Raw genomic sequence first — 57,671 nt, 5'->3', positions numbered from 1 at the left:
GCAGCAGCGGCTATCGTGATGTTCACTAAGATTGATGCAGCGAAGATTTCTTCAGCACCAACGTTCCGTTCTGGTATGACGGCATGTGTATGTGTACTTGGTGTGGCTTGGTTAGGTTCAACGTTTGTAAACGCACACGTTGCTGAAATCAAAGACGTAGCAGGCGCTCTACTGGCTGACTACCCATGGATGCTGGCTCTTGTTCTGTTCTTCGCTTCTATGCTGCTTTACTCTCAAGGCGCAACAACAGTTGCACTGATGCCTGCAGCACTAGCGATTGGCGTAGCACCACTAACAGCCGTTGCTTCTTTTGCTGCGGTAAGTGCGCTGTTCGTACTTCCAACTTACCCTACGCTACTAGCAGCGGTTGAGATGGATGACACAGGCTCAACGCGTATCGGTAACTACGTATTCAACCACCCATTCTTCATTCCAGGTGTGGTAACAATCAGTACTGCGGTAGCACTCGGCTTCGCATTCGGCGGTCTGTTTATCTAACATTCGCTGGTGATTGAACATTTAAAAGGAAGCTTCGGCTTCCTTTTTTGTTTTCTGCTCAATGTGTTATTTGATACGCATCAAATAACCATTATAAACTTTAAAAACCGCCTAAAAATAAAGTTTGAATAAAATTCCAAGATTATTCTGCCTAATCATAAACAACACCTACCAAATCAATCTCCTTCCACTTCCAGTTAATCCACAACGAATATTAATCCAAGCTAACTAACCAAAAAACCTTGACGATTTTCTGCCATTTTTTAGCCCTTTTATTAGCCATTATTTTTGTGAACAGCACCAAACTTAAATACCGGAGTAAGGAATAAAATAACCGCATCTAAATTAAATCTAACTTCATTTGGATTAGTAAATATAAAAACAACCTTAATTTAAAGTCAGCAACTTTATATCGTTGAGTGCTTTATAAGTGTCCGTGTATTTACAATCTATAAATCATTAGTCGCTAATTCACATCACTTCTATTTAAGATGATGTAAGGAGATAGCCATGACAACTCAAACGATACCAAGCGAGAAAAAAAAGGGCGGCTTCTTTGCCAACTTTAAATTCCCTTCTGCCTACACCATTCTATTTATTCTGATTGCGTTCGTCGCACTGCTTACCTGGATTGTTCCAGCAGGCCAATACGACCGTGCAATGAATGAAGAGCTAGGCCGAGAAGTACCCGTAACCGGAACCTATCAAGCGGTAGAAGGTAACCCTCAAGGCGTGATTGATGTACTGCTCGCGCCTATTGACGGCTTCTATGACCACAATAGCTATGAAGCGGCGGCTATCGACGTTTCGCTGTTCATCTTAATCATTGGTGGCTTCTTAGGGCTAGTAACCAAAACGGGTGCCATTGATGCCGGTATCGAGCGCGTCACCGCCCGCTTAGAAGGGCGAGAAGAGTTGATGATACCAATACTGATGGCGCTATTTGCCGCAGGTGGTACCGTCTACGGCATGGCGGAAGAATCACTGCCCTTCTATACATTGCTAGTGCCGGTAATGATGGCAGCTCGCTTTGACCCTCTTGTTGCCGCTGCGACCGTACTGCTTGGTGCAGGTATTGGGGTGCTGGGTTCAACGATTAACCCATTCGCAACCGTGATCGCTGCCAACGCCTCTGGTATTCCATTTACAGACGGTATCGTGTTGCGCATTGCGATGTTGATTATTGGTTGGGGTATTTGTGTTGTCTACGTAATGCGTTACGCAAGAATGGTTCAAGCCGATCCAACAACATCAATTGTCTACGACAAATACGAAGAGAACAAAGCGCACTTCTTAGGTAATGCGAGCGGCGAAAAACTTGAATTCACCGCGACTCGCAAACTGATTCTGACCATTTTTGGTGGCTCGTTCGCTGTAATGATTTATGGTGTATCCGTTGCTGGATGGTGGATGGCTGAGATCTCAGCGATGTTCTTAGCAGCAACCATCATCGTTGGTATTGTGGCTCGCATGAGCGAAGAAGAGTTTACCACCAGCTTCATTGATGGTGCCCGCGACCTACTTGGCGTTGCGCTCATCATAGGTATTGCACGTGGTATCGTAGTGGTGATGGACCGCGGTATGATCACCGATACCATTCTCTTCTCAGCAGAACAGATGGTAACGGGGCTTTCTTCGGTTATCTTCATTAACGTGATGTTCTTCTTAGAGATTCTACTGTCGTTCTTAGTGCCATCGACCTCTGGCTTAGCGGTACTGACCATGCCAATCATGGCACCACTGGCCGACTTTGCTGGCGTAGGTCGTGACTTGGTTATCACTGCGTACCAATCTGCATCTGGCTTGGTGAACCTAATCACCCCAACCTCCGCGGTGGTGATGGGTGGTTTGGCGATTGCTCGTGTCCCTTACGTGCGCTGGGTTAAATGGGTGATGCCACTAGTCGGTATATTGATGGTGTTCTGCATTGTTGTACTGAGTATTGGTGCGCTGATCTAACTAACAGCACTTCACTCCTTTCTCATCCAAAGCCGCTTCTCACAGCGGCTTTTTTATTGTTCCCTCTCAATGTAACCCTCTGCCACTGAAACAGCTCCTCAAAGCCATACACGCGATATTCAAGGTTCTTCTGTTCGTAGCCAAGCTCAACTAAACTCAAAGCACTCGCAATAGAAGAATCAATCCTACTTTTAAACATCTAATTTTATTGATGAAATAACACTCTATTTTCAACCATGATGTTTAAACAAATAGTTAGTCACTTATTAGCGTTAATTATATTTAAAGTAATTAATAGCCTAATAAACAGACGAGGATTAATGCCCTTTTCTATCAAAAAACACACTTAAGCAGCCGATTTTAAAATGTGTTCGCAACAGCTTTATTCGCATTTACTTTGTTAATAAACAATTAATTCCACATCCAAAATTAAATATCTAAATAAAAACACTGCATACTTCCAAGCTAAGTACACTCTTATCAATAAAACTATTCTGCATATAATCCCTCGTAAATTAGATTCTAGTAAGTTTCGTCAAAAAAGCGTGCATAAAGTTCCCTAACTGCTAACTATTTAGAATGTATTATTCATAACTGAAAGTGCATAAAGTTTGTTAAAACCCTTAATTTTAAAGGGCTGCGGGATAAAAAACGATTTGTGATAGATCTCTAAGAATACCTGACTAGCAGGCGTAATATTAATTCCAGACAAGAGATATGAATAAATAATTCATTCTTCTCAACTGAAAATAAATAATTACTCTTAGCGATAAAAGTAATTCAAATATATAAGAGAGAGACGATCATGAGTAAGTTCTATGTAGGTTCTGAAATAGGTCAATTACGTCGCGTTCTAGTTCACCGTCCAAGACGCGCACTGACTCACCTAACACCCTCTAACTGTCACGATTTACTATTTGATGACGTACTGGCTGTTGAACGTGCTGGTAAAGAGCATGACGCATTTACTCAAACGCTGCGTGATCAAGGTGTTGAAGTTCTTCTTCTTACTGACCTACTAGCAGACACGCTAGCAGTGCCAGAAGCGAAAGATTGGCTTTTGAATCATCAAGTTTCTGATTACCGCTTAGGCAAAACCTTTGCTAACGATGTGCGCTGCTACTTGGGCGACTTACCAAACCTAGAACTAGCAAAAATCCTAACGGGTGGTCTGTCTTACGCTGAGATGCCAATGAAATCATCTTCAATGATGCAAGGCATGCACGCACCAACCGACTTCATTATCGAACCGCTACCAAACCACCTATTTACTCGTGACACATCTTGCTGGGTATACGGTGGCGTATCCATCAACCCGATGGCGAAACCTGCTCGTCAACGTGAAACCAACCACGTTCGCGCTATTTACCGCTGGCACCCAACATTTGCTGGCCAAGACTTCATTAAGTACTTCGGCGATGAAGAAAACATCAGCTACGACAACTCAACCATTGAAGGCGGTGACGTTCTTGTAATCGGTCGCGGTACGGTTCTTATCGGTATGTCTGAGCGTACAACAGCACAAGGTGTTGAGCACTTAGCATCTAGCCTATTCAAACACGGTCAAGCGAAACAAGTTATCGCAATGCAGCTACCAAAACACCGCTCTTGCATGCACTTAGACACCGTTATGACGCACATGAACGAAGATACGTTCTCTGTTTACCCTGAAGTGGTGAGTAAAGACGTACAGTGCTGGAACCTAACTGGTGATGAGTCTGGCGCAGTGAAAGTGAAAGAAGAAGGCTACTTCGTAACAGCTATCGAAAAAGCACTTGGCGTAGACAAGCTAAACCTAATCACGACCGGTGGTGACAACTTCCATGCAGAACGTGAGCAGTGGAACGATGCAAACAACGTTCTAACGGTTAAACCTGGCGTTGTGATTGGCTACGAAGGCAACACCTACACCAATGAAAAATACGATAAAGCAGGCATCACAGTTCTTCCTATCCCTGGAGATGAACTTGGCCGCGGTCGCGGTGGCGCACGCTGCATGAGCTGCCCAATTGAGCGTGATGGTATCTAATCACTAAGACGAAAACGGCCAAGTTGAATGATCTTAAATAATCTCAGCTTGGCCAAAATGAGAGAACACAATTATGACTAAGCAAACTGTTGTTGTTGCACTCGGCGGTAATGCCTTACTTCGTCGCGGTGAGCCGTTAGAAGCCGATGTTCAACGCCGTAATATTGAAACAGCGGTTAAAACCATCTCTGAAATCGCGAAAGTGTACAACGTGGTTCTAGTACATGGTAATGGCCCACAAGTTGGTTTACTGGCTCTGCAAGGTTTGGAATACAAAAAAGTAAACCCGTATCCGCTAGATGTATTGGGCAGTGAGACTCAAGGCATGATCGGCTACATGCTGATGCAAGAGTTCAAGAACTATCTACCTAACCGCAACATCTCGTGCATGTTGACGCAAATGACCGTTGATCCAAACGATCCTGCATTCGCCGATCCAACGAAGCCGATTGGCCCGATCTACGAAGAAGCGGAAGCGCGTGAATTGGCGGAGAAATTCCACTGGATCGTCAAACCAGACGGCCAACACTTCCGTCGCGTTGTGCCAAGCCCACGCCCTACTGGCATTGTTGAGCACGAAGCGATCACCCAACTTATCGATGCAGGCCACCTAGTGATTTGTACTGGCGGCGGTGGCATCCCAGTGAAAAAAGAGAACGGCAAATTAGTGGGTGTTGAAGCGGTTATCGACAAAGACATGTCAGCGGCTTTCTTAGCGAAACAACTGGATGCGGATGCACTGCTTATTTTGACCGACGCGGACGCTGTTTACCTTGATTGGGGCAAACCGACTCAACACGCACTGCGCAGCACCACACCAAGTGAACTGGCGAAATTCGAATTTGATGCAGGCTCTATGGGACCAAAAATTGAAGCATCGTGCGAATTCATTCAGCAAGGCGGCAAAGTCGTCGGTATTGGTGCACTCGAAGATGGTTTGCAAATCCTGCAAGGCTTGGCGGGCACCAACATCACCAAAGATTAATCTACTCGCGAGCTTTTCAAACCTTGCGAGAAAACTGAATCACCGTTTGAACTGAAATTAATACACAAAAATTGAATCGCGCTTTCTTGAATTTTCTTTCCCTGTAACAAGAAAGCGCCTAAATCTAAGAAGGAATACATCATGGCTTTTAACCTACGCAATCGTAACTTCCTAAAACTACTAGATTTCACTCCACGCGAAATTCAACACTTATTAGATCTTTCTATGGAGCTAAAAAAAGCGAAGTACAACGGTTACGAACAGCCAACACTAACTGGCAAAAACATTGCGCTTATCTTTGAGAAAACCTCAACTCGTACTCGCTGTGCATTCGAAGTAGCGGCATTCGACCAAGGCGCTCGCGTGTCTTACTTAGGCCCATCTGGCTCTCAAATTGGCCACAAAGAATCAATGAAAGATACCGCTCGCGTTCTTGGCCGTATGTACGATGGCATTGAATACCGCGGCTTCGGTCAAGAGATTGTTGAAGAGCTAGGCGCTTACGCTGGAGTTCCAGTATGGAATGGTCTGACTGACGAATTCCACCCAACACAAATCCTGGCTGACTTCCTAACCATGACGGAATACGGCAGTGGTAAACAACTGCATGAAATCAGCTTTGCTTACCTAGGTGATGCTCGCAACAACATGGGTAACTCTCTGATGGTTGGCGCAGCGAAAATGGGCATGGACATTCGCCTTGTTGCTCCAAAACAGTTCTGGCCACAAGAAGAACTATTGGCTCAGTGTCGTGAAATCGCAGAGCACACAGGTGGCAAAATTACACTGACTGAAGATGTTCAAGAAGGCGTGCAAGGTTGTGACTTCCTGTACACCGACGTTTGGGTATCTATGGGCGAAGCGAAAGAAGCATGGGCTGAGCGTATCAACCTAATGATGCCTTACCAAGTGAACATGGAAATGCTGAAAGCAACGGGTAACCCACATGTGAAATTCATGCACTGTCTGCCAGCTTTCCATGGCGAAGATACCACGGTAGGCAAACAACTTGCGGCTGAATATCCACAGCTAAAAGACGGTGTGGAAGTGACTGATGAGGTAGTTGAGTCTGAATACTCTATCGTGTTCGATGAAGCTGAAAACCGCATGCACACCATCAAAGCAGTAATGGTTGCAACACTAGGCAGTTAATTACCTAAACAGCTAAGAATCGAAACAACTAAGAAGTTAAGCACTCACTTGTTCGCGAGACATTGACAAGTTAAGTGTAATGACAGGGAAATGCGGGCGGCGAACTTGGGATTTAGCCCTTGGATAAAGCCCGCATTTTTTTTCATGTACTTGAGGGCATTATCGCCCCAAAAACCCTGAGATTTTCTGTTTCAACAAGGGCTTAAATCAAAGCAAAATGTAGAGGTTATTTCGCATAAAAATCCATTAAATGAATACTTTACAGAAAGTATTGCATGCCGTTTTTATCTGAGTATAATCCTCCGCAATTTGTCTTAAGAGAGCAAAAAATGAACTGCAATTCTGTCGCACATGATTGTCAAACTACACGCCAAAGAGTGGCGGTGGTGTCATTTTTATTTTGCTCTATTGATCGTTTCGAAGCCTCCTATTTTTAGGGGGCTTTTTTTTTGTCCGCAATTTGACTGTATGCATAGAAGGAAGACCCGTTATGGCGCATTCGTTATTTAACAAGCACATCATCTCCATACCTGAGCTCACTCGTAATGAACTGGAGCTTATCGTCGACACAGCAGCAAGACTCAAGGCCGAGCCAAACCCAGAGTTGCTGAAAAATAAAGTCGTTGCGAGCTGCTTCTTTGAGCCTTCAACTCGAACTCGCCTTTCATTTGAGACCGCCGTCCAGCGCCTTGGTGGCACGGTCATTGGCTTTGATAATGGCGGTAACACCTCACTGGCGAAGAAAGGCGAAACACTTGCCGATTCAGTGCAGGTTATTTCATCCTACGTCGATGCCTTTGTAATGCGTCACCCACAAGAAGGGGCAGCACGTTTAGCGTCTGAATTTTCTAACGGTGTGCCGGTAGTAAACGGCGGCGACGGTGCTAACCAGCACCCGACGCAAACCTTGCTGGACCTGTTCTCGATTTACGAAACACAAGGCACGCTCGATAACCTCAATGTGGCGTTCGTCGGCGACCTAAAATATGGCCGTACCGTGCACTCATTGACCCAAGCACTATCGAAATTCAATAACGTGCGTTTCTTCTTTATCGCGCCAGAAGTCTTAGAGATGCCAGATTACATCTGTGAAGAATTGGAAGAGATGGGCATCCAATACAGCACTCACAGCAGCATTGAAGAAGTCGTGCCGGAACTGGATGTTCTGTACATGACTCGCGTGCAGAAAGAGCGCTTTGATGCGTCGGAATACGCACACATGAAATCGGCTTACATCCTCACCGCCGATACATTGAAAGACGCTCGTCAAAACATGAAGGTACTTCACCCGCTGCCACGCGTCGACGAAATCACCACCGACGTTGATAAAACGCCACACGCTTACTACTTCGAACAAGCTGAAAACGGTGTATACGCTCGCGAAGCCCTATTGGCCCTAGTTCTTAACGACACTTTATAAGCAGGAGAAACAGTCATGGTTAAACAAACTCAGCTACAAGTAGAAGCGATCCGTAACGGCAGCGTGATTGACCACATCCCTGCTCACCTTGGTATCAAAATCCTTAAACTGTTTAAGCTACACAAGACAGAACAGCGCATCACTATGGGCTTAAACCTGCCATCATCGGCACTTGGCCATAAAGATCTAATCAAGATTGAGAACATCTTCCTGACCAAGGAACAAGCCAACCAATTGGCTCTTTATGCTCCGCAGGCAACGGTCAATCAGATTGAAGAGTATAAAGTGGTTAATAAGCTAACCCTTGTGCTGCCAGAGCAAATCCACAGTGTCTACTCTTGCCCGAATAGCAACTGTATTTCGCACGGTGAACCTGTCGAAAGCAGCTTTAAAGTGCAGCTAAAACAGGAAAACGTGCAGCTAAAATGTCACTACTGTGAAAAAGTATTCTCTCGCGAGATCATGAGTGAAATTCGCTAACCCTTAGCGCCATTATCACGGTCTCCAAAGCACCCTAATACCGATGGATATTTATGCCAAACTTGGAATAAATATCCATTTAACAAAAGAATAAAACTCCAAAATAAAAGCAATTAACTAGAATTTTATTTGGTGATCCCCTTCAAAAAGATAACTATCCTTTAGTGGTAGACTCAATGGATAGACGATCATACATCACGCATGCCTTCCCTCTTTATTTCGGGATTCATCGGTAAGCCCTATTTAACAATCGTACTCTACGGCTTTGGGAGTACGCTCGGCGCTATGGACAAGCGATAACCACATGTTGACCTTAAGGAGTTGTTCATGAACCCAATCACTGAGCACGGTTGCTTGTATTCAGCTGAAGATAAAACACTGACTGCAGCGTGCAAACGCTTACTACAACAACAAAGCTTCTCGACCCAAAATCAACTGCGAGAGAAACTCGTCGATATTGGCTATACCGGTATCAGCCAATCGACCGTATCTCGTATTTTGTCACAGCTTGGTGTTGTCAAAATTCAGAATGCTTGCGGTAAAAAGGTTTACTGCATCACGGTTGAAAGTGCACCGGTTCGTGTCGATGCATCCATCTCATCGCAAATCGAATTCATCACTCATAACCAAGCGATGGTCATCGTAAAAACTCATCCAGGTTGTGCTCAATTAGTCGCAAGATTAGTCGATATCGACCCACATACTGAGATTATCGGCACCGTTGGCGGTAATGATACCGTGCTTATTATTCCAAAAGATACGATGAATATTGATGCTTGCGAACAAGTAGTAAAAGCACGCTTGGGTGTAGCTTAAATGTCTCTTTTACAAAGGCAAGTCACTCAAGTTGAATTGCAGCTCCCCACTCGATTACCCAATAAAATCGCTATCCCGCCTTAGGGGATATTTGTTTGCCGATGAAACTAATAGCAAACTATTACGGTCTGATTGAGTTAAGATACCTTCAACTCCATTTTGATGACTAAATAGTATGCGACGACTTGCCACATTACTTTTTGTTTGTGTTTCCCTATTCACCCAGCCTGCGTGGGCGCTATTTGGGAACGACAACGCCGAGCCAAGCTTCGGAGGCAATAACAATGGTTTTGTCCCTGTAGACCAAGCTTTCCCTTTCAATTACTACCAGCAAGACGACAAAGTCCTTCTCGACTGGCAAGTAAAAGAGGGCTACTACCTCTATCAACATAGCCTCTCGTTCACCGGGCAAAATCTCGCTATCGGTAATGTTGAATTAGAAGATGGTAAGCCGCACCAAGATGAATTCTTCGGTGAGGTGAGCATTTATACTCAGCCGTTATTCGTGCAAGTTCCTCTGCAGAGTTACCAAGATGGCTCACAGCTGATCGTTAAGTATCAAGGCTGTGCGGACGCAGGGTTCTGCTACCCACCAGAGACTCGTATCATCGACATTGAACCTTTCACAGCAACAGGTTCTGCTAATTCGCAAGGTAGTGACTCACAAGCTTCATCTTCTGCTGGCAACGAAACCGATGTTTCTACGCAACCAACATCTCCGAAAGCAGACGTTGTAAGTAACACGACTCAACAGCCAAATGCCCCTGTTTCAAAAGAAGCAGGCTTAGCCGATAAGCTCGGTGACAGTTGGTGGACCCCTCTATTATTCTTAGCACTCGGTGTTGGTTTAGCCTTTACGCCGTGTGTGCTGCCTATGTATCCGATTCTAACGGGTATCGTTTTAGGTGGTGGCAAACTCAGCCAAGGTCGCGCGCTGATGCTGTCCTTTATTTACGTGCAAGGCATGGCGTTAACCTACACCTTATTAGGTTTAGTGGTTGCTTCAGCAGGCATGCAGTTCCAAGCCGCTATGCAGCACCCTTACGTGCTGATCGCGCTGAGTGTTCTGTTCGTGGCGTTGGCAATGTCGATGTTTGGCGTTTATAACCTGCAACTGCCAAACAGCATTCAAACTTGGCTCAACAATCAAAGCAATAAGCAGCAAGGTGGCAATACCTTGGGCGTATTCGCAATGGGTGCGATCTCTGGTTTAGTGTGTTCACCTTGTACCACGGCGCCATTGTCAGGCGCGCTGCTGTATGTGGCTCAGAGTGGCGACCTATTTACCGGTGCGATTGCTCTGTATGCATTAGCCATGGGTATGGGTATTCCGCTGATTTTAGTTGCGGTATTTGGTAATAAGCTATTGCCTAAAGCGGGCAGCTGGATGGACAAGGTGAAGATCGTATTCGGCTTTATCTTGCTGGCAGCACCTATCTTCCTGCTAGAGCGCATCATTCCTGAATTGTGGGCAACCGTGCTTTGGTCTGGCCTTGGCTTCATCGCCTTTGGTTGGCTGTACCATAGCAAGAATGCACTGCCATTCGGCGGCTGGAAGCAGAGTGCGGTAGGCATCATCGCGATGCTTGGCCTGTTCGCATCAGCTCAACCTGCGCTCAATTACTGGTTTGCAGAAAAGAGCGTGACGGTAGAACAACACATCCAATTTGCACGCATCAACACGGTTGAAGAACTAGAAATCCAGCTCATCGAAGCGAAGAAACTCGGTAAGCCTGTGATGCTCGACTTCTACGCCGATTGGTGTGTGGCGTGTAAAGAGTTCGAGAAGTACACCTTCCATCAAGCTGATGTGGAAAACAAGCTTTCTGACTTTGTACTGCTACAAGCCGATGTAACGAGAAACATGCCTCAAGACATTGAACTGCTTAAACAATTACAGGTACTTGGCTTACCGACGATTGAGTTCTGGGATGGCGAGGGTAACCATGTTCCAAATGCTCGTGTAACCGGTTTTATGCCTGCTGATGTATTCTTAAAACACATGCAAAACCACCAGCTATAACGGCAATATTCACTAAAATATAAGCCGAATCGAAAGCCGCACCGCCCCTCCGTAACGAGATGGCAGTGCGGCTTTTTTGCTATTCAGAGTAACGCTTTCTTATTCCGGGGATAAAAGTCGATATGGTTCAGACTTTTAATGCATAGATATTGTCCACATACTCAATCAGGATGATAATAAATATTAACTAAATTGTTAAAAGTATGAACGTCATGGACTCGACCTATACCATCATCATTGCTGATGACCACCCTCTCTTTCGCAACGCCCTGTTTCAGTCAGTTCATATGGCGATCAGTGGTGCGAACCTGCTTGAGACCGATTCTCTCGATGCCTTACTGACTCTGCTAAAGAAAGAAGGCGAGCCGGATCTATTACTGCTCGATCTGAAAATGCCGGGCGCCAATGGCATGTCAGGCTTAATTCAACTGCGCGCTGAATACCCAGATCTACCGATTGTGGTGGTTTCTGCCAGTGAAGATGCCAGCGTGGTCACTCAGGTGAAGAGCCACGGTGCGTTTGGCTTTATTCCTAAGTCGAGTGATATGCGTGAGTTGGTGAGTGCACTGAATCAAGTGCTGAATGGCGACCCGTTCTTCCCTGAAGGGCTTATCACCAATAATGCAGCGTGTAGCGACCTTGCAGAAAAGATTTCCACACTGACGCCTCAGCAATACAAGGTATTAGGGATGCTTTCTGACGGCTTGCTTAACAAGCAAATCGCGTATGAATTGAATGTTTCGGAAGCGACCATCAAAGCACATATGACGGCCATCTTCCGTAAACTGGATGTGAAAAATCGTACTCAAGCGGTTATCTTGCTACAAGAAGTCCACAATTAAGCTTCACTGATATCCTCTTCTAAAGTCGTCTTAGGTAAACATAAACCCAACCTGACGACTTTATGATCATCTATCTCTGCAACCACCCAAGTGATGTCATGCCACTCAAAGCTATCACCCAATACAGAGTGTGCGCCAAGCTCTTGAGCAACCAATTGTTTTAGCGTCATTTCTCGCTCTTCTTCCGAGCCAAGTTCAATACCATAACAATCACTCACTGCCGCAACTGATAGCTCAACATCCAAGAAGAAGTCACCAAAGAATCGTGCCGCCTCTTCTGCTAGAGGCGCCTCACTGAACAACGAACTTAAGCTGTCCAAATCTTTGTCTTGACCAAGCACACATAAGATATCGTTCGCCTCTAACACGGTGCTGCCTGATGGGTGAAGCATGGCATCTTGTCGAAACACTGCCGCAATGCGCGTCCCTTCTGGCATAGATAAGCGTTTAAGCGGCTCGCCGACACACCACTTCTCGTCTTTCAATTTGTAAACAAACATCTCCCACTCACTGGTCGGATAAATCTCCATACCGGTACGAGAAATCGGTGTTGGCGTCGGTGGTAAAGTCACTTGAGCGAGTCTTGCAACTTTCATCAAGCTACCGCCTTGAACAATCAGCGAAACCATAACCACGAAGAAGGCGATATTGAAATACAGCTGAGCATTGGGCAGGCCTGCCATCATCGGGAATACCGCTAAGATGATTGGTACTGCACCACGCAAACCTACCCAAGAAACAAACCAGCGTTCTTTGGTGGAAAAGCTTCTGAACGGCAGTAAACCCAACCAAACCGACAGCGGACGAGCAAACAAAATCATACCGAAGGCCAGTGCCAGCGCAGGCAGAGCAATGTCCATCAACGTTGATGGCGTCACCAATAAACCCAATACCAAGAACATCACGATCTGGCTTAGCCACGTCATGCCATCAAGAACATTAAGAATAGAGTGTCGAGAGCGCGTCGGACGATTACCAATGAACAAGCCCACTAGGTAAATCGATAAGATGCCGCTGCCGCCAAGCATGTTAGAGAACGCAAACAGCGCCACGCCCCCACTGAGTACCAGAATGGAATAAAGGCCATCAGCCAATTGTACTCGATTGATTAAGCTCCATAGAACCCAGCCGCCGCCAATACCAACAAGAGTACCGATACCAAACTGCATCGCAAAACTTTGCAGTAGGAAGTTCATTCCCATCTCAGCGTCAGGGTTACCTAACAGCGCAATTAAGGTCACCGTCAGGAAGACCGCCATTGGGTCGTTAGTGCCCGATTCGATCTCTAGGGTTGAGCCAACACGCTCATTGAGACTCTGTCCTTTCAGCAAAGAGAATACCGCTGCCGCATCGGTTGAACCAACAATCGCCCCAACCAAGATGCCCTGCATTAATGACAAGTCAAACAGCCAAGCCGCCATTAATCCGGTTAAGGTTGCTGTACATGCGACACCTATCGTCGCCAGCGAGAGCGAAGGCCAGAAAGCGACCTTGAAGCTCGCCACCTTGGTTCGCATACCGCCATCCAACAGAATCACGGCAAGCGCAAGGTTACTCACCAAGTAGGTCAGTGAGTAATCATCGAAATGAATATTACCGGGTCCATCTTCACCCGCTAACATACCAACGAATAAAAAGATCAAAAGAATCGGAACGCCCAATCGTGAGGACACTTGTGAGAAAAGCACACTGATGGCGATGAGCACCGCACCAGTTAAAAATAAGTGGTTGATAGTTATTGCGTCCAATTCGTTCCCCCAAAGAATAAAACTCAAGATATAAGCATGTTGATCTTCTGCCGTTTAGCAAGGCACGGTCGGTGAAAGTGCCGTTGTTACTATAACAAACTTATGTTTCGCTTCGTGTCATAAGCAGGGCTAAATACCGTTTCTCGGTCATTTAGTTGTTAAATTTTATGACTCGCAGTCTAATTCATCCCTTTTTGTTAGACCTTTGGCTAATTTAACAACATTGTAACATCACATTTTTCTATGGTTATGTCTCCTAGCTCCCATATTTCAGTACATTAGCGCTAATACCATCCCGACTAAAGTTGCACAGATCCCTTGACTTATCCTTGCTACATTCTAAATCGTAACATTACGTTAACACGCTATTTTACAAAACGGTTTCACAAAAACAGTTTCTACGAAAACGGAATAAAGGAGAAGGCAATGGCGTTCGAATCTACGGAACATGCTCAAGCCTACTGGAAGGAAAACTTGGGAATTATGGGAACACTGCTCGCGGTCTGGTTTGCGGTGTCTTACGGCGCTGGCATCTTATTTGTGGATGCCCTCAATACCGTTCAGTTTGGCGGGTTCAAGCTAGGATTTTGGTTCGCTCAGCAAGGTTCGATATACACCTTCGTGGCGCTGATATTTATTTACGTTGTCCGCATGAATGCGCTCGACAAAAAATACAACGTACAGGAAGACTAGAGGCTAGAACATGGATATTCAAACTTGGACGTTTATTCTCGTCGGTATTACTTTCGCGGTATATATCGGCATCGCAATCTGGGCTCGTGCAGGGTCTACTAGTGAGTTCTACGTTGCTGGCGGTGGTGTACACCCAGTAGCAAACGGCATGGCGACCGCCGCTGACTGGATGTCGGCAGCATCATTCATCTCAATGGCAGGTATCATCTCATTCGTTGGTTACGACGGTGCGGTTTACCTAATGGGTTGGACAGGTGGTTATGTACTACTTGCGCTATGTTTAGCACCTTACCTACGTAAGTTCGGTCAGTTTACGGTTCCTGATTTCATCGGTGAGCGTTACTACTCGAAAACGGCACGTATGGTAGCGGTATTCTGTGCAATCTTCGTATCGTTTACGTACGTTGCAGGCCAGATGCGTGGTGTGGGCGTTGTATTCTCTCGTTTCCTAGAAGTTGATATTAACCTAGGCATCATCATTGGTATGGGTATTGTGTTCTTCTACGCAGTACTAGGTGGCATGAAAGGCATCACTTATACGCAGGTAGCTCAATTCTGTGTCCTCATTTTCGCCTTCCTTGTTCCAGCAATCTTTACCTCAATCATGATGACAGGTAACCCACTTCCACAAGTTGGTATGGGCTCTACGCTATCAGGCACAGATGTTTACCTTCTTGATAAACTGGATGGACTGACCGAAGAACTCGGATTTACCGCCTATACCGAAGGTAACAAGAGCATGGTAGATGTATTCTTCATCTGTGCGGCTCTAATGGTCGGTACTGCGGGTCTTCCACACGTAATCATTCGTTTCTTCACGGTACCAAAAGTACGTGATGCTCGTATCTCAGCGGGTTGGGCACTACTGTTCATCTCATTGCTATACACAACAGCACCAGGCGTTGCAGCATTCGCTCGTGTAAACATGATCGAAACAATCAACGGCCCTGACATGCAAGGTGTCGCTGCAGCGGACGCACCAAGCTGGTACAAAAACTGGGAAAGCACTGGCCTAGTAGGTTGGGAAGATAAGAACGGCGATGGCAAAATGTTCTACTCGGGCGATGAGCGCAACGAGATGAAGATTAACCGTGACATCATCGTACTGGCTTCTCCAGAGCTAGCGAAACTACCAAACTGGGTTGTAGCACTGCTTGCAGCCGGTGGCCTAGCAGCCGCACTATCAACAGCCGCGGGTCTACTATTGGTCATCTCAACGTCGATTTCACATGACTTGTTGAAGAAAGGCTTCAGACCAAACATGACCGACAAGCAGGAGCTGTTAGCCGCTCGTCTGGCAGCCATGGTCGCGATTGTCGGTGCCGGTTACTTAGGTATTAACCCACCAGGCTTTGTAGCACAGGTAGTAGCGTTTGCCTTCGGCTTAGCCGCAGCATCCTTCTTCCCAGCGATTATCCTAGGTATCTTCTACAAGAAGATGAACAAGGAAGGCGCAATTGCAGGTATGTTGTCAGGTATTGCCTTCACAGCAAGCTACATCATCTACTTCAAGTTCATTAACCCAGCAGCAAGCACACCTGAAAACTGGTGGTTTGGTATCAGCCCAGAAGGCATCGGTACGCTAGGTATGTGTCTAAACTTCGTAGTATCGATTGCTGTAAACAAAGTAACTGCTGAAGTACCACAAGATGTACAAGATATGGTTGAGAACATCCGTTACCCGAAAGGTGCAGGTGAAGCTCACGACCACTAAGCACGACCATTAAACAAAGATGTTTAGCAAAAAATGAATCAGTACTTACATTGTAGGGATTAGGTACTGACTCCAGAAAGCCGATACTTCGTGTATCGGCTTTTTCTTTTTCTGCTCACTTTATAAAAAGATAAACAAAGGGTTGTTTTTAAAATTTTATTTGATAATAATTATCATTAACATCCAATAAAGAGATGCAGATGATGATGAAAGAGCAGCAGGTTCTCTATTCGAGATTTTACAAAGCACAGGATCGCTTTGCTTCATTAGAACAAGTTCAAGGCCATGAGCCGTTTGTAATTCGAGAGTATATCGAGTGTGCACTGACGCTTTCGGCTTACTATGAAAAGCATGCCGCTCAAGAAAACATCTTGTTGTGCGAGCTGTATCTACGCCAAGTTTTCTTTCATTTGATTGAAGCGATTGAGTCTCCTCAGCGCAGTTTCGCCTTTCGTCATATCTGCCTAGACTCTATTCACTCACCACTATTTTATCTAAAACGCCATTACTGCCAGCAGCCTCAAGGCCAAGCGCGTTTTTTGAATCTCAGCCAAACACTACAACAAGTCCAAGCCCCACTTGGCTAACAAGGATAGAAGATGACCCTACAATATCGAATTGAGAAAGACAGCATGGGCGAAGTGAAAGTCCCTACTGATGCGCTATACCAAGCACAAACTCAACGTGCTGCAGATAACTTTGCTTTTAGTTCACACAAGATGCCCACCAGCTTCATTCAAGCATTGGCATTCATTAAACAGGCCGCCGCAGACACCAACGCTCAGTTGGGTTTATTGGAAGGTGATATTGCCAATGCGATTGCCGAAGCGAGCCAAGAGATCATCGATGGTAAATACCTCGATCAATTCCCGATCGATGTTTACCAAACTGGCTCTGGTACTAGCTCCAACATGAATGCCAACGAAGTGATTGCAACACTCGCTTCAAGAAGTTTGCAAGGGGACGTGAATCCGAATGATCACGTCAATATGGGCCAAAGCAGCAACGATGTGGTACCAACCGCAATTCAAGTCAGTGTCGCCCTTATGGCTGAAAACAAACTGCTACCGGCATTAACTCACCTTTCAGAAGCACTTACCGTTAAACAGCAAGAGCTGGCTGAGGTAGTAAAAACAGGCCGTACTCACCTAATGGATGCGATGCCAATGACCTTTGCTCAAGAACTTGGTGGTTGGAAGTTCCAGATTGAACACGCTAAGCAAGCCATTGAAAGCACCCTGCCCGCTATTAAAGCACTTGCTCAAGGTGGAACGGCGGTAGGAACGGGGATCAATGCCGACCCACGCTTTGCCGATAAGTTTGCAAGTAACTTGTCTCAATCGACAAAGGTCAGCTTTAACGCGAGTGAGAACTTCTTTTTTAATCTCAGCAGCCAAGACGCGATCGTTGCATTCTCGGGTCAGCTCAAAACGGCAGCCGTTGCGATCATGAAGATCTCAAACGATCTTCGTTGGATGAACTCTGGCCCATTGGCAGGCTTAGGTGAAATTGAATTGCAAGCACTACAGCCAGGTTCTTCTATCATGCCAGGCAAAGTAAACCCTGTGATTCCAGAAGCCGCAGCTATGGCGGCAGCACAAGTAATTGGTAACGACACCACCATTACTGTCGCAGGCCAATCTGGTAACTTCCAGCTAAACGTGATGCTGCCAGTGATTGCTCATAACGTATTAGAAAGTATAGAGCTTTTAGCTAACAGCTCTGTCGCTTTAGCGGACAAAGCCATCGCGACCTTCACGGTACGCCAAGACAATCTCGATTTGGCACTGTCAAAGAACCCAATCCTAGTGACCGCACTTAACCCTGTGATTGGCTACTTGAAGGCAGCTGATATTGCAAAGAAGGCCTACAAAGAAGGCTTACCGATTCTTGACGTTGCAGAAAGAGAAACCGATCTCAGCCGAGAAGAACTCAGCAAGCTTCTTGACCCAACCGCTCTCACTCAAGGTGGTATCGCAGGTTAAAATCAGTAACTCATAACAAGTCTATCGGATCAAAAAAGGCCTCATCTGAGGCCTTTTTAGTCGCTAGTAGTTAATTGAAAATAGTTAATTAAATTAACTCACACGATTCAATACCGCTCTGAGTTTTAGTGGCTTCACTGGCTTAGCAATAAAGCTAAAGCTGTTGGCCTTTATCGCTGCCAACATGTCATCGGTTCTATCGGCACTAATGATGACCCCTTCAAAAGAGTCTCCAAGGCGCAAGCGACACTGTTGTAAGACTTCAAGCCCGGTTCGACCATTGTCGAGACGATAATCCGAGAAAATTACATCCGGCTGCCAGCCATCGTCGAGACACTTCAAGCTTTCGACCAGATCAACCGCCGTCTTAACCTCACAGCCCCAACGTCCAATCAAGTTTTCCATACCGACTAAAATTTCTCGTTCATTATCGACACACAATATCTTGAGATGTTCGATGTCGCTGGTCGCCATTGGCGTCGAAGCTTGCACAACCGGAGCCACTTTTTCCGCTCGAGCCAAGGTGATGGAAAAGACACTGCCTTGGCCCGGCCATGAGCGCATCGAAATTTGATGGCCAAGCACATGAGCAATACCTTTCGAAATAGCCAGCCCTAACCCCAATCCTTGATCGGCTCGTACTTGGCTACCACGAGTAAACTCCTCAAAGATCTCTTGTTGCTTGTCTTCATCGATACCGGTTCCGTTATCCCACACATCGATTCGTACCTGACCGTTCACTCGCCTTGCACCGAGTATCACTTTCCCTTCAGGGTTATAGCGGAAAGCATTGGTCAAAAAGTTCTGAATCACACGCCTTAATAACTTAGGATCTGAGTGAATGAACAATGACGATGGGATCATCTGAAACTCAATTTTTTGTTGTCTCGCTAACGCGCTAAATTCCGCGTTCAAGTTGGTTAGCACATCGTGCACGGCAATCGCGTGAATGTTGGTTTCTAATTTCCCTGACTCCAAGCGAGAGATATCCAACAAGTCGCCAATCAGATCTTCTGCGGCCCCTAACGCACTCTCGATATGAGATGACAACTGCTTCACCTCTTGCTCTTTTGCCACCTCAGAAAGTGACGAAGCAAACAAGCGCGCAGCATTGAGCGGCTGCATTAAATCGTGGCTTACCGCGGCTAGAAAACGACTCTTGGATTGTGATTCTTGATCCGAAATCTGAGTTGCTTTTACCAAGCGATGGTTCAGTTTTTCGAGCTCTTGAGTTCGCTCATGTACTCTCGACTCCAAGCTTTCATTAGCATCTTTTAGCGCTTGCTCTGCTTGCCTAAATACCGTGATATCGGTAAAGCTCATTACAAAGCCACCACTTGGCATCGGGTTACCTTGCACCTCAATCACTCGACCATCAGGACGAATACGAGAAGAGGTGTGTCTAGTGCCTTGTTCAAGGTGATAAACACGGCGGCGAACGTGATCTTCTGGGTCACCCGGACCACACAAACCTTGCTCGGCATTGTGACGAATCACATCTGAAATGGGTCGTCCAACCTGAATCAAACCCGCAGGAAATTCAAACAGTTCTAAGTAACGTTGGTTCCACGCCACCAGCCTCATTTGCTTATCGATCACTGCGATGCCTTGACCAATGTGTTCAATCGCACCTTGTAGTAAACCGCGACTGAAGTCGTACAGCTCCGAGGCTTCATCAACGATGGTCGCGACTTCTTCAAGCTGCATGTTTCTTCCCTGCAAAGCAGAAGTAAGTACTAACTTAGCAGATGAAGCACCGAATACACCGGCGAGCACGCGCTCTGCGTGTCGAATCAGACTCGCAGGCGCTTGTTGATTAGGAAGCAGCGGCTGCCCGTGTTGTTGCCAATAGCTGTGTAAAGCACTTTTCGCACGCTTACGGCCCACAAAACGCGACGCCAGCATCTCTAATTCAGCGACCGTCACTCGGTTCTGGTAAAGGCTGATATTCTCGTTTTCAGGCAGCGGCGTGCCAACAAATGCTGCTGATTGTAAGCGCTCACTTAGGCTTGGGCGAGTCGTCATCGAAACCACGGCATAGCACAAGGTATTAAGTACAATACTCAGCACAATGCCCCAGTTTGAACTGCTGATATTCCAGCTACTGAGCAGTTCTGGCGGCGTGATAATCCACAGTAAAAGGTTACTTTCACTGTCGCCAGCCAACATGCTGGTTTGGCTCATCAAGGTAATCAGCCAAATCAACGAGCCCACCATTAAGCCGACATACACGCCCTTGCGGTTACCCGGGCGCCAGTACAAACCACCAATAAGTGCTGGCGCGAATTGAGCAATCGCAGCAAAGGAAAGAAAGCCAATCGCTGACAGTGAATGGATGGTATCGAGCGCCTGATAAAACAGCCAAGCACCCAGTAACAGCAGTAAAATTAGCCCGCGGCGAATCACCAATAGCAGGCCAGAAAAGTGTCGATGGGTTCTTTGAGTTAGGCGCATACGGCGCAGTAACAATGGCATCACTAAATCATTCGACACCATGATCGCCAAGGCGATGGTCGACACTATCACCATGCCACTTGCCGCAGACGTACCACCAAGGAAAGCCAGCAAGGCAATGTGATTAGCGCCTTCTGACATTGGCACACTGATCACATAGGTATCCGCTGGCATACCAGTAAGTAGTCCTTGTCCTGCCCAAGCAATTGGCAGCACGAACAGTCCCATCAAAATCAGGTAAAGCGGAAACAACCAACGAGCGGTATGCAGGTCTTGAGGACGTTCGTTCTCTACCACCATGGTATGGAACTGGCGTGGCAGACAGACAATCGCCAACATGGTCAAAACGGTATGAATAATTAAGGTCGGAATATTGGGTGATTCGTAGGTGGAAGCCGCCACATCAAGCAAGTCGATCTTGTCGCTGCTCATCGCCAGATACATGATGAATAGGCCAACGATCAGGAATGCCGCGAGCTTAACGATGGATTCAAACGCCACCGCCATCATCATGCCACGGTGATGCTCTGTGTTATCAATGTGTCTTGTACCAAACAGCATGGTGAAAATAGCCAAAGCACCGACCACAAACCAAGACACATGATAGTCCTGATAACCGAAGTCAGCCGCTAGGTTGGGTGCAACAATATCCAACCCCATGGTAATACCACGCAGTTGCAGAGCAATATAAGGAAGGATACCAACCACGGCGATAACCGTCACCGCCACCGCTAAGCCCTGAGATTTTCCATAACGAGCCGCGATAAAGTCGGCAATGGAGGTGATATGTTCCCGCTTCGCAATCAGGATCAGCCGCGCCAAGATCCGCCAGCCTAGTGTAAAGACTAGAATCGGGGCGAGGTAAATGGGTAAAAAAGACCAAGGGTTGTTACTCGCCTGCCCGACCGTTCCATAGAAGGTCCAAGAGGTACAATACACGGCAATCGAAAGGCTATAGATCCACGGGCGCCAACGCGATAGCCAACGAACCTGCCTGTCTCCATACCAAGCGATCAGAAATAACACGCCCAAGTAGGCTAAAGAGACTGGAATTACTATCCATCCTTGCATTGAAAACCCTTTTTTCATCCATAAAAAAACCTCTCCATAAGGGAGAGGTTTCATTTAACTAAGGATGGGTGATTAACTCAATCGCATCGCTTAAATTCTGTGCTTTAGACTCTAATTATCAGCATTTGCTGTGAGATTCTGACTGTTCCGAATCTGATTGATTAATCTCAACCACTGAACTTCTTTCATCCAACTTAATGAACAGAGCAAGTGCACCCATTGCAGCCATGCCCCAGAAGATATTTGCGCCCCAAAGCTCATAACCCCAACCACTTAAGGTGGTCATCAGTGCAATAAAGGCACCTAATGGAATCGCGTTATACAGGGCTTGTAGCGCAACCATCTTGTTTTGTTCTTCAGATTGGATGTATTGAATCGCGGCGATGTGTGCCATGGCAAATGTCACACCGTGCAGCAACTGCACCATCACCAGTGCAAAAATCGCCGTGGTTGATGCGGTAATACCCCAACGCGCCATCACCCCAATAGCCGCGACGACAAACAAAGTACGCAGTGACCAGCCTGAGAATAATCGCTTACTCAGAGCAAATACGGCCACTTCAGCAACAACACCTAAACTCCACAAATAACCGATGATAGCTTCTGAGTGACCCGCTTCTTTCCAATAAATCGCACTAAAACTGTAGTAAGCCGCATGACTACCTTGCAGCAGCGCCATCAAGGCTAAAAACTTTACCACTGACGACTCACGCAGCAGTTCACCTAGTTTTGGTCGCGCCGCTTGTTGCTCAGATTGTGTTACTGGCATCACATTGGGGTTTCTCATCGCAAGAATCAATGACAGCAACACACCGGCAAGCGCAGTATACAAAATCATGTCAGTGCCGAATTGTGCCACCAAATAGCCAACAACCGTTGAACCTGCGATAAAGGCAATTGATCCCCAAAGACGAGTTCGGCCGTAGTCGAGCATTTTCAAACGACTGTAATGGTTAGCCATCGCATCAGAAAGAGGAATGATCGGCCCACAACAGAGGTTAAACAGTACCGTTGCCAACAACATCAGTATAAAGCTGCCACCGGTGAAGAAGTGGAAACCGACAAACAGCAGCGCAGCGAAACTCAAACAGCGTAGCGCTGGCATCAAGTGTTCCACTTTATGGATACGCGGCGTAATCACTAAGTTGGCCACACAACGAGTCGCAAAGCCGATACCAATCAATACGCCAATATCACCAGCAGACACGCCTTGGTCTTCAAACCACAACGCCCAAAATGGCAAATACACGCCATACGCAAAAAAGAAACCAAGAAAATACTGAGAGATCCAGCCATAGGGTGAAGGGCTAAACATAAATGACCTATAAAGTGTGCGGAAAAAGGCAGCACCAATTATGCCTATCTTGCATACGATGAAAAAGGGAATTATTACTGGGATAGTATTCCCATATTCAATGGGTCTGGATATCGCATTTCAACAAGAGATTTCACGCTCATCAATACTCATACTCGCATTTAGACTAAAGTCGTCTGGAGCTTCGCTGGTATTTTGTCAGACTGATTAAAGACTCCCATTTCTTCTTGTGATGCTTATGCCTGACAAATTTAATATGCAGCACCCGCCCTTCGATAGCCTGTCCGACGCCGAACAGTTGAAGCTTCGCTCTTCATTAGACGTGGTGTATTACCGCTCTCAAGAAGTGATACTGGAAGCTGAAAGGCCGAGCCGACACCTGCATATTTTGATCAAAGGAGCTGTTGAAGAGCGCGCGAGCAGTGATGGTGAGATTTACGCACACTATGCCAATGACGATATTTTTGATGTCCGCAGCCAGTTTGAACCCCACACCAAACACCAATATATCGCACTCGAAGATACATTAAGTTATCTGCTGCCCACCGATATTTTTCTTGAGCTTTACCACGCCAATGGCCAATTCGCTGCCTACTTTGATAGCAACCTATCAACACGAAAAGCTTTGATAGAAGCCGCCCAGCAGCAACAGAATCTTGCCGAGTTTATATTAACCAAAGTGGATGACTCTATCTATCACCCACCACTGATACTTGAACCAAACCAACCGATCAACCAAGTCACTCAAACCCTTAAAGAACAAGGGTTAGACTCGGCCCTAGTCCATTTGGAACATGATGATCCAAAAGCTTTTGGATCATCATGTTCCTTGCCGTATGGAATCGTCACTCGAACCAATTTATTGCATGCTGTGATGCTCGATAATTTCACACTGGATGCGCCTGTCGGTGAGATCGCAACGTTTCCGGTGATGCACGTGAACCAAGGCGATTTCTTATTTAACGCCATGATTACCATGACCAGAAATCGAGTAAAAAGGTTGATGGTTTGTGATGGTAAAAATGCGGTCGGCATGGTGGATATGACACAGATTCTCAGTGCATTCTCCACACACTCCCACGTTCTTACTTTGCGTATTGCGCGCGCCACCAGCGTTGAAGAATTGGCAATGGCATCCAACAAACAACGTCAACTGGTCGAGAGCTTGCTCAGTAATGGGATTCGCACACGCTTTATCATGGAGCTGATTTCTGCGGTCAACGAACAGATCATAGAGAAGGCTTTTGAGTTGGTGATCCCACCTGCACTGCATAATCATTGCTGCCTAATCGTGCTGGGTTCTGAGGGGCGTGGAGAGCAAATTCTCAAAACCGATCAAGACAACGCTCTGATTATTCAAGATGGTTTGGAATGGCATCAATGCCAAAGTGCCATGAACGACCTCACCCATACCCTTCAACAATTGGGTTACCCACTGTGCCCGGGCAACGTAATGGTCAACAATCCGAAATGGGTGCATTCAGAACAAGAGTGGAAACAAACCCTCACCCATTGGGTAAAAAAAGCCACGCCAGACACCGTGATGGATATCGCGATCATGGCAGATGCACACGCAGTAGCGGGGAATAGAGAGTTATTAAAACCTGTAAAGCAGCACCTCAGTGATTTAATGCTCGGACAAGAATTGATTCTGACGGAGTTCTGCCGCCCGGCGCTGAACTTCTCAGTTCCCCTGACCCTGTTTGGTAATGTGAAGCAATCTAAGTCCGGACTCGATATCAAACAAGGCGGTATTTTCCCTATCGTGCATGGTGTGAGAGCGCTTTGCCTAGAACATGGTGTCACGGTCAACAACACCTTCGAACGCATTGAGCAGCTGGTCAGCAAGAAAGTATTAGAGCAAAGTACTGCCGATAATCTCAGTGAAGCACTCAAGCAATTCTTTAAGTGGCGCTTAGCCCAAAGGCTTTCTCAGCAGCACAGCAGCAACAAGATTAACGTCAAACTGATGGAACGAGCAGACAGGGATCTGCTTCGTCATAGCCTGCACGTGGTGAAGAAATTCAAGCAATGGCTCGGCTACCACTATCAGATACGGGATTAGGCATTGAACGATGAATAGGTTGGTTCGCTATTACTGGCATCACAAGCTCAAAGGCTCCCTCTATCAGCCTCTGTTTACTGCGCCTATTGATCATGAATATGTATCGCTCGATTGTGAAACCACCAGCCTAGATCCCAATCAGGCAGAATTAGTTACCATTGCCGCGACCAAGATCATCGGTAACCGAATCATTACCAGCCAACCTTTTGAAGTCCGGTTGCGCGCCCCCCAATCGCTCGATTGCAATTCAATAAAAATCCACCGTATCCGTCATCAAGATCTAAAGCACGGCATCGAAGAAAAACAGGCTTTAATCGAGCTACTGAACTTCATTGGAAATCGTCCTTTAGTCGGCTATCACATCCGCTATGATAAAAAAATTCTCGACCGCGCCTGTTTAAAACAGCTTGGATTTCCACTGCCTAACCGATTAGTCGAAGTGAGCCAACTCTATCAAGACAAACTCGAAAGACAGCTGCCCAATGCCTATTTTGATCTCAGTATGGACGCCATCTGTCGCCAACTCGATTTACCTATCCCGGTCAATAAACATGATGCATTACAAGACGCTATCTCCGCTGCGCTGATCTTTGTGCGCCTGAAACATGGTGACCTTCCCCGTTTCAACTCTTCTTATTCTTAATTCAACCACTGGCGCTTCACATAGAGAGCAACATCTCAAAATTGAACTTAACTCGCTATTTTGTAAGTGAAAAGCAGCGTCTCATCCTAAAGTCTAATTGTGGAAATCGCCGTCCTAGCCGAGAGTGATAACACAAAGACGGTTCTGTAATAGACCTAGAAACTGAACACAAAGGAAGTTGCCAGTTCATTAGGAATGTAGGCACAAGGAGAGATGCAATGAGTGAAGCCCACGTTTATCCGGTAAAAGAAAATATTAAATCAACCACACACGCGGATAATGACACTTACCTAGCCATGTACCAGCAATCTGTTTCTGACCCTGAAGGCTTTTGGGGTGAACACGGAAAAATCGTTGATTGGATCAAACCTTTCACACAAGTAAAAAACACCTCTTTCGACCCTGGCCACATTGATATTCGCTGGTTTGAAGATGGCACGCTTAACGTTTCGGCTAACTGTATCGACCGCCACCTTGCTAAGCGCGGTGATGAAGTCGCTATCATCTGGGAAGGCGATGACCCGGCAGATGATAAAACTCTAACTTTTAATGAACTGCATAAAGAAGTGTGCCTGTTTTCGAATGCTCTAAAAGAGCAAGGCGTGCGCAAAGGTGATGTGGTTTGTTTATACATGCCAATGGTGCCAGAAGCGGCAGTAGCCATGCTGGCGTGTACCCGTATCGGTGCGGTTCACACAGTCGTATTTGGTGGTTTCTCACCAGAAGCACTGTCTGGTCGTATTATCGATTCAAATTCTAAAGTCGTTATCACTGCCGATGAAGGCGTGCGTGGCGGCCGTGCTGTTCCACTGAAAAAGAATGTCGATGAAGCACTGACGAACCCTGAAGTGAAAAACATCGAGAAGGTTGTTGTATTCAAACGCACTGGCGGTGATGTGGCATGGCACGAACATCGCGATGTGTGGTGGCACGATGCTATTGCTAATGTATCTGCAGATTGCCCACCAGAAGAGATGAACGCAGAAGATCCACTATTCATCCTTTATACGTCAGGCTCAACAGGTAAACCTAAAGGCGTTATGCACACCACAGGTGGCTACCTTGTTTATGCTGCGATGACCTTCAAATACGTATTCGATTACCAAGAAGGCGAGACTTTCTGGTGTACAGCCGATGTGGGTTGGATTACCGGTCACACATATCTTGTTTACGGACCGCTTGCTAATGGCGCAAAAACGATTCTGTTTGAAGGCGTGCCAAATTACCCGAACACCAGCCGCATGAGCGAAGTGGTCGATAAGCACCAAGTTAATATTCTTTATACGGCGCCAACGGCTATTCGTGCATTGATGGCGAAAGGCAATGAAGCCGTTGAAGGTACTTCTCGTGACAGCCTAAGAATCATGGGCTCAGTGGGTGAACCTATCAACCCAGAGGCGTGGGAGTGGTACTACAAAACAATCGGTAATGAGCAATCTCCAATTGTTGATACATGGTGGCAAACAGAAACGGGCGGTATCTTGATTGCACCGCTACCAGGCGCAACAGACCTGAAACCGGGCTCTGCAACTCGTCCATTCTTCGGTGTGCAACCGGCACTGGTTGATAACATGGGTAACATCATTGAGGGTGCAACAGACGGCAACCTAGTGATTCTTGACTCTTGGCCAGGCCAAATGCGTACCGTTCATGGCGATCATGACCGCTTCGAACAGACTTACTTCTCGACCTTTAAAGGCATGTACTTCACCAGTGACGGCGCTCGTCGTGATGAAGACGGTTACTACTGGATTACGGGGCGTGTCGATGATGTACTTAACGTATCAGGTCACCGTATGGGTACTGCTGAGATTGAATCGGCTCTAGTCGCGTTCGATAAGATTGCAGAAGCCGCGATTGTGGGCATCCCTCATGATATTAAAGGCCAAGCGATTTACGCTTACATCACGCTGAATGATGGTGAGTTCCCAACCGCAGAGCTTCATAAAGAAGTAAAAGACTGGGTACGTAAAGAGATTGGCCCAATTGCAACGCCAGATGTACTGCACTGGACCGACTCTCTACCAAAAACTCGTTCGGGTAAAATCATGCGTCGTATCCTGCGTAAAATCGCGACTGGCGATACAGGTAACCTAGGTGATACCTCGACACTGGCCGACCCAAGTGTGGTTGATAAGCTGATTGCCGAGAAAGCAGAACTGGCATAAGCAACCAGTCACAGCAGCTAATCACTGTTTAAAACAGCACTTTCTAAACCGTCACCTATGTGGCGGTTTTTTTATGGCTGATCTTGATCTCAAATATCCCGCCCCAAATTAAGGCTAAGACGCTTTTTTGTTAAGTTGGTAACAATTCCAAGCTGTATCAATAGGAGATTAGACCAGTAAATTGCTGCGATTTGCGCTGAATTAGCTATAATCTGGTTCTAATTTTTAAATTTGGGTTTTTCTCACTGGAAATTAACCGCAAATTTTCAATAAAATGGCAACATTCACGTTCGTAAACACGATAAAGGAAGATAGCCCCACGATGTCTACAAAGTTTCGCATTCTAGTTTTAAATGGCCCAAACCTTAACCTGTTAGGCCTTAGAGAGCCCGCACACTACGGTTCTCAAACACTTGACCAGATTATTAGCTCACTGACCGAGCAAGCGAAAGCACACGATGTTGAGCTATCTCACTTACAGTCAAATCGTGAGTACGAACTGATTGAAGCTATCCATAGTGCTTATCAAAATGTTGATTTTATTATTATCAACCCAGCAGCCTTTACACATACCAGTGTGGCACTGCGTGATGCACTACTTGGCGTTGCAATACCATTTATTGAGGTTCATCTATCGAATGTTCACGCGCGTGAACCATTCCGTCACCACTCTTACCTATCTGATAAAGCAGAAGGTGTGATTTGTGGCTTAGGTGCCCAAGGTTATCAATTTGCTTTGACCGCTGCGCTCAGCAAGCTCAACTCAAAGTAAACATAAACAACGAACTATTACTAACCTACTCAGTCATAGAGTAAGTTCAATTAACAGATAAAGAGAAAGAAACAATGGATATTCGCAAAATCAAAAAGCTAATCGAATTGGTTGAAGAGTCTGGTATTTCTGAGCTAGAAATCTCTGAAGGTGAAGAGTCAGTACGAATCAGTCGTAACAGCACTGCACCTGTAGCACCTGTTCAATATGCAGCTGCTCCAGCACCTGTAGCGGCAGCAGCTCCTGCGGCGGCACCTGTAGCAGCAGAAGCAGCAGCTCCTGCAGTTCCAGCTGGTCACCAAGTTCTTTCTCCAATGGTTGGTACTTTCTACGGCGCTCCAAGCCCAGACGCAAAACCATTCGTTAAAGTTGGTCAATCTGTAACTGCTGGCGAAACGCTATGTATCGTTGAAGCAATGAAAATGATGAACCAAATCGAAGCTGATAAATCTGGTGTTGTAACAGCTATCCTAGTTGAAGACGGTCAACCAGTAGAATTCGACCAAGCTCTAGTAATTATCGAATAATAGAGAGCACTCATTATGTTAGATAAATTAGTAATCGCGAACCGTGGTGAGATTGCACTACGTATTCTGCGTGCATGTAAAGAGCTTGGCATTAAAACGGTAGCGGTTCACTCAACTGCTGACCGTGATCTTAAGCACGTACTGCTTGCAGACGAAACCATTTGTATCGGTCCAGCTCGTGGTATCGATAGCTACCTAAACATCCCTCGTATCATCAGCGCAGCTGAAGTTACAGGTGCAGTAGCTGTTCACCCTGGCTACGGCTTCCTATCTGAAAATGCAGACTTTGCAGAACAGGTAGAGCGCAGTGGCTTTATCTTCGTTGGCCCTAAAGCTGAAACCATTCGCATGATGGGTGACAAAGTGTCAGCTATCACGTCAATGAAGAAAGCTGGCGTACCTTGTGTACCAGGTTCTGACGGCCCTCTTGACGACGACGAAGCAAAAAACAAAGCGCACGCTAAACGCATTGGCTTCCCAGTTATCATCAAGGCATCTGGCGGCGGCGGCGGTCGTGGTATGCGTGTTGTTCGTTCTGAAGCAGAACTAACAGAAGCTATCGCGATGACTCGTGCTGAAGCAAAAGCATGTTTCAACAACGACATGGTTTACATGGAGAAATTCCTAGAAAACCCACGTCACATTGAAGTACAAGTGCTTGCAGATGGCCAAGGTAATGCTATCCACCTAGGTGAGCGTGACTGTTCAATGCAGCGTCGTCACCAGAAAGTTGTGGAAGAAGCGCCAGCTCCAGGTATCACTGAAGAGATGCGTAAGTACATTGGCGAACGTTGTACTCGTGCATGTATTGAGATCGGTTACCGCGGTGCAGGTACATTTGAATTCCTATACGAGAACGGTGAATTCTACTTCATCGAAATGAACACTCGTATCCAGGTTGAACACACGATTACTGAAATGGTAACGGGTATCGACCTAGTGAAAGAACAGCTACGTATTGCAGCTGGTCAGCCTCTATCATTCACTCAGGATGACATTAAGCTGCGTGGCCACTCAATCGAATGTCGTATCAATGCTGAAGATCCAGTTCGTTTCCTACCTTCACCAGGTAAGATTGAACGTTTCCACGCACCAGGCGGCATGGGCGTACGTTGGGAATCTCACATCTACACGGGTTACACAGTGCCACCACACTACGATTCAATGATTGGTAAGCTGATCACTTACGGTGAGAACCGTGATGTTGCTATCGCTCGTATGAAGAACGCATTGGGTGAAATGATTGTTGAAGGTATTAACGTTAATACTGAGCTTCAACTGTCTATTATGAACGACGAAAACTTCCAACACGGTGGTGCAAACATCCACTACCTTGAGAAGAAACTTGGTTTGTCATAATCCGTTCGTTTAAGAACAGTCAAAATGCTCACTTCGGTGAGCATTTTTGTTTTTGAACCGCCGAAAAAATCAATCTTTAATCCCCATTATATTCCGTGGGGTTTTGGTGAATTTGCTCATATTTTCTGCTAGACTCGCCATCCAATTTTTCTCATATAGAAGATGCAGCCATGCCTTGGATTCAAATCAAGCTTAATGCTACCAATGAAAATGCCGAACAAATCGGCGACATGTTAATGGAAGAGACTGGTGCTCTTTCTGTAACTTTCCTGGATGCACAAGATACCCCTGTATTTGAGCCTCTGCCAGGCGAAACTCGCCTTTGGGGTGATACTGACATTCTCGCGCTTTACGACGCTGAGACTGATACTGGTGTCGTTCTAGCGCAGATTAAAGCAAGCAACATGTTCCCTGCAGACTTTGCTCATAAAGTAGAGCAAATTGAAGACAAGGATTGGGAGCGTGAATGGATGGACAACTTCCACCCAATGAAGTTTGGTGAGCGTTTATGGATCTGCCCTAGCTGGCGCGATATCCCTGAACCTGACGCTGTTAACGTAATGCTAGACCCTGGCCTTGCATTTGGTACAGGTACTCACCCGACAACGGCATTGTGTCTTGAGTGGCTTGAAGGCTTAGACCTTGCAGGCAAAACCGTGATCGACTTCGGTTGTGGCTCAGGCATCCTAGCGATCGCTGCGATCAAACTAGGCGCAGCAAAAGTTATCGGGATCGACATTGATCCTCAAGCTCTGCTTGCATCAAAAGACAACGCACAACGCAATGGCGTTGCTGAGCAACTAGAGGTGTTCTTGCCACAAGATCAACCGGAAGGTTTGCTAGCAGACGTTGTTGTTGCCAACATTCTTGCGGGTCCATTACGCGACCTTTCTGGCATCATCAAGGGCCTAGTTAAGCCAAATGGTGTACTTGCGATGTCGGGTGTTTTAGATACACAAGCAGAAGATGTTGCCACTTATTATCGTGATGAGCTTCACATTGATCCGATCATCGAACAACAAGAATGGTGTCGAATCTCAGGTCGCAAGCAAGGCTAGACAAGACTTTGGGCGCTAATTGACTGAAATTTAAACAAATTACAAAAACAAATTGTAAATGCTCAAATATTAGTCTTTTCACGCAGCGAAAAAATGCGTAAAATGCGCGCCCTTGCTGGTACAGAACTGTGATGACATTTTTGAAAATCGGAAATTATCAACTTAAGAACAATCTAATCGTCGCTCCTATGGCTGGCGTAACGGATAGACCATTCCGTGAGTTGTGTCTTCGCTACGGTGCGGGGATGGCAGTCAGTGAAATGATGTCCTCCAATCCGAAAGTTTGGAAAACGTCAAAGTCTCAGCAGCGTATGGTACATGAAGGCGAATCGGGCATTCGTTCAGTACAAATCGCTGGTGCAGATCCACAGCTTATGGCCGAGGCTGCTCAATTTAATGTCGATAACGGTGCGCAAATCATCGATATCAACATGGGTTGTCCAGCCAAAAAAGTGAATAAGAAGCTTGCGGGCTCAGCCTTACTGCAGCATCCAGAACTCATTGAAGACATTCTGAAAGCGGTGGTCAATGCTGTCGACGTTCCAGTAACGTTGAAAACGCGCACAGGCTGGGATACAGACAATAGAAACTGTGTCCAAATCGCGAAAATAGCCGAAGACTGCGGCATACAAGCTCTTGCGCTCCATGGAAGAACTCGCGCTTGTATGTACAAAGGTGAGGCAGAATACAAACACATTAAAGCAGCGAAACAAGCAGTATCTATTCCGGTTATCGCTAACGGTGATATCGATAGTCCGGAAAAAGCGAAGTTTGTGCTGGAGTACACCGGCGCTGATGCTTTAATGATAGGTCGACCTGCCCAAGGACGTCCTTGGATTTTTAACGAAATCCTACACTATTTGGAAAACGGCACCACGATGGACCCACTCCCGATTTCGGAAGTGAAAGACATCATGCTTGGTCATGTGCACGCTCTACATGAATTTTATGGAGAGTTTTTAGGCCCTCGCATCGCTCGTAAGCATGTGGGTTGGTATCTAAAAGAACATGAACAAGCGAGTGAGTTTCGCCGTACCTTCAACGCATTCGAAGCAGGTGATCTGCAGCTTGAAGCGCTAGAAGGTTTTTTTGATAACGTTGCACCATAATTACGAGAAGAGCTAGACCGAATATGTTCGAACAAAATCTGACTTCAGAAGCATTGACAGTAACTACAGTTACATCACAAGACCAAATCACGCAGAAGCCACTACGTGACTCAGTTAAAGCATCATTGAAAAATTACCTTGCTCAATTAAACGGTCAAGAAGTCAGCGAGTTATACGAATTAGTATTAGCTGAAGTTGAACAGCCACTACTAGACACTATCATGCAGTACACTCGCGGTAACCAAACTCGCGCAGCAACCATGATGGGTATTAACCGCGGTACTCTTCGCAAGAAACTTAAAAAATACGGCATGAACTAATCGTTCTTTCGTAATTTATTGAATTGAAAGCCAAGCTCATTGTTGAGTTTGGCTTTTTTTTGGCTTGTCGATCCGTGATAGTCGCTGATTACTCTCCAGTGCGACAGCAGCGACCTTTGTCGACGTTTGCTGAGTCCAAGGCTGCTAGAATCGAACAATGGCTTGCATCATCGTCTACGTGACCACAACACGCATCATTAATCTTTTTAAGTGCGGTGCGAATCTTAGTTAACTCGGTAATCTTCTCATCAATCATCTCTAGCTTTGCTGAGGTAATCGACTTCACTTCAGCGCAACTGTGCTGTGTGGCCTCGAGGCGAATCTCAAGCAATTCTTTAATCTCGTCCAAACTCAGCCCCAACGCTTTAGATTTGAGAATAAACGTCACCTGTTTCTGGTTATTTTCATCATATAGGCGATAACCCGAGTCACTGCGACTGGCTGGCGCGATCAGGTTATTCTTCTCATAAAATCGCAAGGTATCGGCTGTCACACCGCATCGCTTCGCTAATTCACCGATCTGAAACATGTTTTTTCCTACTGTTTCGTCCATTCCACAATTAACCTTATCGTTACTTTTCAGGCTGAAATGGCACTTTTCATAATTAATTTTGAGATGCCAAACGATTGCGCGAGCTTTTTTGTAATAAATTAGTTAGAATCTGCGCCATCAAATTTGGAGTTGGTTATCTTATAGCTTAATCATAAGACTAACCCAAAAGGTCTTTACCAAAACTGGCCAATATTTTATCTCTTACTGGTATCTAAGATAATCCACGCTAAGAAGATAGAAACAAGTTCTTTTTTGGCAAATATCTTTATTTTAACCCCATGAATTTGAGGAAGATGGAAGCATGAATAACGCTCGTCCAATTCGCCGCGCTCTAATCAGCGTATCAGACAAAACTGGTATCGTTGAATTTGCACAAGCTCTTGCTAACCGTGGTGTAGATATCCTATCTACCGGTGGCACTGCTCGCCTGCTTGCTGAAAAAGGCATCTCTGTTACAGAAGTATCTGACTACACTGGTTTCCCAGAAATGATGGATGGCCGTGTTAAGACTCTGCACCCAAAAGTTCATGGTGGTGTTCTAGGCCGTCGTGGCCAAGATGATGACGTGATGGAAACTCACGGTATCAACCCTATCGATATGGTTGTTGTAAACCTATACCCATTCGCAGAAACCGTTGCTAAAGAAGGTTGTACCCTTGCTGATGCTGTTGAGAACATCGACATCGGCGGCCCTACAATGGTTCGCTCTGCAGCGAAAAACCACAAAGACGTAACGATCGTTGTTAACGCACACGACTACGAGCGCGTTGTCGCTGAAATGGACGCGAACGATAAATCTCTAACACTAGAGACTCGCTTCGACCTCGCTATCGCAGCATTCGAGCACACCGCTTCTTACGACGGCATGATCGCAAACTACTTCGGCACTATGGTTCCTAGCTACGGCGAGAACAAAGAAGGTGACGAAGAAAGCAAATTCCCTCGCACGTTCAACCAACAGTTCGAGAAAAAACAAGACATGCGCTACGGTGAGAACAGCCACCAAGCAGCGGCATTCTACGTTGAAGCAAACCCTGAAGAAGCGTCAGTGTCTACCGCTCGCCAGATTCAAGGTAAAGCGCTTTCTTACAACAACATCGCTGACACTGACGCAGCACTTGAGTGTGTGAAAGAGTTCGACCAGCCAGCATGTGTGATTGTTAAGCACGCTAACCCATGTGGTGTAGCACTAGGTGAAGATATCCTAGAAGCTTATGACCGTGCATTCAAAACAGACCCAACGTCTGCATTTGGCGGCATCATCGCTTTCAACCGTGAACTAGACGCAGCAACAGCAACGGCTATCACTGAGCGTCAATTCGTTGAAGTTATCATTGCACCTTCTGTTTCTGCTGAAGCAGTAGAAATCGTAGCGGCTAAGAAAAACCTTCGCCTACTTGAGTGTGGCGAGTGGACAACTAAGACAACTGGCTTTGACGTGAAACGCGTTAACGGCGGCCTACTGGTTCAAGACCGCGATCAAGGCATGGTGTCTGAAGATGACCTTAAAGTGGTTTCTAAGCGCCAACCTACAGCTGAAGAGCTAAAAGACGCGCTATTCTGCTGGAAAGTAGCGAAGTACGTTAAATCTAACGCTATCGTTTACTCGAAAGGCGACATGACTATTGGTGTGGGCGCAGGCCAAATGAGCCGCGTTTATTCTGCGAAAATTGCAGGCATCAAAGCTGCAGACGAAGGTCTACAGGTTGAAGGTTGTGTGATGGCATCAGATGCATTCTTCCCATTCCGTGACGGTATCGACGCGGCAGCAGAAGCTGGCATCAAGTGTGTTATCCAACCGGGCGGCTCTATGCGTGATGACGAAGTTATCGCAGCAGCAGACGAACACGGCATGGCGATGATCTTTACAGGCATGCGTCACTTCCGCCACTAATTTCCTCTTCGTATTTGGCACTGTGGCGTCGTTAGCTGCTTTCGCCCACCCCGGTCACATAGCGAGCTATGCTCCCGGGGATGGGCTCAATTGCTGCCTAGCCACATCACCAACTACTTTGAGCAAAACTTATAATTTTGTTTTTTAAATATTCCGATATTTGAAATACGTAGAGCAAGTCAGTGACTTTAGTTCAAGGAAAACACGCGGAGCTTATGACTATAAGTGAGCATGTTTGACACAGAAATAAAGACTCTGAAGCAGCTATAAGGATTTTAAAACATGAATGTATTGATTATTGGTGCCGGCGGTCGTGAGCATGCACTAGGTTGGAAAGCAGCACAGAACCCAAACGTTGAAACAGTATTCATTGCTCCAGGTAACGCAGGTACTGCACTTGAGCCGAAACTTGAGAATGTAAACATCGGTGTTGAAGACATCGCTGGTTTAGTTGCGTTTGCTCAAGAGAAAAAAATCGAACTGACTATCGTTGGTCCTGAAGCGCCATTGGTTATTGGTGTGGTTGATGCATTCCGCGAAGTCGGTCTGCCTATCTTTGGCCCTACTCAAGCAGCAGCGCAGCTTGAAGGTTCAAAAGCGTTCACGAAAGACTTCCTAGCTCGTCATGACATCCCAACAGGTTACTACGCAAACTTTACTGAGATTGACCCAGCTATCGCTTACGTACGTGAGCAAGGCGCACCAATCGTAGTAAAAGCAGACGGTCTTGCCGCTGGTAAAGGCGTGATCGTTGCGATGACACTTGAAGAAGCTGAAGACGCAATCAAAGACATGCTAGCGGGCAACGCCTTTGGCGAAGCAGGCAGCCGCGTGGTTATCGAAGAGTTCCTTGAAGGCGAAGAAGCAAGCTTCATCGTAATGGTTGACGGCTCTAGCGTTCTGCCTATGGCCACCAGCCAAGATCACAAACGTGTTGGCGACAAAGACACGGGGCCGAATACTGGCGGCATGGGTGCTTACTCTCCAGCTCCAGTTGTGACTCCGGAAATCCACAACCGTATCCTTGAGGAAGTTATCTACCCAACGGTACGTGGTATGGATGCTGAAGGCGCACCTTACACTGGTTTCCTTTACGCTGGCTTAATGATCGATGCTGACGGCACACCTAAGGTTATCGAATACAACTGCCGCTTCGGCGACCCTGAAACGCAACCTATCATGATGCGCATGGAGTCAGACCTTGTTGAGCTTTGCCTAATGGCTATCGACGAGAAACTGGACGAAGCAGAATCTAAGTGGGATCCACGCGCTTCGATCGGTGTTGTTCTTGCAGCTGGCGGCTACCCTGCTGACTACGCAAAAGGTGACGTTATTTCACTACCAACAAGCGAAGTTGAAGGCCAAAAGGTTTTCCACGCAGGTACTACAAATAACGAAGCTGGCGACGTTGTGACAAACGGCGGCCGTGTACTGTGTGCAACAGCACTAGGCAACACGGTTTCTGAGGCTCAGGAACGCGCTTACGCGTTAACGAAGCAAGTTAGCTGGAATGGTATGTTCCACCGCAATGACATTGGTTACCGTGCGATTGCGCGCGAGCAAGAGCAGTAATCAATACTGTCACTCGCTTAATCCGAATACGGTAAGTGAGTGACCGTAAAAGACTGTTCGCAACAAAATGAAAAAAGGCGCCTCTCAGGCGCCTTTTTTATTGCTTAATCTGCATCTGTACAGACAAATCAGCACTTGGCCTACAGTAGGCCAAATACTCTTAATTCTTTGATTACCCACTACTCTTTAAGTAATGAAGGCCTTGTCACACAGTCATGGCTGTCATCAGCTAACATCAGTAGCTCTTCAACCGACATTTTACCGAGTGAATCGCTGCCTAGAAACGCTGCATAGCTTTCCACTGACGCCAATCGGTCAATCACGAAGCTTGGCAAGGTCTGGTTAAACTCAAAGCTATCAAATTCGCCGCCAGAGCATGTTTCGAAAGAGCTACCATTCCAGTAACCCTGAATCAGTCGAAAACCTTCGTCATATTGCTTCATTGTGGTCTCTAGAACCGACTTAGCTTCTTTCTGGTAGTTCTCAAGCTGTTTAGCTTGGATAGGTAAGATCTTGTTGTTAAGACGATACTGTTGATACACAGCTTCGCCTGACTTATTGAAACGCACATGGACGCGATAAGGGACTAGCTCATTCGATGAATTACGCTGTTCACCTTCACGAATGAATTCACGCAGTACACCTTCCGACCAAGCATAGTCAGTTTGGTACCAGCCGTAATCGCCCACAGTGACGTAGTCAGCTGAAGTATGAGGTTGTGTTAGCTTATTGGTGACCCAGTAGAAACTTGTCGCGTCGCCCATGACTTGGCCGCCAGTGTGAGTTTCAAATTGCTCTAGGTTTTTGCGAGGGCTTGTTGAAGAACAGCCAATAAGAAATGTAGATAATAGTGAAACGAGAAGAAATGCTTTTTTCATAAAAACCTGTACCGAGGTGGAATACGACTACCTCGGTACAGTTTAGATTATTTCACTGAATCTTTCAGCGCTTTACCTGCAACAAATGCTGGAACATTTGCAGCAGCGATTTGGATCTCATCACCAGTTTTTGGGTTACGACCAGTGCGAGCTGCACGGTGGTTTACTTTAAAAGTACCAAAACCAATTAGCTGAACTTGATCGCCATCTTTAAGAGCATCTGTAACACCGCCAAGAGTCGCTTCTAGAGCAGCTTTAGCTTGTGCTTTAGAAAGGTCCGCTTTTTCAGCAATAAAGTCGATTAATTGAGTCTTGTTCATTTTAGGTTTCCCTTCTTTGTATTTTTGAATTCAATTCACTCTAAAACATAAATGCCCCATCTGGCAAAGGTTTGTCGTCGATCTTTAGCTCTAATGCCGTAGTTTTAGCCATAATATGAGTAATAACTCACAATTTGTTACTGATTTTATTAAGCAAGCCCTTGTTTAAAAGGGGCTGAGAGCAAAATTAATGATGACCTAGCCACTACTTTTTCACTATAATCCACGCTGAATCGCTGCTAAAGCGTACAATTTAATTTAAGGGCAAACATGCTGCTGCTATCTATTTACGTCTCCATTGCTATTGGAGTTTCTTTCATTTGTTCTGTTTTGGAAGCTGTACTTTTGAGTATTAGTCCGAGCTACATTGCTCAACTAAAACAAAATGGGCACCCTGCAGCAGAGTCTTTAGACAAACTGAAAACAGATATTGACCGCCCGCTTGCGTCAATTTTAACGCTCAACACCATCGCCCATACTATCGGTGCTGCGACAGCAGGTGCACAAGCGGCTGTCGTTTTTGGTAGCCAATGGTTAGGTGTCTTCTCTGCCGTGCTAACGCTAGGTATCTTGGTATTATCTGAGATTGTTCCAAAAACCATTGGTGCAACCTACTGGCGTCAACTTGCTCCTGCTTCGGCAAGCGTGCTTCGTTGGATGGTGTTCTTCCTAACACCGTTTGTATGGTTCTCAGAACAGATCACCAAACGTCTTGCTCGTGGCCACCAAGCACCAAAAATGCGTGATGAGTTATCTGCAATGGCGATTTTGGCAAAAGAGAGCGGTGAATTTGCAGAAGGCGAGTCAAAAATCCTGAGCAACCTACTGGGTATTCAAGATGTACCCGTGACTCAGGTAATGACGCCGCGCCCAGTGGTATTCCGTGTTGATGCGGAAATGAGTGTGAATACGTTCCTAGAACAACATAAAGACACGCCATTCTCACGTCCGCTGGTTTACAGCGAGCAGAGTGACAACATCATCGGTTTTGTTCACCGCTTAGAGCTGTTTAGATTGCAGCAAGCCGGTTGTGGTGAGAAAGCTTTGGGTGAAGTAATGCGCCCTATCCACGTGTTGCTGAACAACATGGGCTTGGCTAAGGCCTTTGACCAGATGATGGCAAACCGCCTGCAACTGTCTTTAGTTGTGGACGAATACGGCACTATTCAGGGCATCATCACCCTAGAAGACATCTTTGAGCACCTAGTGGGCGAAGAGATTGTCGACGAAGCGGATAAGACGACTGACATGCAAGAACTGGCGTTCCAACGCTGGGAGAAGTGGAAAGAGACACACGGTGTTATCGAAAACCGCGATGACGAGGACGAGGAAGAAACTCCAGCAGACAACGACTCTTCAGATGCAAAATCAACGAATGACGACGACGCATCAAAAGATAAGGCATCAAAAGACAAAGTGTAGAACGAAGACAAAAAAGACGCTTAATCTAAATTTGATACCGTCAGATACAACAAAGGCTCCCTAGGGAGCCTTTGTTTTTATTCGTACCTTGGTGCAATTGCGAATTATAGCGCAACACCAATGTTACTGACTGGGTCTTCACGCAGTTCGTGGCGTAGGTCTTTGATCAGCTCTAAGTCACGCTCAGTCGTTTCACGTAGAGGTCGGAAAATGGCCCACTGAACGTCCCACTCTTCACACACCGCTTCGTTTTCTTTCTGGTTTTCGTTCGTCACTTCTTCAGCGCCTTGAGCAAACTCAAGCTCAGCAACCGTCTTCACCGATTGTTGACTCACTTTAATTACCGCTTCCAACATATGTTCACGGTCAAGCAGACCATGAATTAGCGTTGCTAGGCCTTGGCATGCGTCCATTGCTGGGTAAACACCATAAAAATCAAAATCATCACCGCTAGGGAATAGCTCTTCAACCTTCTCAAGTTGACGCTCAAAGTTCACCTTTGCTGTTTTAACCGTCAGGATTTCCCAAATGCTATCCAAAACATCACGATAGATTCGAGCTTCCGCAAATTCTGTATTCTCACAAAACATGGCATAGTTAGGGTACATACGCTCACATAGACACGCCATAAAGGTAATTTGTTGCCAAGGTTCTAACTTTTCAAGACGAACCTGCAGTGGATTCTGAAGCATAGTCACTCAATAATTGCAGAAAAAGACAGCGAAAGTGTACTTGATAAACCCTGGGGGGAAAAGGTAAGCCGATGAACAATTTTACGAATAAGCTCTATATTCTTACTGAGCATGACGATACCTATACGCAACTGATTCTAAACCAGGATTTACCCGACCTAGAAATCACTCAAAACCCCGAATCAGCACAGATTGTCTTGGCGTCACCACCTCTAATCGCAGAACGCCTCGGCGAGTTTAAAGAGCTAGACTGGGTACAGAGTACCTATGCCGGAATCAATAAACTCACTCAGCCAGATCTGCGTCAGGACTATACGCTAACCAACGTCAAAGGCATCTTTGGCCCGGCTATCGCAGAATACGTATTGGGTTACACAATCAGTCACTGTAGACACTTCCCTCATTACCACCAGCATCAACAACAACGAAACTGGCAGCCACAGCTTTATACTAGCCTAACTGACAAAACTATGGTGATTTTAGGAACAGGTTCAATCGGCAGTCATTTGGCAAAAACCGCGGCGGCTTTTGGTATTCATACCATAGGTGTCAACCGTACCGGCATCCCATCCAAACAAGAAACCTTTAAAGAGACTTTCCACATCAATGAGATAGAGGCTGCCCTTAAGCAGGCCGATATTGTGGTCAACACCTTGCCATCAACCGCTGAAACCTATCAGCTGTTGAACCAAACCACGTTAGGTTACTGCTCTAATGTGTTGCTGTTTAATGTCGGTCGAGGGGAAAGCATCGACAATAAAGCCTTGTTGCTCGCCATAAAAAACAGATGGGTAGAACACGCATTTTTAGATGTGTTTGAAAGTGAACCCCTCTCTCAGGAACATCCTTTCTGGAAACTACCGCAAGTCACCATCACTCCACACATCGCTGCACTCAGTGAGCCAAGACAAGTAGTCGAGATCTTCGCAGAGAATTACAAACAGTGGCGAGATGGCTTTACACTTAATCATGTCATCGATTTTGAAAAAGGTTACTGATGTCCTCTTCGTTACTTAAAGAGATTCGACAATGCCGAGCTTGTAAGCCTCACCTATCACACGGTGCCAACCCGGTGATTCAAGCGCATCCAAACGCGCGCTTGCTGATCATAGGCCAAGCGCCGGGTATCAAGGTGCATGAGTCGTCGATACCTTGGAATGACGCCAGTGGTGAACGACTAAGAGAATGGTTAGGGGTAGATAGCGATACTTTTTACGACGAGCAAAAAGTCGCGATTGTGCCTATGGGGTTTTGTTATCCGGGGAAAGGGAAAAGTGGCGATCTCCCACCACGCAAAGAGTGCGCGGGGCTTTGGCACAACAAAGTGCTGCAATCTCTACCCAATATTCAAATGACACTGCTGATTGGCCAGTACGCACAAAACCATTACCTAACAAACAAAACCACCAGCACATTGACCGAAACCGTGCGTGATTGGCAAAGGTGGGCGCCTGAGTTTTTGCCATTACCCCACCCTTCGCCACGCAATAATATCTGGCTCAAGAAGAACCCTTGGTTTGAAAGTGAAGTCATTCCTTATATCAGGAAACACATCTCTGAGCATTTGGCCTACCATGATCCAAATACCTAATTAACTGCACACAACAAGATTAAACCGCCATCAAATGCCAATTTCAGGCAATAAAAAAGCGCTGTTGGTTTCCCAACAGCGCTTTCAATAATCTTACTCAGAATTACTTGTGGTAAGGCTTAGACAATTCGTGAACAGCGTCAACGAATACACCAGCGTTCTCTGGCGGTACATCTAAGTGGATACCGTGGCCTAGGTTAAATACATGGCCGGTACCACCGTCGCCGAAGCCTTCAAGGATGCTGCCCACTTCTTCGCGAATACGTTCAGGCTGAGCGTAAAGCATTGAAGGATCCATGTTACCTTGCAGAGCAACTTTGTCGCCGATGCGAGCTTTTGCATCTGCGATGTTGATAGTCCAGTCTAGACCAACCGCATCACAACCTGTTGCTGCGATAGACTCAAGCCACATGCCACCGTTCTTAGTGAACAGAGTAACCGGTACTCGACGACCTTCGTTTTCACGGATTAGGCCATCAACGATTTTGTGCATGTATTGCAGTGAGAATAGGTTGTAGTCACGAGGAGTCAGTACACCACCCCATGTATCAAATACCATTACCGATTGAGCACCCGCTTTAATTTGCGCGTTCAGGTATTCGATAACACTGTCAGCCAGCTTATCTAGAAGCAGGTGCAGCGTTTGTGGTTCTGCGTACATCATCTTCTTGATCTTAGTGAATGCTTTAGAGCTTCCACCTTCAACCATGTATGTCGCTAGAGTCCATGGGCTACCAGAGAAACCAATCAGTGGCACTTCGCCTTTCAGGTCTTTACGGATCTGACGAACGGCATTCATTACGTATTGAAGCTCACCTTCTGGATCTGGTAGGCCAATCTTCTCTACGTCAGCTTTACACGTGATAGGACGCTCAAACTTAGGACCTTCACCTGTTTCAAAGTACAAACCTAAGCCCATTGCATCAGGGATAGTTAGGATGTCTGAGAACAAGATTGCCGCATCAAGCGGGAAACGACGTAAAGGTTGAAGTGTTACTTCTGATGCCAGTTCAGCGTTTTTGCACAAAGACATGAAATCGCCCGCTTCAGCGCGCGTTGCTTTGTACTCAGGAAGATAGCGGCCAGCTTGGCGCATCATCCATACCGGTGTGTAATCAACAGGCTGTTTTAAAAGTGCGCGTAAATAGCGATCGTTTTTTAATTCGGTCATTCCGTTAAATTCCAATTCAATCTTGTCTAGTTTTGATGGCAAGTATTCTAACACTGATTGAAGGGTAAAAGCTGTGTGCTTTGCAACCTAGATCAAGTTATTAACTTTTAAATCAATGCTTAATTTGCACCCAATTACGGGAGCATGTTAAAAATTTGTTCGCTAGCGAAAATTACAATTATAACATCTGAGTAGTCACTACTCAGCATCTCATAACGACATCTTACTTACCCCCTCCACTTGTGGAGGGTTTTTTTTAGCTTTTGATCACCCATAGGCCAAATACTATCACAGGCAAATTAGTGCTCTAGTATCTGCTCAGTCACACCATCTTTCATCACGTCATCAACGGTTTTCTCAATCAACTGTCTCGCAATGGTTCCAACAGGAGCAACATCAGGCAGGCTTGTTACGTCAAACCATTGAGCATCCGATAGCTCGCTGTAGTCAGGCTTGAGCGTACCACCAGCATAATCTGCGAGAAAGCCCATCATCATACTTGATGGAAACGCCCATGGCTGGCTGCCAAAATAACGAATATTATCGACATCGATACCCGTTTCTTCTTTGACTTCTCTTGCCACACACTGCTCTAAGGTCTCTCCGACCTCTAGGAAGCCCGCTATCACGGTATACATACCTGTCTTATGTCTTGGGTGCTGCGCAAGCAATATCTTGTTGTCGTTTCGTACAGCGACAATGATGCACGGGAAGATACGAGGATAATGAAGTGTGCGGCAATCTCCACACTGCATCGCCACCTGGTTATGGTTGAGATGATTTCGACCACCACACTGAGGGCAAAAACGCATACTTTGAGTCATATGCCCATATTGGATGGCTTTGCTTGCAGTCAAGAAACTCACTTCAGGCCAGTGCAGTAACTCTCTTAGGCTGACCATGCTCAGCTCATTCTCCACATCACAATCGTTGAGCCAATACACCTTGCGACCTTGATGCTGACCAATACAGATTGCATGCTCCACACTCAGCCCAAGCTCTTCAGCAGAGCCAAACGGAAACTGATCATTATTAACCCAAATATCACTACCAGAAACGACGCACCAATAAGCTTGCTCTGTCATTTTGTTATCACTTTTTTTTAACATCCCTATGCCTCATTGCTTGCAGTTCGTTCATTTTACTGGCAATCTAATTTCATACTAGAGTTGTAGCAGAGAATATTTCAAGCTATTACTTTTAGTAGCTACCAATAAAACGGACCCTGCTTAGGCAATTACTTGATCACAAGGTTGTGATCAGATCATGAGGACATGGTCATGCTAAATAAATTCAAACAAATACAAGAACAATGGGGTGGCTCTAATGAGGTCATCGATCATTGGCTCGAAACTCGACAGTCTCTAATCGTTGAGTATTGTAAGCTAGGTGCCTTGCAGCCAGCTAGCAACGGGCAATCAAACGTTGTTGAACTCCCTTCCCCTAAAGAAATAAGCTCATTCTGTGATCATGTTGTCGATTATATCTCAGAGGGTCATTTTAAGATCTACGATATGGTCATGAAAAAATGGCAAGCAACAGGCTTTAAAACCAATGACGAGATTGATACAACTTACGCGAAGATCGTACTTACAACCGAGCCGCTTCTAGAATTCAATGATAAGTACGTTAAAGTAAATGCAGACGATGAGTTGCCTAACTTCGAAGGAGATATGTCCAAAGTAGGTGAACTACTCGAACTACGTTTTGAAGTAGAAGATAATCTTATCCAGCTTATTGCAGACAGTTTAGCGATTCCACCAGGCGCTTAGTTAGCCGAATCCTTAATAAGCTTGCCTCTGTGCAAGCTTTTTGTTTTGTCTGTAAGGTTATCCAAACTACCCAGAACCTTTCAGACAGAGCTTACTCGCTCGCCCTGACCTTTAGCCATAAGCATATGGTTACAGCCCTAATCAGCCTAGTCATCTCTACCCTTTATCTTACTGGCCTCAAAGAGCACTCTTCAGGACATAAATCCAACCTCACCAGCTAGATAAGCACACCTATCACTTTATAAGTCATAGCTAAATACCAATACGCCAGATACAAAAAAGGCACCCGAAGGTGCCTTTTTCTTATCTCTTAGAGACTACTCGTAGAGCTTACTCTTCTGAAGAGAAACCAGCGTTTAGAAGTGCTGCTAGATTGTCAGTAGCTTGTTCAGCTGAAGGACCTTCTTGCTCTTCTTCACGTTGTTTTTGACGCTCTTGGTGGTATGCGAAACCAGTACCAGCTGGGATCAGACGACCAACAATTACGTTCTCTTTCAGACCGCGAAGGTCATCACGCTTACCAGAAACCGCAGCTTCTGTTAGTACGCGAGTCGTTTCTTGGAACGATGCAGCTGAGATGAATGACTCAGTTGCAAGAGATGCTTTAGTAATACCTAGTAGATCACGTTCGAAACGTACTAGTTCTTTACCTTCAGCTTCTAGCTTACGGTTAGCAATCTTAACATTGTGGTACTCAACTTGTTCGCCAGGTAGGAACGGAGAGTCACCAGAATGAGTGATTGTACACTTACGTAGCATTTGACGAACGATAGTCTCGATGTGCTTATCGTTAATCTTTACGCCTTGTAAGCGGTAAACTTCTTGAACTTCGTTCGCGATGTACTGAGTTACTGCGTGGATACCACGTAGACGCAGGATATCGTGTGGAGTTTCAGGACCGTCGGCGATTACATCACCACGTTCAATCTTCTCACCTTCGAACACGTTCAATTGACGATGCTTAGGAATCATCTCTTCGTAAGCGTCACCGCCTTCACGAGTGATTACTAGACGACGCTTACCTTTCGTTTCTTTACCGAAAGACACAGTACCTGTGTGCTCAGCAAGGATCGCAGGCTCTTTAGGCTTACGAGCTTCGAATAGGTCAGCTACGCGTGGTAGACCACCGGTGATATCTTTGTTTCCGCTCGATTTTTGAGGGATACGAGATAGTGTGTCACCGATGCCAACTTCAGCGCCATCTTCGATGTTTACAATCGCTTTGCCAGGTAGGAAGTAGTGAGCTGGCATATCAGTACCAGGGATCATTACGTCGTTACCTTGCTCATCAACAAGTTTGATAGCTGGACGCATATCTTTACCTGCTGCTGGGCGAGCTGCTGCGTCTGTAACTTCACTTGAAGAAAGACCCGTTAGATCGTCAGTTTGACGAGAAACTGTAATACCATCGATCATATCTACGAATTGGATACGACCTGCCACTTCAGTGATGATTGGCATGGTATGCGCTTCCCAGTTAGCTACAACTTCACCAGCAGTAACTGCTGCGTTGTCGCCTTTGGTTAGCATCGAACCGTAAGGAAGTTTGTGCTTCTCTTTAGTACGGCCGAATTCATCAATAATCGTCATCTCAGATGCACGAGAAGTGATAACCAGTTTCTTATCTTTGTTAACTACGAACTTAGCATTGTGAAGTTTCACAGTACCAGTTGTCTTAGCTTGGATGCTGTTCTCTGCTGCTGCAGTAGATGCCGCACCACCGATGTGGAACGTACGCATCGTTAGCTGTGTACCCGGTTCACCGATAGATTGTGCAGCGATAACACCAACTGCTTCACCTTGGTTCACTAGGTGACCACGTGCTAGGTCACGACCGTAACACTGTGCACAACAACCGAAGTCTGCATCACAGGTAACAACAGAGCGCACTTTCATGCTATCTACTGAGTTGTCTTCCATGATTTGACACCACTTCTCATCAATCAGAGTATTACGTGGAATCAGTACGTCTTCAGTACCAGGCTTAAGAACGTCTTCAGCTACTACACGACCTAGAGCAAGCTCAGAAAGTGCAACTTTAACGTCACCACCTTCGATGTGAGGCATCATGTCGATACCTTCATGCGTGCCACAGTCATGTTCGTGTACTACAACGTCTTGAGCAACGTCTACTAGACGACGAGTTAGGTAACCCGAGTTTGCTGTTTTCAGTGCTGTATCCGCAAGACCCTTACGAGCACCGTGCGTTGAGATAAAGTACTGAAGGACGTTTAGACCTTCTTTAAAGTTCGCTGTGATCGGCGTTTCGATGATTGAACCATCTGGACGCGCCATCAGACCACGCATACCTGCTAGCTGACGAATCTGAGCTGCAGAACCACGTGCGCCCGAGTCGGCCATCATGTAGATGCTGTTGAACGATTCTTGCTGTTCTTCTTCGCCGTCACGGTTGATAACTGTTTCAGAAGATAGGTTATCCATCATTGCTTTCGCAACGCGGTCATTCGTAGATGCCCAGATATCGATAACTTTGTTGTAACGCTCACCCGCAGTAACAAGACCAGATTGGAATTGCTCTTGGATTTCGCGAACTTCTTCTTCAGCAGATTCAATTTCATCGTATTTCGCTTGAGGTACAACCATATCGTCGATACCTACAGAAACACCAGAAAGTGCAGCGTATGCAAAACCTGCGTACATGATTTGGTCAGCAAATACTACTGTATCTTTTAGACCAAGCTTACGGTAACACTCGTTAAGAAGAGTAGAGATCTGCTTCTTACCTAACTTTTGGTTAACGATGCTGTACGGTAGGCCAGCTGGAACGATTTGCCATAGCATTGCACGGCCGACAGTTGTATCAACCATCTTCGTTTCAGTAGTGCTGTTACCATCTTCGTCTACTACAGTTTCGGTGATACGTACTTTAACGCGAGCGTGTAGCTCAGCAGTCTTAGTACGGTATGCCTTTTCAGCCTCAGCAGGGCCAGCAAGGTACATACCTTCGCCTTTCACGTTGATCTTGTCACGTGTCATGTAGTAAAGACCCAATACAACGTCCTGAGAAGGTACGATGATCGGATCACCTGACGCTGGCGACAGAATGTTATTCGTCGACATCATCAGTGTACGTGCTTCAAGCTGTGCTTCTAGAGTTAGAGGCACGTGTACCGCCATTTGGTCACCATCGAAGTCGGCGTTGTATGCCGCACACACTAGTGGGTGAAGCTGAATCGCTTTACCTTCGATTAGTACTGGTTCAAACGCTTGGATACCTAGACGGTGAAGTGTAGGTGCACGGTTAAGCAGTACTGGGTGTTCGCGGATTACTTCGTCCAGGATATCCCAAACGATAGCTTCTTCGCGCTCTACCATCTTCTTAGCAGCTTTGATTGTCGTAGCCATGCCACGAGTTTCTAGCTTGCTGTAGATGAACGGCTTAAATAGCTCAAGTGCCATCTTCTTAGGAAGACCACACTGATGTAGACGAAGGTATGGACCTACTGTGATTACAGAACGGCCAGAGTAGTCTACACGTTTACCTAGAAGGTTCTGACGGAAACGACCTTGTTTACCCTTGATCATATCAGCAAGAGATTTCAGAGGACGCTTGTTAGAACCAGTGATAGCACGACCACGACGACCGTTATCTAGAAGTGCATCAACAGACTCTTGCAGCATACGCTTTTCGTTACGTACGATGATGTCCGGAGCAGCTAGCTCTAGAAGGCGCTTCAAACGGTTGTTACGGTTGATCACACGACGGTAAAGGTCGTTCAGATCTGAAGTCGCAAAACGACCGCCATCTAGTGGTACTAGAGGACGTAGATCTGGCGGCAGAACCGGAAGTACAGTCAGAATCATCCATTGCGGATCGTTACCCGATGCAATGAACGCTTCAACTAGCTTCAGGCGCTTAGTAACTTTTTTACGCTTAGTTTCTGAGTTAGTCGTTTCTAACTCTTCGCGCATTTCTTCCACTTCTTGATGAAGGTCCATTGTTGCAAGCAGATCTTTGATCGCTTCAGCACCCATCTTAGCAGTAAATTCGTCACCCCACTCTTCTAGACGATCCAGATACTCTTCTTCAGTAAGCATCTGAGATTTTTCTAGATCAGTCATACCTGGTTCAGTTACTACGTACATCTCGAAGTAAAGAACACGTTCGATATCACGTAGAGGGATATCCATTAGTAGACCGATACGAGACGGCAGTGATTTTAGGAACCAGATGTGAGCAACTGGTGAAGCTAGCTCGATGTGGCCCATGCGGTCACGACGAACTTTAGTTTGTGTAACTTCAACGCCACACTTCTCACAGATAACACCACGGTGCTTCAGGCGCTTGTATTTGCCACAAAGACATTCGTAGTCTTTAACTGGACCAAAAATACGTGCACAGAACAGACCATCACGTTCAGGTTTGAACGTACGATAGTTAATTGTTTCCGGCTTTTTAACTTCACCAAAAGACCATGAACGGATCATGTCTGGTGAAGATAGACCGATTTTGATTGCATCAAATTCTTCGGTCTTATGCTGTGCTTTTAGAAAGTTTAATAAGTCTTTCACATTCAGCTCCTGTAAGGAGTTAAAGGAGCTCACTGCTGTAGCAAGCTCCCTTTTACCAAATAATCCTATCTTCTTTTAAAAAGAAGGAGGGATTACTCTTCGTCTTCTAGCTCGATGTTGATACCTAGCGAGCGAATCTCTTTCAACAGTACGTTGAACGACTCAGGCATACCAGGTTCCATGCTATGGTTACCGTCTACGATGTTCTTATACATCTTAGTACGGCCGTTAACGTCATCTGACTTAACTGTTAGCATTTCTTGTAGAGTATATGCAGCACCGTATGCTTCTAGTGCCCATACTTCCATCTCACCGAAACGCTGACCACCGAACTGAGCTTTACCACCAAGTGGTTGCTGAGTTACTAGGCTGTAAGAACCAGTTGAACGAGCATGCATCTTGTCATCAACCAAGTGGTTCAGTTTCAGCATGTACATGTAACCAACAGTTACAGGACGCTCAAACGAATCACCAGTACGACCATCAAACAGTTTAAGCTGACCAGATTCTGGCAGATCACCCAGTTTAAGTAGTTCTTTGATTAGAGACTCAGAAGCACCGTCGAACACAGGAGTAGCAATCGGTAGACCGCCACGTAGGTTCTTGATCAGTGTACGAACTTGATCATCAGACAGTTCAGCAATATCAACTTTCTGACGAGTATCACCAAGATCGTAAACCTTCTGTAGGAACTCACGGAACTTATGCAGTTCTTGTTGTTCCTTAACCATTTGGTTGATCTTGTCACCGATACCTTTCGCAGCCAAACCTAAGTGAACTTCTAGGATCTGACCGATGTTCATACGCGATGGTACACCCAGCGGGTTAAGTACGATGTCTACAGGCTGACCTTTCTCATCGTATGGCATGTCTTCAACAGGGTTAATCTTAGAGATTACACCTTTGTTACCGTGACGACCGGCCATCTTATCACCAGGCTGGATACGACGTTTAACCGCTAGGTAAACTTTAACAATCTTAAGAACGCCAGGCGCTAGATCATCACCTTGAGTGATTTTACGACGCTTAGTTTCAAACTTCTTATCGAAGTCTGCTTTTAGCTCATCCCACTGCTCAGCAAGTTGCTCAAGCTGTGTTTGTAGCGCATCGTCTTCTAGAACTTGCTCTAGCCATTGCTTACGACCGATAGTATCAAGCTTAGCTTCAGAGTAACCACCAGACAGAAGTACAGCTTTAACACGGTTAAGAAGGCCACCCTCAAGAATTTGGAACTCTTCAGTTAGGTCTTTCTTAGCTTCTTTAAGCTGCATCTGTTCGATTTCAAGTGCACGCTTGTCTTTCTCTACGCCATCGCGAGTGAAGACTTGTACATCGATGATAGTACCCGAAACAGAGTTTGGTACACGTAGAGAAGTATCTTTAACATCAGATGCTTTCTCACCGAAGATAGCACGTAGTAGCTTCTCTTCAGGAGTCAGTTGAGTTTCACCTTTAGGGGTTACTTTACCAACTAGGATGTCGCCACCCTTAACTTCAGCACCAATGTAAACGATACCTGACTCGTCTAGTTTAGACAGAGCAGACTCACCTACGTTTGGAATATCAGCTGTGATCTCTTCAGAACCCAGCTTAGTATCACGAGCCACACAAGATAGTTCTTGGATGTGGATTGTCGTGAAACGGTCTTCTTGAACTACGCGCTCAGATACTAAGATCGAGTCTTCGAAGTTGTAACCGTTCCAAGGCATGAATGCGATACGCATGTTTTGGCCAAGAGCTAGTTCACCAAGGTCTGTTGAAGGACCATCAGCAAGAACATCGCCACGTGCAACTGGTTCACCAGGAAGTACAGTTGGACGTTGGTTAATACATGTGTTTTGGTTCGAACGCGTGTACTTAGTTAGGTTGTAGATATCGATACCAGCTTCGCCAGGTACCAATTCATCTTCGTTAACCTTAACTACGATACGAGAAGCGTCTACAGACTGAACTTGACCACCACGTTTAGCAACCGCTGTAACACCAGAGTCAACTGCGATGTTACGTTCGATACCAGTACCTACTAGAGGCTTATCAGCCTTAAGTGTTGGTACAGCTTGACGTTGCATGTTGGCACCCATCAATGCACGGTTCGCATCATCGTGTTCTAGGAACGGGATAAGCGAAGCAGCGATAGATACTACTTGGTTTGTCGCAACGTCCATGTAGTCAACGTGATCGCGTGGGTGAAGACCAGATTCACCTTTTTGACGAGCTGTGATTAGCTCATCTGCAAACGTACCTTCTTCAGTAAGAATGGTGTTTGCTTGCGCGATTACGAATTGACCTTCCTGGATTGCAGACAGGTAATCAACTTCTTCTGTTACTACACCATCTACTACACGACGGTACGGAGTTTCTAGGAAACCGTAATCGTTACAACGTGCAAACGCAGATAGTGAGTTAATTAGACCGATGTTTGGACCTTCAGGCGTTTCGATCGGACATAGACGACCGTAGTGAGTTACGTGAACGTCACGTACTTCGAAGCCTGCGCGCTCACGAGTAAGACCACCAGGACCTAAAGCAGAGATACGACGTTTGTGCGTAACTTCTGACAATGGGTTGTTTTGGTCCATGAACTGTGAAAGCTGTGAAGAGCCAAAGAATTCTTTAACTGCAGCAGAGATCGGCTTAGCGTTGATAAGATCTTGAGGCATGATTGCATCAAGGTCACCAAGGCTTAGGCGCTCTTTAACGGCACGTTCTACACGAACTAGACCAACACGGAATTGGTTTTCTGCCATTTCACCTACAGAACGGATACGACGGTTGCCAAGGTGGTCGATATCGTCCACTTCACCAATACCGTTACGGATACCAATCAGTTTCTTCATCACTTCGATGATGTCTGATTCATCCAGAGTACCGCGCTCTTCTTCTTCTTCACGCTCGATAGAGCTGTTGAACTTCATACGGCCTACAGTTGATAGGTCGTAACGTTCTTCAGAGAAGAATAGGCTTTCGAATAGAGACTCTGCAGCTTCTTTCGTTGGTGGCTCGCCAGGACGCATCATGCGGTAGATTTCTACCAATGCAGAGATGCGATCTACTGTGCTATCTGCACGTAGAGTGTCTGACATGAATGGACCGTGATCTAGGTCATTCGTGAACAGAGTTTGTAGAGCCTTGTGGCCTGCTTGAGACAGGTTAGCAAGAGCTTCTAGGCTAATCTCTTGGTTCGCGCCAACGATGATCTCGCCAGTTGCTTCGTTGATGTAATCTTTAGATGCAACTTTACCAACGATGTACTCTACTGGTACTTCGATGTGCTCAACGCCATCTTTTTCAAGTTGACGGATATGGCGAGCAGTAACACGACGACCAGTCTCAACGTAAGTTTTACCGTTTGCTTCGATGTCGAATGACGCAGTTTCACCACGTAGACGATCAGGAACCAACTCCATAAGAAGAGTTTGGTCTTTCACTTCGAAGTTCACTTTGTCGAAGAACAGATCAAGGATCTCTTCAGTCGATTTACCAAGTGCACGAAGAATAATCGATGCTGGTAGCTTACGACGACGGTCGATACGTACGAATAAGTTATCCTTAGGATCGAACTCAAAGTCTAACCATGAGCCACGGTAAGGAATTACACGTGCGTTATAAAGAACTTTACCTGATGAGTGGGTCTTACCCTTATCACTGTCGAAGAACACGCCTGGGCTTCGGTGCAGCTGGGATACGATAACCCTCTCGGTACCATTAATTACGAAAGTACCATTGTCTGTCATAAGCGGAATTTCGCCCATGTAGACTTCTTGTTCTTTAATGTCTTTTACAGTACCTGCTGGTGCATCTCGATCAAAGATAACTAGACGTAGTTTTACGCGTAGTGGCTTTGAGTAAGTAACACCGCGGATTTGACATTCTTTAACGTCAAAAACTGGCTCACCAAGACGGTAGCTAACGTATTGCAGCTCAGAATTGCCGTTGTAGCTCTGAATTGGAAATACAGAACGGAAAGCAGCTTCAAGACCGTATTGACCTTCTGGATCCTGTTCGATGAATTTGTCGAAAGAATCAAGCTGGATCGATAACAGGTATGGAATGTCCAAAACTTGTGGACGAGTACCAAAATCCTTACGGATGCGCTTTTTCTCGGTATAAGAGTAAACCATGGGGTTCCTCAGCTCGCTGATAAGTGACCCAAACCACCCAAAACACTCTTCAGAGGGGGTGGTGACAAACAGCTGTTTAGTGGTAGTGAACAATCATTTCGAAAAAATGACTGTTTTTTTGCTCGGATTATGACGGTTAAACAGCGGAAATTTCGCCATAGCCCTACAGCGCAAAAAGGCCGGTGGTTAATAAACCACCAGCCATTAGCCTTGCGGCTATGAAATTAAGTAATAATTACTTGATTTCAACAGAAGCGCCAGCTTCTTCTAGCTGTGCTTTAAGAGCTTCAGCTTCAGCTTTGTCAACGCCTTCTTTAAGCGCTGCAGGAGCTGAGTCTACAAGACCTTTAGCTTCTTTAAGACCTAGGCCAGTTGCGCCACGTACAGCTTTGATAACTTGTACTTTGTTAGCGCCAGCAGCAGTTAGGATTACGTCGAATTCAGTTTGCTCAGCAGCAGCGTCGCCGCCAGCTGCGCCACCAGCTACAACTGCAGCTGCAGCTGAAACGCCGAATTTCTCTTCCATAGCTTCGATAAGCTCAACAACTTGCATTACAGACATTTCTGCAACTGCGTCTAGGATTTGCTCGTTAGTAATAGACATAACAATTCTCTTTTAAGTCAACAATAAGTTTAATTTGCAACCAATGAAAAGCAAGGCTTAAGCCGCTGCTTCTTCTTTTTGGTCACGTAGTGCAGCGATAGTACGAACCAGCTTGCCAGCAGAAGCTTCTTTCATGCACATCATTAGGCGTGCGATAGCTTCGTCGTAAGTTGGTAGTGTCGCTAGTACTTCAGCATCAGTAACTGCGCCTTCAAATGCAGCAGCTTTGATCTCGAAATCTTTGTTCTCTTTAGCGAAGTCTTTGAAAAGACGCGCTGCAGCACCTGGGTGCTCGTTAGAGAACGCGATCAGAGTTGGACCAGTGAAAGTGTCTACTAGACACTCGTAGTCTGTACCCTGAACCGCACGGCGTGCTAGTGTGTTACGAACAACTTTCATGTAAACACCCGCTTCGCGAGCTTGTTTACGTAGAGAAGTCATTGCGCCAACTTCAACGCCACGAGAATCAGCTACAACTGCAGAAAGTGCACCACTGGCAGCTTCGTTGACTTCAGCAACAATTGCTTTTTTGTCTTGAAGATTTAAAGCCATTTGGATTAACCTCTGGTTGTGATTACAGCACCCAATACAAAATGTATTGAGCGTTTACGATGTTATTTAAAAATGAATAAATCCACTTCAAACCACAACATCGCCTACGTAGGTTTTATTAAGCTATCAATAATCTAATGAAAATCGACAGCGCCTACGGTCTTGGGATAGATGATTTCAAATTGCTTTAAAACCACCCAACCACAAATATTAGGCGCAGAAGTATACACTAAATCTGCGCCTAAGCAAATTAGTTTGCTTGAGTATCAAGACTAGCTTGATCAACAGCAACACCAGCACCCATCGTAGTAGAGATGCTTACTTTCTTCAGGTAAGTACCCTTAGCTGAAGAAGGCTTAGCTTTCTTAAGAGCAACTAGAAGTGCTTCTAGGTTCTCTTGAAGCTGGCTAGCTTCGAAAGATGCTTTACCGATAGTAGTGTGGATGATGCCGTTCTTGTCGTTACGGTAACGAACCTGACCAGCTTTAGCGTTCTTAACCGCTTCAGCAACGTTAGGAGTTACAGTACCAACTTTAGGGTTTGGCATAAGGCCGCGTGGACCTAGGATTGTACCTAGTTGACCAACAACACGCATTGCATCTGGAGAAGCAACAACTACGTCGAAGTTCATTTCGCCTTTTTTCACTTGCTCAGCAAGATCTTCCATACCAACGATATCTGCGCCAGCAGCTTTAGCAGCTTCTGCGTTTGCACCTTGAGTGAAAACAGCAACGCGGATGTCACGGCCAGTACCGTGAGGTAGCACAGTTGCGCCACGAACGTTTTGGTCAGATTTACGAGCATCGATGCCTAGGTTAACAGCAACATCTACAGACTCAACGAATTTAGCAGTTGCTAGTTCTTTAAGAAGAGCAACAGCTTCGTTGATTTCGTATTCTTTAGTCGCGTCAACTTTGTCGCGGATTACGCGCATACGCTTAGTAAGTTTAGCCATGATCTTATCCCTCTACCACTAGGCCCATTGAACGAGCAGTACCAGCAATAGAACGCTTCATTGCTTCGATGTCAGCACCAGTCATATCAGCAGCTTTAGTTTCTGCGATTTCCTGAACTTGAGCGTCAGTTACAGTACCAACTTTCTCAGTGTTTGGACGACCTGAACCAGACTTAACGCCAGCAGCTTTCTTAAGAAGAACAGCAGCAGGTGGAGTCTTAGTTACGAACGTGAAAGAACGGTCGTTGTAAACAGTAATAACTACTGGAGTAGGTAGACCTTTCTCAACAGATTCTGTTTTTGCGTTGAACGCTTTACAGAATTCCATGATGTTCACGCCGTGTTGACCTAGAGCAGGACCAACCGGTGGACTTGGGTTTGCCATACCAGCTGCAACTTGCAGTTTGATATAAGCTTCAACTTTCTTAGCCATGATATTTCCTAATATTTTGGGTACATGCGCTAGCCGCAAGGCGAGCTCCCCATAAATTCAATTAACTCTTTTTCACTTCCACAGAAGCAAAAAGGCGCGAAATTATAATCATAATTCGCGCCTTTAACAACCCTAAAAAGGTGATTTTTTATACTCTTTTATTTTGAACAACTTATGAAGTATTTATCCACAGCTTGTTCAAAACTTAGAGTTTTAGTCCAGTTTTTCAACCTGACCAAATTCAAGCTCAACCGGTGTTGCACGACCAAAGATCGATACAGATACCTTAATGCGGCTTTTCTCGTAATCTACTTCTTCAACAGTACCGTTGAAGTCAGCAAATGGACCATCGTTCACACGAACCACTTCACCCGCTTCGAACATTGTCTTAGGACGTGGAGACTCGCTCGCTTTCTCTAGACGGTTCAAGATAGCATCAGCTTCTTTATCAGTGATTGGTGCAGGACGATCAGAGGTACCACCAATGAAGCCCATAACACGCGGAATGCTGCGTACTAAGTGCCATGATTCATCATTCATGATCATTTGAACTAATACGTAGCCAGGGAAGAATTTACGTTCACTTTTACGGCGTTGGCCTGCACGCATTTCCACTACTTCTTCAGTAGGTACTAGCACATCGCCAAATAGTTCTTCCATGTTGTGCATTTTAATATGCTCGCGTAGCGACTGTGCAACACGACCTTCAAAGCCAGAAAAGGCTTGAACTACATACCAACGTTTTTTTGGAGCTTCACTCATGAATCAGAACCCTCTACACCCCAGTTGCTAGAGAAACTAGACGGACCATAATGCCGTCAATTCCCCAAAGCACTAGAGACATAACAATACATACAGCTAAAACGATCAATGTAGTTTGCATAGTTTCTTGGCGAGTAGGCCAAACAACTTTACGAATCTCCATACGAGATTCTTTTGCAAAATCGATCGCAGCTTTACCTTTAGTTGTTGTTGCTGCAACGCCTAGTGCGGCAGCAATCAGCACAACTACACCTGCAGCGCGAATTACAACAGACAATTCACCATACAGGTAATTACCCACAACAGCAGCAGCCAACAGAACAAAAGCGACAATCCACTTCATTGTATCTGCTGCACCTGAGCTATCAGGAGTTTCAGCGTTTGCTTTCATAAAACCAACCTGTGATAAGTCTTAAATATAGACGACAATAACCCCGCTGTTGCAGGGCACATTCCTTTGCGTTGCAAAACAACACATCTAACAGTCATTTTAGTCAAAAAGACCGTTTAATTCTTTGCTAAGAGCAAAAATCGATGTCAAAACATCCAACTCTTTTTTTAGCGCAGAAAAAGGGCATCAAATGATGCCCTTTTTACTAGTGGTTCGTCAAATCTTATGCAAAGATTTTAGCTACAACACC

46 protein-coding genes (1 of these 46 running past the window's edge) are annotated in these 57,671 nt (G+C 45.8%); 29 read left to right on the top strand and 17 right to left on the bottom strand.

The features are described from left to right. The 10 genes from AB4138_RS03045 to AB4138_RS03000 all read left to right on the top strand — a co-directional run. Positions 1 to 498, top strand: partial view of an anaerobic C4-dicarboxylate transporter gene (locus AB4138_RS03045; protein ID WP_017061168.1) — the end only. The gene continues 810 nt to the left of window position 1, outside the view; only the last 498 of its 1,308 coding nucleotides appear in the window; the start codon falls outside the window, past its left edge; the stop codon is at positions 496 to 498. 510 nt (positions 499 to 1,008) lie between these two features. Then, complete coding sequence (locus tag AB4138_RS03040; protein ID WP_017068849.1) at positions 1,009 to 2,457, top strand: YfcC family protein; 1,449 nt, start codon at positions 1,009 to 1,011, stop codon at positions 2,455 to 2,457. A gap of 805 nt (positions 2,458 to 3,262) precedes the next feature. Beyond that, complete coding sequence (gene arcA, locus AB4138_RS03035) at positions 3,263 to 4,486, top strand: arginine deiminase (RefSeq protein WP_017062724.1); 1,224 nt, start codon at positions 3,263 to 3,265, stop codon at positions 4,484 to 4,486. 73 nt (positions 4,487 to 4,559) lie between these two features. Further along, on the top strand, positions 4,560 to 5,471 hold the full coding sequence (arcC, locus tag AB4138_RS03030) for a carbamate kinase (RefSeq protein WP_017062723.1): 912 nt from the start codon (positions 4,560 to 4,562) through the stop codon (positions 5,469 to 5,471). A gap of 141 nt (positions 5,472 to 5,612) precedes the next feature. Then, entirely contained in the window at positions 5,613 to 6,623 is a 1,011-nt protein-coding gene (locus AB4138_RS03025; protein WP_372125070.1) for an ornithine carbamoyltransferase, read from the top strand. A 490-nt stretch (positions 6,624 to 7,113) separates the two neighbouring features. Then, positions 7,114 to 8,043, top strand: a complete 930-nt coding sequence (pyrB, locus tag AB4138_RS03020) for an aspartate carbamoyltransferase (RefSeq protein WP_017062721.1) — start codon at positions 7,114 to 7,116, stop codon at positions 8,041 to 8,043. A gap of 15 nt (positions 8,044 to 8,058) precedes the next feature. Then, the gene (gene pyrI / locus AB4138_RS03015) at positions 8,059 to 8,523 is read left to right on the top strand and encodes an aspartate carbamoyltransferase regulatory subunit (protein WP_017062720.1); all 465 of its coding nucleotides are present in this window, start codon (positions 8,059 to 8,061) and stop codon (positions 8,521 to 8,523) included. A gap of 327 nt (positions 8,524 to 8,850) precedes the next feature. Next, complete coding sequence (locus AB4138_RS03010; RefSeq protein ID WP_017063664.1) at positions 8,851 to 9,339, top strand: arginine repressor; 489 nt, start codon at positions 8,851 to 8,853, stop codon at positions 9,337 to 9,339. Between the two features lie 175 nt (positions 9,340 to 9,514). After that, on the top strand, positions 9,515 to 11,362 hold the full coding sequence (locus AB4138_RS03005) for a protein-disulfide reductase DsbD (protein WP_372125073.1): 1,848 nt from the start codon (positions 9,515 to 9,517) through the stop codon (positions 11,360 to 11,362). 212 nt (positions 11,363 to 11,574) lie between these two features. Further along, complete coding sequence (locus AB4138_RS03000) at positions 11,575 to 12,204, top strand: response regulator (protein ID WP_372304952.1); 630 nt, start codon at positions 11,575 to 11,577, stop codon at positions 12,202 to 12,204. On the opposite strand, the gene AB4138_RS02995 is transcribed toward AB4138_RS03000, so the two are convergent. After that, on the bottom strand, positions 12,201 to 13,952 hold the full coding sequence (locus tag AB4138_RS02995; protein WP_136979831.1) for a potassium/proton antiporter: 1,752 nt from the start codon (positions 13,950 to 13,952) through the stop codon (positions 12,201 to 12,203). The genes AB4138_RS03000 and AB4138_RS02995 overlap by 4 nt on opposite strands. Positions 13,953 to 14,378: 426 nt before the next feature. Between AB4138_RS02995 and AB4138_RS02990 the strand changes: the two genes are divergently transcribed. From AB4138_RS02990 to AB4138_RS02975, 4 genes are all read left to right on the top strand, one after another. Continuing rightward, positions 14,379 to 14,645, top strand: coding sequence for a DUF4212 domain-containing protein (locus tag AB4138_RS02990; RefSeq protein WP_010435433.1), 267 nt, complete (start codon positions 14,379 to 14,381; stop codon positions 14,643 to 14,645). 10 nt (positions 14,646 to 14,655) lie between these two features. Next, positions 14,656 to 16,359, top strand: a complete 1,704-nt coding sequence (locus AB4138_RS02985; RefSeq protein WP_017062715.1) for a sodium:solute symporter family protein — start codon at positions 14,656 to 14,658, stop codon at positions 16,357 to 16,359. A gap of 200 nt (positions 16,360 to 16,559) precedes the next feature. Beyond that, on the top strand, positions 16,560 to 16,946 hold the full coding sequence (locus AB4138_RS02980; protein WP_017062714.1) for a hypothetical protein: 387 nt from the start codon (positions 16,560 to 16,562) through the stop codon (positions 16,944 to 16,946). A 12-nt stretch (positions 16,947 to 16,958) separates the two neighbouring features. Then, positions 16,959 to 18,344 (top strand): class II fumarate hydratase, encoded by a 1,386-nt coding sequence (locus AB4138_RS02975; protein ID WP_372304949.1) that lies wholly within the window; start codon positions 16,959 to 16,961, stop codon positions 18,342 to 18,344. 93 nt (positions 18,345 to 18,437) lie between these two features. On the opposite strand, the gene AB4138_RS02970 is transcribed toward AB4138_RS02975, so the two are convergent. Both AB4138_RS02970 and AB4138_RS02965 read right to left on the bottom strand, forming a co-directional pair. Further along, on the bottom strand, positions 18,438 to 21,869 hold the full coding sequence (locus AB4138_RS02970) for a PAS-domain containing protein (protein ID WP_372304946.1): 3,432 nt from the start codon (positions 21,867 to 21,869) through the stop codon (positions 18,438 to 18,440). A 118-nt stretch (positions 21,870 to 21,987) separates the two neighbouring features. Then, on the bottom strand, positions 21,988 to 23,184 hold the full coding sequence (locus AB4138_RS02965; protein WP_017062710.1) for a 3-phenylpropionate MFS transporter: 1,197 nt from the start codon (positions 23,182 to 23,184) through the stop codon (positions 21,988 to 21,990). A 232-nt stretch (positions 23,185 to 23,416) separates the two neighbouring features. Between AB4138_RS02965 and AB4138_RS02960 the strand changes: the two genes are divergently transcribed. From AB4138_RS02960 to fis, 9 genes are all read left to right on the top strand, one after another. Further along, positions 23,417 to 25,249, top strand: a complete 1,833-nt coding sequence (locus AB4138_RS02960) for a DUF294 nucleotidyltransferase-like domain-containing protein (RefSeq protein ID WP_371713378.1) — start codon at positions 23,417 to 23,419, stop codon at positions 25,247 to 25,249. A 10-nt stretch (positions 25,250 to 25,259) separates the two neighbouring features. Continuing rightward, entirely contained in the window at positions 25,260 to 25,892 is a 633-nt protein-coding gene (locus tag AB4138_RS02955; protein WP_017062708.1) for a 3'-5' exonuclease, read from the top strand. 218 nt (positions 25,893 to 26,110) lie between these two features. After that, positions 26,111 to 28,060: an acetate--CoA ligase gene (gene acs, locus AB4138_RS02950; protein ID WP_372304943.1), complete on the top strand. Its 1,950-nt coding sequence runs from the start codon at positions 26,111 to 26,113 to the stop codon at positions 28,058 to 28,060. 322 nt (positions 28,061 to 28,382) lie between these two features. After that, positions 28,383 to 28,832, top strand: coding sequence for a type II 3-dehydroquinate dehydratase (aroQ, locus tag AB4138_RS02945; RefSeq protein ID WP_010435475.1), 450 nt, complete (start codon positions 28,383 to 28,385; stop codon positions 28,830 to 28,832). 74 nt (positions 28,833 to 28,906) lie between these two features. Further along, positions 28,907 to 29,359 (top strand): acetyl-CoA carboxylase biotin carboxyl carrier protein, encoded by a 453-nt coding sequence (gene accB, locus AB4138_RS02940; RefSeq protein ID WP_017062707.1) that lies wholly within the window; start codon positions 28,907 to 28,909, stop codon positions 29,357 to 29,359. Between the two features lie 15 nt (positions 29,360 to 29,374). Continuing rightward, positions 29,375 to 30,718, top strand: coding sequence for an acetyl-CoA carboxylase biotin carboxylase subunit (gene accC / locus AB4138_RS02935; RefSeq protein ID WP_017062706.1), 1,344 nt, complete (start codon positions 29,375 to 29,377; stop codon positions 30,716 to 30,718). A gap of 170 nt (positions 30,719 to 30,888) precedes the next feature. Next, entirely contained in the window at positions 30,889 to 31,776 is an 888-nt protein-coding gene (gene prmA, locus AB4138_RS02930; protein WP_017055901.1) for a 50S ribosomal protein L11 methyltransferase, read from the top strand. A 140-nt stretch (positions 31,777 to 31,916) separates the two neighbouring features. Further along, positions 31,917 to 32,885: a tRNA dihydrouridine synthase DusB gene (dusB, locus tag AB4138_RS02925; protein ID WP_032546269.1), complete on the top strand. Its 969-nt coding sequence runs from the start codon at positions 31,917 to 31,919 to the stop codon at positions 32,883 to 32,885. Positions 32,886 to 32,908: 23 nt separating this feature from the next. After that, positions 32,909 to 33,205, top strand: a complete 297-nt coding sequence (gene fis / locus AB4138_RS02920) for a DNA-binding transcriptional regulator Fis (RefSeq protein WP_004729744.1) — start codon at positions 32,909 to 32,911, stop codon at positions 33,203 to 33,205. An 88-nt stretch (positions 33,206 to 33,293) separates the two neighbouring features. On the opposite strand, the gene zntR is transcribed toward fis, so the two are convergent. Beyond that, on the bottom strand, positions 33,294 to 33,734 hold the full coding sequence (gene zntR / locus AB4138_RS02915) for a Zn(2+)-responsive transcriptional regulator (RefSeq protein ID WP_017062704.1): 441 nt from the start codon (positions 33,732 to 33,734) through the stop codon (positions 33,294 to 33,296). 325 nt (positions 33,735 to 34,059) lie between these two features. On the opposite strand from zntR, the gene purH reads away from it, so the two are divergent. Continuing rightward, entirely contained in the window at positions 34,060 to 35,652 is a 1,593-nt protein-coding gene (purH, locus tag AB4138_RS02910; RefSeq protein ID WP_048614992.1) for a bifunctional phosphoribosylaminoimidazolecarboxamide formyltransferase/IMP cyclohydrolase, read from the top strand. 282 nt (positions 35,653 to 35,934) lie between these two features. Beyond that, the gene (gene purD / locus AB4138_RS02905; RefSeq protein WP_123326539.1) at positions 35,935 to 37,224 is read left to right on the top strand and encodes a phosphoribosylamine--glycine ligase; all 1,290 of its coding nucleotides are present in this window, start codon (positions 35,935 to 35,937) and stop codon (positions 37,222 to 37,224) included. Positions 37,225 to 37,403: 179 nt separating this feature from the next. Here purD and AB4138_RS02900 read toward each other — a convergent pair whose 3' ends face one another. Beyond that, positions 37,404 to 38,102, bottom strand: coding sequence for a DUF1481 domain-containing protein (locus tag AB4138_RS02900; RefSeq protein ID WP_017633395.1), 699 nt, complete (start codon positions 38,100 to 38,102; stop codon positions 37,404 to 37,406). 47 nt (positions 38,103 to 38,149) lie between these two features. Further along, complete coding sequence (hupA, locus tag AB4138_RS02895) at positions 38,150 to 38,422, bottom strand: nucleoid-associated protein HU-alpha (RefSeq protein ID WP_004729753.1); 273 nt, start codon at positions 38,420 to 38,422, stop codon at positions 38,150 to 38,152. A 270-nt stretch (positions 38,423 to 38,692) separates the two neighbouring features. Between hupA and AB4138_RS02890 the strand changes: the two genes are divergently transcribed. After that, a complete protein-coding gene (locus tag AB4138_RS02890) occupies positions 38,693 to 39,844 on the top strand; it encodes a CNNM domain-containing protein (RefSeq protein WP_017062700.1) in 1,152 nt (383 codons plus the stop codon). A gap of 104 nt (positions 39,845 to 39,948) precedes the next feature. On the opposite strand, the gene AB4138_RS02885 is transcribed toward AB4138_RS02890, so the two are convergent. Then, the gene (locus tag AB4138_RS02885; protein ID WP_017062699.1) at positions 39,949 to 40,536 is read right to left on the bottom strand and encodes a YjaG family protein; all 588 of its coding nucleotides are present in this window, start codon (positions 40,534 to 40,536) and stop codon (positions 39,949 to 39,951) included. 71 nt (positions 40,537 to 40,607) lie between these two features. Here AB4138_RS02885 and AB4138_RS02880 point away from each other — a divergent pair, with 71 nt between their 5' ends. Together AB4138_RS02880 and AB4138_RS02875 are read left to right on the top strand one after the other, a co-directional pair. Continuing rightward, positions 40,608 to 41,534 (top strand): D-2-hydroxyacid dehydrogenase, encoded by a 927-nt coding sequence (locus AB4138_RS02880; RefSeq protein WP_136977255.1) that lies wholly within the window; start codon positions 40,608 to 40,610, stop codon positions 41,532 to 41,534. After that, on the top strand, positions 41,534 to 42,127 hold the full coding sequence (locus AB4138_RS02875; protein WP_017062697.1) for a uracil-DNA glycosylase family protein: 594 nt from the start codon (positions 41,534 to 41,536) through the stop codon (positions 42,125 to 42,127). Before AB4138_RS02880 ends, AB4138_RS02875 begins: the two co-directional genes overlap by 1 nt. Positions 42,128 to 42,230: 103 nt before the next feature. Here AB4138_RS02875 and hemE read toward each other — a convergent pair whose 3' ends face one another. Next, positions 42,231 to 43,298, bottom strand: a complete 1,068-nt coding sequence (gene hemE, locus AB4138_RS02870; RefSeq protein WP_017060530.1) for a uroporphyrinogen decarboxylase — start codon at positions 43,296 to 43,298, stop codon at positions 42,231 to 42,233. Between the two features lie 299 nt (positions 43,299 to 43,597). After that, positions 43,598 to 44,407, bottom strand: a complete 810-nt coding sequence (gene nudC / locus AB4138_RS02865; RefSeq protein ID WP_017060529.1) for an NAD(+) diphosphatase — start codon at positions 44,405 to 44,407, stop codon at positions 43,598 to 43,600. Positions 44,408 to 44,572: 165 nt separating this feature from the next. On the opposite strand from nudC, the gene AB4138_RS02860 reads away from it, so the two are divergent. After that, positions 44,573 to 45,070 carry an Rsd/AlgQ family anti-sigma factor gene (locus tag AB4138_RS02860; protein WP_032546263.1) on the top strand — a complete coding sequence of 166 codons (498 nt, stop codon included), beginning with the start codon at positions 44,573 to 44,575 and terminating at the stop codon, positions 45,068 to 45,070. 330 nt (positions 45,071 to 45,400) lie between these two features. On the opposite strand, the gene rpoC is transcribed toward AB4138_RS02860, so the two are convergent. The 8 genes from rpoC to secE all read right to left on the bottom strand — a co-directional run bounded on the left by rpoC (position 45,401) and on the right by secE (position 57,421). Next, complete coding sequence (gene rpoC, locus AB4138_RS02855) at positions 45,401 to 49,603, bottom strand: DNA-directed RNA polymerase subunit beta' (RefSeq protein WP_017060527.1); 4,203 nt, start codon at positions 49,601 to 49,603, stop codon at positions 45,401 to 45,403. A gap of 92 nt (positions 49,604 to 49,695) precedes the next feature. Continuing rightward, on the bottom strand, positions 49,696 to 53,724 hold the full coding sequence (gene rpoB / locus AB4138_RS02850) for a DNA-directed RNA polymerase subunit beta (protein WP_017060526.1): 4,029 nt from the start codon (positions 53,722 to 53,724) through the stop codon (positions 49,696 to 49,698). 235 nt (positions 53,725 to 53,959) lie between these two features. Then, on the bottom strand, positions 53,960 to 54,328 hold the full coding sequence (gene rplL / locus AB4138_RS02845) for a 50S ribosomal protein L7/L12 (RefSeq protein WP_017060525.1): 369 nt from the start codon (positions 54,326 to 54,328) through the stop codon (positions 53,960 to 53,962). Between the two features lie 57 nt (positions 54,329 to 54,385). Continuing rightward, positions 54,386 to 54,880: a 50S ribosomal protein L10 gene (gene rplJ / locus AB4138_RS02840; RefSeq protein ID WP_017060524.1), complete on the bottom strand. Its 495-nt coding sequence runs from the start codon at positions 54,878 to 54,880 to the stop codon at positions 54,386 to 54,388. A 250-nt stretch (positions 54,881 to 55,130) separates the two neighbouring features. Next, positions 55,131 to 55,835, bottom strand: coding sequence for a 50S ribosomal protein L1 (gene rplA, locus AB4138_RS02835; RefSeq protein WP_372073502.1), 705 nt, complete (start codon positions 55,833 to 55,835; stop codon positions 55,131 to 55,133). Between the two features lie 4 nt (positions 55,836 to 55,839). Next, positions 55,840 to 56,268 carry a 50S ribosomal protein L11 gene (gene rplK / locus AB4138_RS02830; RefSeq protein ID WP_010435555.1) on the bottom strand — a complete coding sequence of 143 codons (429 nt, stop codon included), beginning with the start codon at positions 56,266 to 56,268 and terminating at the stop codon, positions 55,840 to 55,842. Between the two features lie 213 nt (positions 56,269 to 56,481). After that, positions 56,482 to 57,030, bottom strand: coding sequence for a transcription termination/antitermination protein NusG (nusG, locus tag AB4138_RS02825; RefSeq protein WP_010435556.1), 549 nt, complete (start codon positions 57,028 to 57,030; stop codon positions 56,482 to 56,484). A 13-nt stretch (positions 57,031 to 57,043) separates the two neighbouring features. Further along, positions 57,044 to 57,421 carry a preprotein translocase subunit SecE gene (secE, locus tag AB4138_RS02820; RefSeq protein ID WP_010435558.1) on the bottom strand — a complete coding sequence of 126 codons (378 nt, stop codon included), beginning with the start codon at positions 57,419 to 57,421 and terminating at the stop codon, positions 57,044 to 57,046. Positions 57,422 to 57,671 lie beyond the last annotated feature (250 nt).

The sequence above is a fragment of the Vibrio sp. 10N.286.52.C3 genome (assembly GCF_041468865.1).
In the GTDB taxonomy this organism is placed as follows: domain Bacteria; phylum Pseudomonadota; class Gammaproteobacteria; order Enterobacterales; family Vibrionaceae; genus Vibrio; species Vibrio crassostreae_C.
This window is presented reverse-complemented; position numbering and strand designations above follow the sequence as displayed.

What these genes read in the sequence shown, in the direction of transcription:
- AB4138_RS03000 (WP_372304952.1), top strand. Translation starts at nt 11,575, where the DNA reads ATGGACTCGACCTATACCATCATCATTGCTGATGACCACCCTCTCTTT.
- nusG (WP_010435556.1), bottom strand. Translation starts at nt 57,030, where the DNA reads ATGAGTGAAGCTCCAAAAAAACGTTGGTATGTAGTTCAAGCCTTTTCT.
- AB4138_RS02860 (WP_032546263.1), top strand. Translation starts at nt 44,573, where the DNA reads ATGGTCATGCTAAATAAATTCAAACAAATACAAGAACAATGGGGTGGC.
- prmA (WP_017055901.1), top strand. Translation starts at nt 30,889, where the DNA reads ATGCCTTGGATTCAAATCAAGCTTAATGCTACCAATGAAAATGCCGAA.
- AB4138_RS02955 (WP_017062708.1), top strand. Translation starts at nt 25,260, where the DNA reads ATGAATAGGTTGGTTCGCTATTACTGGCATCACAAGCTCAAAGGCTCC.
- hemE (WP_017060530.1), bottom strand. Translation starts at nt 43,298, where the DNA reads ATGACCGAATTAAAAAACGATCGCTATTTACGCGCACTTTTAAAACAG.
- zntR (WP_017062704.1), bottom strand. Translation starts at nt 33,734, where the DNA reads ATGTTTCAGATCGGTGAATTAGCGAAGCGATGCGGTGTGACAGCCGAT.
- AB4138_RS02965 (WP_017062710.1), bottom strand. Translation starts at nt 23,184, where the DNA reads ATGTTTAGCCCTTCACCCTATGGCTGGATCTCTCAGTATTTTCTTGGT.
- hupA (WP_004729753.1), bottom strand. Translation starts at nt 38,422, where the DNA reads ATGAACAAGACTCAATTAATCGACTTTATTGCTGAAAAAGCGGACCTT.
- AB4138_RS02885 (WP_017062699.1), bottom strand. Translation starts at nt 40,536, where the DNA reads ATGCTTCAGAATCCACTGCAGGTTCGTCTTGAAAAGTTAGAACCTTGG.
- AB4138_RS02890 (WP_017062700.1), top strand. Translation starts at nt 38,693, where the DNA reads ATGCTGCTGCTATCTATTTACGTCTCCATTGCTATTGGAGTTTCTTTC.
- AB4138_RS02985 (WP_017062715.1), top strand. Translation starts at nt 14,656, where the DNA reads ATGGATATTCAAACTTGGACGTTTATTCTCGTCGGTATTACTTTCGCG.
- AB4138_RS02900 (WP_017633395.1), bottom strand. Translation starts at nt 38,102, where the DNA reads ATGAAAAAAGCATTTCTTCTCGTTTCACTATTATCTACATTTCTTATT.
- rpoB (WP_017060526.1), bottom strand. Translation starts at nt 53,724, where the DNA reads ATGGTTTACTCTTATACCGAGAAAAAGCGCATCCGTAAGGATTTTGGT.
- rplJ (WP_017060524.1), bottom strand. Translation starts at nt 54,880, where the DNA reads ATGGCTTTAAATCTTCAAGACAAAAAAGCAATTGTTGCTGAAGTCAAC.
- AB4138_RS02990 (WP_010435433.1), top strand. Translation starts at nt 14,379, where the DNA reads ATGGCGTTCGAATCTACGGAACATGCTCAAGCCTACTGGAAGGAAAAC.
- arcA (WP_017062724.1), top strand. Translation starts at nt 3,263, where the DNA reads ATGAGTAAGTTCTATGTAGGTTCTGAAATAGGTCAATTACGTCGCGTT.
- accC (WP_017062706.1), top strand. Translation starts at nt 29,375, where the DNA reads ATGTTAGATAAATTAGTAATCGCGAACCGTGGTGAGATTGCACTACGT.
- AB4138_RS03005 (WP_372125073.1), top strand. Translation starts at nt 9,515, where the DNA reads ATGCGACGACTTGCCACATTACTTTTTGTTTGTGTTTCCCTATTCACC.
- AB4138_RS03010 (WP_017063664.1), top strand. Translation starts at nt 8,851, where the DNA reads ATGAACCCAATCACTGAGCACGGTTGCTTGTATTCAGCTGAAGATAAA.
- AB4138_RS03040 (WP_017068849.1), top strand. Translation starts at nt 1,009, where the DNA reads ATGACAACTCAAACGATACCAAGCGAGAAAAAAAAGGGCGGCTTCTTT.
- AB4138_RS02880 (WP_136977255.1), top strand. Translation starts at nt 40,608, where the DNA reads ATGAACAATTTTACGAATAAGCTCTATATTCTTACTGAGCATGACGAT.
- AB4138_RS02970 (WP_372304946.1), bottom strand. Translation starts at nt 21,869, where the DNA reads ATGCAAGGATGGATAGTAATTCCAGTCTCTTTAGCCTACTTGGGCGTG.
- pyrB (WP_017062721.1), top strand. Translation starts at nt 7,114, where the DNA reads ATGGCGCATTCGTTATTTAACAAGCACATCATCTCCATACCTGAGCTC.
- AB4138_RS02960 (WP_371713378.1), top strand. Translation starts at nt 23,417, where the DNA reads ATGCTTATGCCTGACAAATTTAATATGCAGCACCCGCCCTTCGATAGC.
- purH (WP_048614992.1), top strand. Translation starts at nt 34,060, where the DNA reads ATGAATAACGCTCGTCCAATTCGCCGCGCTCTAATCAGCGTATCAGAC.
- acs (WP_372304943.1), top strand. Translation starts at nt 26,111, where the DNA reads ATGAGTGAAGCCCACGTTTATCCGGTAAAAGAAAATATTAAATCAACC.
- accB (WP_017062707.1), top strand. Translation starts at nt 28,907, where the DNA reads ATGGATATTCGCAAAATCAAAAAGCTAATCGAATTGGTTGAAGAGTCT.
- aroQ (WP_010435475.1), top strand. Translation starts at nt 28,383, where the DNA reads ATGTCTACAAAGTTTCGCATTCTAGTTTTAAATGGCCCAAACCTTAAC.
- AB4138_RS02975 (WP_372304949.1), top strand. Translation starts at nt 16,959, where the DNA reads ATGACCCTACAATATCGAATTGAGAAAGACAGCATGGGCGAAGTGAAA.
- rplL (WP_017060525.1), bottom strand. Translation starts at nt 54,328, where the DNA reads ATGTCTATTACTAACGAGCAAATCCTAGACGCAGTTGCAGAAATGTCT.
- fis (WP_004729744.1), top strand. Translation starts at nt 32,909, where the DNA reads ATGTTCGAACAAAATCTGACTTCAGAAGCATTGACAGTAACTACAGTT.
- rplK (WP_010435555.1), bottom strand. Translation starts at nt 56,268, where the DNA reads ATGGCTAAGAAAGTTGAAGCTTATATCAAACTGCAAGTTGCAGCTGGT.
- pyrI (WP_017062720.1), top strand. Translation starts at nt 8,059, where the DNA reads ATGGTTAAACAAACTCAGCTACAAGTAGAAGCGATCCGTAACGGCAGC.
- AB4138_RS02980 (WP_017062714.1), top strand. Translation starts at nt 16,560, where the DNA reads ATGATGATGAAAGAGCAGCAGGTTCTCTATTCGAGATTTTACAAAGCA.
- AB4138_RS02875 (WP_017062697.1), top strand. Translation starts at nt 41,534, where the DNA reads ATGTCCTCTTCGTTACTTAAAGAGATTCGACAATGCCGAGCTTGTAAG.
- purD (WP_123326539.1), top strand. Translation starts at nt 35,935, where the DNA reads ATGAATGTATTGATTATTGGTGCCGGCGGTCGTGAGCATGCACTAGGT.
- arcC (WP_017062723.1), top strand. Translation starts at nt 4,560, where the DNA reads ATGACTAAGCAAACTGTTGTTGTTGCACTCGGCGGTAATGCCTTACTT.
- nudC (WP_017060529.1), bottom strand. Translation starts at nt 44,407, where the DNA reads ATGTTAAAAAAAAGTGATAACAAAATGACAGAGCAAGCTTATTGGTGC.
- rplA (WP_372073502.1), bottom strand. Translation starts at nt 55,835, where the DNA reads ATGGCTAAACTTACTAAGCGTATGCGCGTAATCCGCGACAAAGTTGAC.
- secE (WP_010435558.1), bottom strand. Translation starts at nt 57,421, where the DNA reads ATGAAAGCAAACGCTGAAACTCCTGATAGCTCAGGTGCAGCAGATACA.
- AB4138_RS03025 (WP_372125070.1), top strand. Translation starts at nt 5,613, where the DNA reads ATGGCTTTTAACCTACGCAATCGTAACTTCCTAAAACTACTAGATTTC.